43 protein-coding genes (1 of these 43 running past the window's edge) are annotated in these 57,671 nt (G+C 65.0%); 18 read left to right on the top strand and 25 right to left on the bottom strand.

Annotated features, from left to right (window positions below):
* From FG93_RS13840 to FG93_RS13825, 4 genes are all read right to left on the bottom strand, one after another.
* Window positions 1-104 carry the start of an AAA family ATPase gene (locus FG93_RS13840; protein ID WP_043235249.1) on the bottom strand. The gene continues 2,524 nt to the left of window position 1, outside the view, so 104 of the gene's 2,628 nt are visible here — the first part of the coding sequence; it begins with the start codon at window positions 102-104; its stop codon lies beyond the left edge, outside the window.
* 3 nt (window positions 105-107) lie between these two features.
* Window positions 108-1,232 carry a DNA repair exonuclease gene (locus FG93_RS13835; protein WP_043235247.1) on the bottom strand — a complete coding sequence of 375 codons (1,125 nt, stop codon included), beginning with the start codon at window positions 1,230-1,232 and terminating at the stop codon, window positions 108-110.
* Between the two features lie 217 nt (window positions 1,233-1,449).
* Window positions 1,450-1,644: a hypothetical protein gene (locus FG93_RS32410; protein ID WP_152579434.1), complete on the bottom strand. Its 195-nt coding sequence runs from the start codon at window positions 1,642-1,644 to the stop codon at window positions 1,450-1,452.
* 53 nt (window positions 1,645-1,697) lie between these two features.
* A complete protein-coding gene (locus FG93_RS13825) occupies window positions 1,698-3,476 on the bottom strand; it encodes a cytochrome c biogenesis protein DipZ (protein WP_043235243.1) in 1,779 nt (592 codons plus the stop codon).
* Between the two features lie 367 nt (window positions 3,477-3,843).
* On the opposite strand from FG93_RS13825, the gene FG93_RS13820 reads away from it, so the two are divergent.
* Window positions 3,844-4,584 carry a response regulator gene (locus FG93_RS13820; RefSeq protein ID WP_043235241.1) on the top strand — a complete coding sequence of 247 codons (741 nt, stop codon included), beginning with the start codon at window positions 3,844-3,846 and terminating at the stop codon, window positions 4,582-4,584.
* Window positions 4,581-5,900, top strand: a complete 1,320-nt coding sequence (locus FG93_RS13815; protein ID WP_052513746.1) for an ATP-binding protein — start codon at window positions 4,581-4,583, stop codon at window positions 5,898-5,900. The genes FG93_RS13820 and FG93_RS13815 overlap by 4 nt, the downstream gene beginning before the upstream one ends.
* A 134-nt stretch (window positions 5,901-6,034) precedes the next feature.
* Here the strand turns inward: FG93_RS13815 and FG93_RS13810 are convergent, their stop codons facing one another.
* From FG93_RS13810 to FG93_RS13795, 4 genes are all read right to left on the bottom strand, one after another.
* Entirely contained in the window at window positions 6,035-7,090 is a 1,056-nt protein-coding gene (locus FG93_RS13810) for a nitronate monooxygenase family protein (RefSeq protein ID WP_043235239.1), read from the bottom strand.
* 63 nt (window positions 7,091-7,153) lie between these two features.
* Window positions 7,154-7,384: a 4-oxalocrotonate tautomerase family protein gene (locus tag FG93_RS13805; protein WP_043235237.1), complete on the bottom strand. Its 231-nt coding sequence runs from the start codon at window positions 7,382-7,384 to the stop codon at window positions 7,154-7,156.
* Window positions 7,385-7,408: 24 nt separating this feature from the next.
* Complete coding sequence (locus tag FG93_RS13800) at window positions 7,409-8,119, bottom strand: SDR family NAD(P)-dependent oxidoreductase (protein ID WP_043235235.1); 711 nt, start codon at window positions 8,117-8,119, stop codon at window positions 7,409-7,411.
* Window positions 8,120-8,270: 151 nt separating this feature from the next.
* Window positions 8,271-9,206 (bottom strand): LysR family transcriptional regulator, encoded by a 936-nt coding sequence (locus FG93_RS13795; protein WP_043235234.1) that lies wholly within the window; start codon window positions 9,204-9,206, stop codon window positions 8,271-8,273.
* 398 nt (window positions 9,207-9,604) lie between these two features.
* On the opposite strand from FG93_RS13795, the gene FG93_RS13790 reads away from it, so the two are divergent.
* Window positions 9,605-10,228, top strand: coding sequence for a VOC family protein (locus FG93_RS13790; protein ID WP_043235233.1), 624 nt, complete (start codon window positions 9,605-9,607; stop codon window positions 10,226-10,228).
* Window positions 10,229-11,085: 857 nt separating this feature from the next.
* Here FG93_RS13790 and FG93_RS31225 read toward each other — a convergent pair.
* The gene (locus FG93_RS31225; RefSeq protein WP_052513745.1) at window positions 11,086-11,373 is read right to left on the bottom strand and encodes a hypothetical protein; all 288 of its coding nucleotides are present in this window, start codon (window positions 11,371-11,373) and stop codon (window positions 11,086-11,088) included.
* Between the two features lie 262 nt (window positions 11,374-11,635).
* Window positions 11,636-15,364: a vitamin B12-dependent ribonucleotide reductase gene (locus tag FG93_RS13780; protein ID WP_043235566.1), complete on the bottom strand. Its 3,729-nt coding sequence runs from the start codon at window positions 15,362-15,364 to the stop codon at window positions 11,636-11,638.
* 733 nt (window positions 15,365-16,097) lie between these two features.
* Here FG93_RS13780 and FG93_RS13775 point away from each other — a divergent pair.
* Window positions 16,098-16,508 (top strand): NADH:ubiquinone oxidoreductase subunit NDUFA12, encoded by a 411-nt coding sequence (locus FG93_RS13775; RefSeq protein ID WP_043235230.1) that lies wholly within the window; start codon window positions 16,098-16,100, stop codon window positions 16,506-16,508.
* An 84-nt stretch (window positions 16,509-16,592) separates the two neighbouring features.
* Here FG93_RS13775 and FG93_RS13770 read toward each other — a convergent pair whose 3' ends face one another.
* Window positions 16,593-17,504 carry an alpha/beta fold hydrolase gene (locus tag FG93_RS13770; RefSeq protein ID WP_043235228.1) on the bottom strand — a complete coding sequence of 304 codons (912 nt, stop codon included), beginning with the start codon at window positions 17,502-17,504 and terminating at the stop codon, window positions 16,593-16,595.
* A 174-nt stretch (window positions 17,505-17,678) separates the two neighbouring features.
* On the opposite strand from FG93_RS13770, the gene FG93_RS13765 reads away from it, so the two are divergent.
* On the top strand, window positions 17,679-18,254 hold the full coding sequence (locus FG93_RS13765) for an ABATE domain-containing protein (RefSeq protein ID WP_043235226.1): 576 nt from the start codon (window positions 17,679-17,681) through the stop codon (window positions 18,252-18,254).
* Between the two features lie 174 nt (window positions 18,255-18,428).
* Window positions 18,429-18,995, top strand: coding sequence for a DUF2155 domain-containing protein (locus tag FG93_RS13760; RefSeq protein WP_244448624.1), 567 nt, complete (start codon window positions 18,429-18,431; stop codon window positions 18,993-18,995).
* Window positions 18,996-19,124: 129 nt separating this feature from the next.
* Here the strand turns inward: FG93_RS13760 and aat are convergent, their stop codons facing one another.
* The 5 genes from aat to FG93_RS13735 all read right to left on the bottom strand — a co-directional run bounded on the left by aat (window position 19,125) and on the right by FG93_RS13735 (window position 23,291).
* Complete coding sequence (gene aat, locus FG93_RS13755; RefSeq protein WP_052513743.1) at window positions 19,125-19,799, bottom strand: leucyl/phenylalanyl-tRNA--protein transferase; 675 nt, start codon at window positions 19,797-19,799, stop codon at window positions 19,125-19,127.
* Between the two features lie 162 nt (window positions 19,800-19,961).
* The gene (gene accC, locus FG93_RS13750) at window positions 19,962-21,323 is read right to left on the bottom strand and encodes an acetyl-CoA carboxylase biotin carboxylase subunit (protein WP_043235564.1); all 1,362 of its coding nucleotides are present in this window, start codon (window positions 21,321-21,323) and stop codon (window positions 19,962-19,964) included.
* 29 nt (window positions 21,324-21,352) lie between these two features.
* Window positions 21,353-21,811, bottom strand: a complete 459-nt coding sequence (accB, locus tag FG93_RS13745) for an acetyl-CoA carboxylase biotin carboxyl carrier protein (RefSeq protein WP_043235218.1) — start codon at window positions 21,809-21,811, stop codon at window positions 21,353-21,355.
* 81 nt (window positions 21,812-21,892) lie between these two features.
* Window positions 21,893-22,351 (bottom strand): type II 3-dehydroquinate dehydratase, encoded by a 459-nt coding sequence (gene aroQ, locus FG93_RS13740; RefSeq protein WP_043235216.1) that lies wholly within the window; start codon window positions 22,349-22,351, stop codon window positions 21,893-21,895.
* Window positions 22,352-22,475: 124 nt separating this feature from the next.
* Entirely contained in the window at window positions 22,476-23,291 is an 816-nt protein-coding gene (locus tag FG93_RS13735) for a DsbA family protein (protein ID WP_081881535.1), read from the bottom strand.
* Window positions 23,292-23,639: 348 nt separating this feature from the next.
* On the opposite strand from FG93_RS13735, the gene FG93_RS13730 reads away from it, so the two are divergent.
* Both FG93_RS13730 and FG93_RS31220 read left to right on the top strand, forming a co-directional pair.
* Window positions 23,640-24,830, top strand: a complete 1,191-nt coding sequence (locus FG93_RS13730) for a pyridoxal phosphate-dependent aminotransferase (RefSeq protein WP_043235213.1) — start codon at window positions 23,640-23,642, stop codon at window positions 24,828-24,830.
* Between the two features lie 91 nt (window positions 24,831-24,921).
* Complete coding sequence (locus FG93_RS31220; RefSeq protein WP_052513742.1) at window positions 24,922-27,195, top strand: mechanosensitive ion channel family protein; 2,274 nt, start codon at window positions 24,922-24,924, stop codon at window positions 27,193-27,195.
* A gap of 4 nt (window positions 27,196-27,199) precedes the next feature.
* Here FG93_RS31220 and FG93_RS13720 read toward each other — a convergent pair whose 3' ends face one another.
* Together FG93_RS13720 and FG93_RS13715 are read right to left on the bottom strand one after the other, a co-directional pair.
* A complete protein-coding gene (locus tag FG93_RS13720; protein WP_043235212.1) occupies window positions 27,200-27,505 on the bottom strand; it encodes a hypothetical protein in 306 nt (101 codons plus the stop codon).
* A gap of 118 nt (window positions 27,506-27,623) precedes the next feature.
* Complete coding sequence (locus FG93_RS13715) at window positions 27,624-30,380, bottom strand: ribonuclease E/G (RefSeq protein WP_043235210.1); 2,757 nt, start codon at window positions 30,378-30,380, stop codon at window positions 27,624-27,626.
* Window positions 30,381-30,994: 614 nt separating this feature from the next.
* On the opposite strand from FG93_RS13715, the gene FG93_RS13710 reads away from it, so the two are divergent.
* The 4 genes from FG93_RS13710 (at window position 30,995) to FG93_RS13695 (ending at window position 37,324) form a co-directional block, all read left to right on the top strand.
* Entirely contained in the window at window positions 30,995-32,275 is a 1,281-nt protein-coding gene (locus tag FG93_RS13710; RefSeq protein WP_081881533.1) for an N-acetylmuramoyl-L-alanine amidase, read from the top strand.
* 203 nt (window positions 32,276-32,478) lie between these two features.
* Entirely contained in the window at window positions 32,479-34,926 is a 2,448-nt protein-coding gene (locus FG93_RS13705; RefSeq protein ID WP_043235208.1) for a penicillin-binding protein 1A, read from the top strand.
* A 137-nt stretch (window positions 34,927-35,063) separates the two neighbouring features.
* A protein-coding gene (gene prfB, locus FG93_RS13700) for a peptide chain release factor 2 (protein ID WP_152579433.1) occupies window positions 35,064-36,192 on the top strand; the annotation gives its coding sequence in 2 pieces (ribosomal slippage) (window positions 35,064-35,132 and window positions 35,134-36,192; 1,128 coding nt in all).
* 16 nt (window positions 36,193-36,208) lie between these two features.
* Entirely contained in the window at window positions 36,209-37,324 is a 1,116-nt protein-coding gene (locus tag FG93_RS13695) for an SGNH/GDSL hydrolase family protein (RefSeq protein WP_043235205.1), read from the top strand.
* 264 nt (window positions 37,325-37,588) lie between these two features.
* Here the strand turns inward: FG93_RS13695 and mdoH are convergent, their stop codons facing one another.
* Both mdoH and FG93_RS13685 read right to left on the bottom strand, forming a co-directional pair.
* The gene (gene mdoH, locus FG93_RS13690) at window positions 37,589-39,838 is read right to left on the bottom strand and encodes a glucans biosynthesis glucosyltransferase MdoH (RefSeq protein ID WP_280114140.1); all 2,250 of its coding nucleotides are present in this window, start codon (window positions 39,836-39,838) and stop codon (window positions 37,589-37,591) included.
* A gap of 5 nt (window positions 39,839-39,843) precedes the next feature.
* Window positions 39,844-41,280 (bottom strand): glucan biosynthesis protein, encoded by a 1,437-nt coding sequence (locus tag FG93_RS13685; RefSeq protein WP_244448612.1) that lies wholly within the window; start codon window positions 41,278-41,280, stop codon window positions 39,844-39,846.
* Window positions 41,281-41,731: 451 nt separating this feature from the next.
* Here FG93_RS13685 and glmU point away from each other — a divergent pair, with 451 nt between their 5' ends.
* Both glmU and glmS read left to right on the top strand, forming a co-directional pair.
* Window positions 41,732-43,102 carry a bifunctional UDP-N-acetylglucosamine diphosphorylase/glucosamine-1-phosphate N-acetyltransferase GlmU gene (gene glmU / locus FG93_RS13680; RefSeq protein WP_052513781.1) on the top strand — a complete coding sequence of 457 codons (1,371 nt, stop codon included), beginning with the start codon at window positions 41,732-41,734 and terminating at the stop codon, window positions 43,100-43,102.
* Between the two features lie 107 nt (window positions 43,103-43,209).
* Entirely contained in the window at window positions 43,210-45,036 is a 1,827-nt protein-coding gene (gene glmS, locus FG93_RS13675; protein WP_043235202.1) for a glutamine--fructose-6-phosphate transaminase (isomerizing), read from the top strand.
* Here glmS and FG93_RS13670 read toward each other — a convergent pair whose 3' ends face one another.
* A complete protein-coding gene (locus FG93_RS13670) occupies window positions 45,037-45,435 on the bottom strand; it encodes a YbaN family protein (protein ID WP_244448611.1) in 399 nt (132 codons plus the stop codon).
* A 165-nt stretch (window positions 45,436-45,600) separates the two neighbouring features.
* Here FG93_RS13670 and FG93_RS13665 point away from each other — a divergent pair, with 165 nt between their 5' ends.
* Window positions 45,601-46,284, top strand: coding sequence for a DUF502 domain-containing protein (locus FG93_RS13665; RefSeq protein ID WP_052513739.1), 684 nt, complete (start codon window positions 45,601-45,603; stop codon window positions 46,282-46,284).
* Window positions 46,285-46,322: 38 nt separating this feature from the next.
* On the opposite strand, the gene FG93_RS13660 is transcribed toward FG93_RS13665, so the two are convergent.
* Window positions 46,323-47,156 (bottom strand): AraC family transcriptional regulator, encoded by an 834-nt coding sequence (locus FG93_RS13660; RefSeq protein ID WP_043235199.1) that lies wholly within the window; start codon window positions 47,154-47,156, stop codon window positions 46,323-46,325.
* A gap of 189 nt (window positions 47,157-47,345) precedes the next feature.
* The gene (recG, locus tag FG93_RS13655; protein WP_043235197.1) at window positions 47,346-49,448 is read right to left on the bottom strand and encodes an ATP-dependent DNA helicase RecG; all 2,103 of its coding nucleotides are present in this window, start codon (window positions 49,446-49,448) and stop codon (window positions 47,346-47,348) included.
* Between the two features lie 145 nt (window positions 49,449-49,593).
* Here recG and FG93_RS13650 point away from each other — a divergent pair, with 145 nt between their 5' ends.
* A complete protein-coding gene (locus FG93_RS13650; RefSeq protein ID WP_043235195.1) occupies window positions 49,594-49,890 on the top strand; it encodes a succinate dehydrogenase assembly factor 2 in 297 nt (98 codons plus the stop codon).
* 20 nt (window positions 49,891-49,910) lie between these two features.
* Entirely contained in the window at window positions 49,911-53,459 is a 3,549-nt protein-coding gene (gene mfd, locus FG93_RS13645; protein WP_052513738.1) for a transcription-repair coupling factor, read from the top strand.
* Window positions 53,460-53,576: 117 nt separating this feature from the next.
* Here the strand turns inward: mfd and FG93_RS13640 are convergent, their stop codons facing one another.
* Both FG93_RS13640 and FG93_RS13635 read right to left on the bottom strand, forming a co-directional pair.
* Window positions 53,577-54,593 carry an AMP-binding protein gene (locus tag FG93_RS13640; protein ID WP_043235191.1) on the bottom strand — a complete coding sequence of 339 codons (1,017 nt, stop codon included), beginning with the start codon at window positions 54,591-54,593 and terminating at the stop codon, window positions 53,577-53,579.
* A gap of 10 nt (window positions 54,594-54,603) precedes the next feature.
* The gene (locus FG93_RS13635; protein WP_052513737.1) at window positions 54,604-56,457 is read right to left on the bottom strand and encodes an extracellular solute-binding protein; all 1,854 of its coding nucleotides are present in this window, start codon (window positions 56,455-56,457) and stop codon (window positions 54,604-54,606) included.
* Between the two features lie 243 nt (window positions 56,458-56,700).
* Here FG93_RS13635 and FG93_RS13630 point away from each other — a divergent pair, with 243 nt between their 5' ends.
* A complete protein-coding gene (locus tag FG93_RS13630) occupies window positions 56,701-57,501 on the top strand; it encodes an invasion associated locus B family protein (protein ID WP_043235190.1) in 801 nt (266 codons plus the stop codon).
* Window positions 57,502-57,671: the final 170 nt, after the last annotated feature.

Below are 57,671 nucleotides of genomic sequence, written 5' to 3'. Positions count from 1 at the left end.
GCTTCGTTGTCACCCGAGATGACGTTGAGGCCATTCTGGAGGCCGTCGATAACGACGGATCGGAGCTTCCGGAAATCCTCGATCTCCAGGCGACGAAGGAACATGGTTCAAGCGCCCTTCGAGAAGTGGTCGAGATACATCATCCGAAGCGCCATGCGCGCAGCGCCGGCCTCGGGATCGCTGTCATTGGCTGCCTTGGTGCGCAGCCGCTCGACCGCGGTGCGAACGAAGCCGGATTTGTCGAGAGCATCGAGATCATCGGAGGTCGGCTCATCGACCAACGCGCTGTCATCGATCTCGAGATGGTGAAGCCGGGCCTCCCAGGAGCGAAGCTCGCTTTCGAGGCGCCGGCGCTCGGCAAGGCTGACGCTGCCCGCCAGCGAGAGCGAGACCACCTGGTGGCGATGGCTCGCGGCGAGATCACTGAGCGTTTCGATGGCGCGATCGCATGTGCCGTCGACAAGTTCGACCGCGACCTTGTTCCAGCGGAAGTGCCCGACATCGACGGTCTCGACGCTCTCGGGCGCACGGGGCCCGGCAATGTCGACGATGTAGACCGAGCCGGCGTCATTGGCCTTGTGGCGATCAGGTTCGGGCGTCCCGGAATAGTAGGTCCGCTCGGCGATCTTCAAGGCGCCATGCCAGTCGCCGAGTGCCAGATAGCAAAGATTGGCGGTCTCTGATCGATCTTCGGGGATTTCGTTCGACGATTCCGCAGCGCCCGGCAGTCGGTTGGCAACGCTGCCATGGGCCAGGCCAATGCGGCACGCCCCATCGGGGGACGGCGCATCGACGAACCAGGTGGTCTGGTCTACGGCCTCTCGCCGGCGTCGCAAGGGGGCGGGCAGAACGACAGCCCGACCGCTCCAGAGCTCGAGCGGTTCCGGCTTGTCGGCGATGATGACATTGGCAGCCGGGCCCATGGCCTGGATCCGCGTCCAGACACTGTGGGCCAGGGCCGCATCGTGGTTTCCGGGCAGGAATATCCACTGTCCCTTGAAGGCGGCGAGGGCTTCGAGCGTGCGCACGATGGTCCGGTCCGAGACCGAGTTGCTGTCGAAGGCATCGCCTGCAACCAGCACGGCGTCGACCTGTCGCTCATGCGCCAGGCTGGCAATCGTCTCGACGGTCTTGATCCGCTGTGATCGCAGTTCCGCCCCGGGATCACCGACGATATTCGAGAACGGCTTACCGATCTGCCAGTCGGCGGTATGAAGAAAGCGAAATGCCACTGCGTCCCCCTGCCAAGTCGCCACCATCGTTGCTGGTCACGAAAATGCAAGCTGAGGCGGCCGATTTCTGGGGGACGCGCGGTTCCTGCCGCTTGGGCGCAACCCGTTTGGGGCGCAGCCGAAGCGAGTTGGCCGTTCAAGGTCTGCCTCCGCCTTGGTGGAGATCATCGATGCGAACGCGCTCGACACAGGCCGGTCAGCACTGCGACCGATGAGGTCACCACTCCTGCAGGCGTGCCAGGTTGCCTTTGCTCGATGGGGGCGCGGGCACTGACGTGAGCGCTCCAACGAGGGCGGTCAGGGCTGGCGCCGATGACGCGGGGTCGCGCGGATCGCTGTCCCAGGCGCAGGGGGCTGCCATCAGCGCGAGGGCGGCGACCGCGATGACGCAAATTCGGGTGGGTCTTTTCATGTCAGCCTCCAAGCTGCAGGGGAGCGGGGATCTTCGTGCTCGTTCGGCGTCCGTCACCCGAAGGTGAAGGTGTAGGCTTCAACTCCCGGATCGAGGAACTGCACCTCGAAGTGGCGTTCGCGGACATCTCCTGCCTGTCGCACGAGTTGGTAGAGACCAGTCTGCGAAGCCACGCCTGTGCCCTCGGCATCGATGTCCGCCCCGTGATCGGCGCCCGGGGCTCTACCGTCGATCGTGACCCGGAAGCGGACCGGCTTGCCAGCCGGGCCGGGGCCAAGCACGAGATGCAGGTCCCGGGCGCCGAAGCGAAAGGCGATGCTGCCGTTGGCGCGATTGAGAGCAGCGCTCTCGGCAGCGACAGTCCAGTTGCCCGAGAGCCCCCACCGGTTGAGGCGCAATATCGGGATCGAGTAGTTCCGAGCCTGATCACCAGCCATGCCCTCGGGCGAAGCGAAACCCGACGCCTTGAGATAGCCGAGATAGGTTTCGCCCGATCGCGCCTGCGCGGGGGCGGCAGCTGCTTGTGCTCCCGTGGCGTCAGGGGAGACGAGACCGCCGTTCGCGGCGCGGTTGCCTGCCGCGTCCGCAAGCAAATCCTGAATGATCCGCTCCGATCGCGTCGTGTCGCCTTCGCCGAAATGTCGGTGGCGGATGCGGCCCTGTGCGTCGATGAAGTAGAGGGCTGGCCAGTAGCTGTTGCCGAACGCCCGCCAGATCCTGAAATCGTTGTCAATCGCTACGGGATGGCTGATGCCGAAACGGGCAATGGCCTGCCTGACATTGTCGATTTTTTTCTCGAAGGCGAATTCCGGCGCGTGGACGCCGACCACCACTAACCCCTGTTCCTTGTACTTCTCCGCCCAGGCGCGGACATAAGGCAGGGTGCGAATGCAGTTGATGCAGGAATAGGTCCAGAAATTTACGAGAACGACCTTGCCGCGAAGCTGTTCGGCGGTAAGAGGGGCCGAGTTCAACCACGCGACCGCGCCATCGAGACCAGGTGCAGCCCCCTGGTCAGGCAGGGCGCTTCGGTAGGGTGTCCGCGCATCGCTCGCAGTTGGGACGGTGCGGTCATTGGCCAGCCGCAGCGGGCTCGCGGCAGCGGCAGCGGCATCGGGACCGAGCCGATCGAGCAGCGCCTGTTCTATTCCGTTGGTGCTTGCATAGGAGAGCCGCGCCAGCAGGCCGGTGTCGAGCCCCGACGCGATCGCCACGATACCGGCGATGACCGCGATACCGAGGCCCTGCCGGACGCGCTCCCCGAGGCCCAGGGAGCGCCTCATCGCCGCGAGGATCGGGCCACCCGCAAAGACGGCCAGGCCGAGTGATGTCGCGGCGCCCGCGGAATAGGCGATGAGAAGCAAGCTCGTTTCGAGATTGGCTCCATTGAGCGCTGCGCCGGTCAGCAGCAGGCCCAGGATCGGTCCCGCGCATGGTGTCCAGAGAAAGCCGGTCGCCACGCCGAGCAGCAGCGAGCCGCCAATCGTACGGCCTCCCGGCCTGGCCCCGCTGGACAGTTGTTCTCCGAGCGCAACGACCGGGCGCGACAGCAGCGCCGCGGCACGCGGCGAGATCAGTGTCACGGCGAAGACCGCCAGAAGCGCGAACGCGGCATAGCGGCCGAGTTCGTTGGCCTGCACCGCCCAGGCTCCGCCGACCGCGCTCAGCGTGACGACCCCGGCGAAGCTCGCAGTCAGGCCGACGAGGATCGGCACTGTGCCGCGAAGAAAGGATTGGTCGGCTCGCGCAAAGGCGAAGGGTAGTATCGGCAGAATGCAGGGGCTGACGACCGTCAATGCTCCTGCCAGATAGGCAATTACGAACAGCGTCATGGCCGATCCTCTCAAGCACTCCCTGCGCAGTCCTCCGCGCCGGAGATCCCGAATGTTCGGCTGAGCTAACCGCCTGATGTATCTGGAGTGTCTTTCGGCACGAGCAGATCTGTAACGGAGTGTAGGCGCATGCCTCCGGCAAGGCATAGGGCGGGGGCCTCGCTTCCGACGGCGCCAAATCAGGAGCGCCCGATGAAGGGCGCCGCGTGGCAGCGCCCAGAGATAGGGGGCGTTGGCCGAAAACATTGTTCAGCCGTGTATCGGCGGGCACACGCGATACATGGTGGTACAAATCTCCACGCAAATGCCGAGATCTGCATACTGAGCACTGCTACTGCGCTGGCAGCAAAGGCGGAAAGTCGTATCGATGGACCAGATTGATCACGTGCTTGTTGTCGACGACGATCGGGAGATCCGGGATCTCATTTCGACCTATCTGAAGAAGAACGGCCTGCGCGTAACCGTGGCCGCGGATGGTCGCCAGATGCGATCCTTCCTTGAAACCGATAGGGTCGACCTGATCGTGCTCGACATCATGATGCCCGGAGATGACGGGCTCGTGCTCTGTCGTGAGCTCAGGGCGGGCAAGCACAAGGCCACGCCTGTGCTGATGCTGACTGCCCGCAACGACGAGACGGACCGGATCGTCGGTCTCGAAATGGGAGCCGACGACTATCTGGCGAAGCCTTTTGCGGCCCGCGAACTGCTGGCCAGGATCAAGGCCATCCTGCGCCGCACGCGCATGCTGCCGCCGAACCTGCTGGTGACCGAGGTCGGCCAACTGCTCACTTTCGGTGATTGGCAGCTCGATACGATTGCGCGTCACCTGCTCGACAAGGGTGGCACGGCGGTGACGCTGAGCGGCGCGGAATACCGGTTGCTGCGCGTCTTCCTCGACCATCCACAGCGGGTCTTGTCGCGCGACCAACTTCTCAACCTGACGCAGGGGCGCGAGGCTGAGCTGTTCGACCGTTCGATCGATCTGCTGGTCAGCCGCGTGCGCCAGCGCCTGGGCGATGACGCGCGCGAACCGGCCTATATCAAGACCGTGCGCAGCGAGGGCTATGTCCTGGCCATGCCGGTCGAGATCACGACGGCTCGTCAATGACCGTGCTCTCGGATTTGCGCCGCACCATGCATATGCCGCGCACATTGCGCTGGCGGCTCTTCCTCATCCTCTTCGCGGGATTGGCTGTGGCGCACGCGCTCTCCTTCGGCATTCTGTTCCTGGAGCGTTCCATGAGCGCCAAGGCGACGATGCTGACGACGCTTGAGCGCGATGTCGGGACCTCGATCGCGCTCCTCGATCGGCTTCCGGCGCAGGAGCGTGCGCAATGGCTGCCGATGCTGGATCGGCCGACCTACCGGTATGAACTCGGGCAAGGGCAGGCTGGCGTACCGGAGTTGGGTAGGCGTGCGGCGGAGATCGCGGAGACGATCAACGCCGCGACCGGACGGCGATTTCCGGTCAAGGTCGAAAGTATCCCGGAGCAGGGTTCGCGGCTCCAGGCCCATGTCACGCTGAGCGATGGCTCGCCGGTGACCATCGACGTGATGCCGTCGCTGATGCCCCTGGCGAATTGGCTGGCCTATGTGCTCGTGGCCCAACTCTTCCTCCTTATATTATGCACGTGGCTTGCCGTCCGCCTCGCAATCCGGCCCCTGCTGGACTTGGCTGAAGCCGCTGCAACTCTGGATCCGAACCGAAAGGCCGAACGGCTCGATGAGACGGGCCCGGCGGAGGTCGCCTATGCCGCGACCGCATTCAATGAAATGCGGGACCGCATCGCGCACTATCTGCGGGAGCGCGTACAGATCCTCGCTGCAATCTCCCATGATCTCCAGACCCCGATCACCCGCATGAAGCTGCGCGCCGAAATGGCGGAGGACGGACCGGAAAAGGACAAGCTCATGAATGACCTGTCCGAGATCGAGCGGCTGGTGCGCGAGGGCGTGGCCTATGCGAAGAGCGCGCAGGGTGATGCCGAGCGGCCCACGCGCATCGACATCGCCTCCTTCGCCGAGAGCATCGTCTTCGACTATCAGGACATCGGCAAGGCGGTGAGCTGTGGCCGGATCATCGATGCGGTGGTGGAGACGCGCCCGCATGCGATCCGTCGCATCCTCACCAATCTCATCGACAATGCGCTCAAATTTGCCGGAGCGGCCGAGATCGAGATCGAGAACCTGCCTGACGGCAAGATCAGGATTGCCGTGCTCGATCGCGGACCCGGCATTCCCGAGGACCAGCTTGAGGCTGTGCTGCAGCCGTTTCACCGGCTGGAGCAGTCGCGCAGTCGCGACACGGGGGGGACCGGATTGGGTCTCGCGATCGCCCATCAACTGGCCCTGGCGACCGGGGGGAGCCTGCGACTGAGGAACCGGTCGGGTGGGGGACTGGCGGCGGAGGTTACGCTCGGCTGACGGTGGCCAGCGCCCGTTCATTACCGATGGCGCCCCGCCGCACGACGGAGCACAAGCCCTCCGTTCTGCCATGCGTGGCGGCTCGCGCACTCAAAACCTGATCCGGCTGGAATTGCCGAAGGGCTCGGAGCGATTCAGGCGCTTGCGCCGGCGAGCATCCGCGTCAGCATTGCTGCGGGCATCGGCTTTGCAAGAGGGAATGACTGCCCTGCCCAGAGCGCGCTGAAGTCGTCGCGCCCGGCGGCCTCTTCCGTATTGCGAAGCGGTCCGAGAGCGCCGCCCGCCGTCGGAAACGCAGGAGCGAGATCGGAAAGCGGGCCGAGATCCGCCATCAGGCGATTGACGATGCCCCGCGCGGGCCGGCCAGTGAACAGGTTGGTGATCGCCGTCGGCCTTTCCGATGCGTTGAGCGCCTGGCGATGGACCTGCGAAACCTTTGCCTCCGGTGTGAAGAGATAGGCCGTCCCGACCTGGATGGCGGCTGCGCCCAGGGCGAAGGCGGCCTCGACGCCGCGTCGATCAGCGATGCCGCCGGCGGCAATGACCGGGACGGAGACGGCATCGACGATCTGCGGGACCAGCGCGAAGGTGCCGAGCTGTTCGGTCATCCGGTCGGTCAGGAAGCTGCCGCGATGCCCGCCGGCCTCGGCGCCCATGGCGATGACGGCGTCGACGCCGCGCTCGGCGAGCCAGCATGCCTCCGCCACCGTGGTCGCGGAGGCGAGGACCTTGGCCCCCGTGCGCTTCACACGGTCGAGCAAGTCGGTCGCAGGGAGCCCGAAATGGAAGCTGACCACCTCAGGCCGATAGTTCTCCACGACAGCGCAGGCCGCCTCATCGAAGGGAGTCCGGCCGCTTGCCGGCTTCGGCATGTCGGGGTCGAGGCCGGCCTCGGCATAATAGCCGGCGAGGCGTGCAAGCCAGGCGGATTGGCGTGCAGGCTCGTCGGCCGGGTTGGCGTGGCAGAAGAAGTTGAGATTGATCGGGCGGCGCGTGCCGGCGCGAACCCGGTCCAGCGCCGCCCTGAGTTCAGCCTCTGTGTATTGCGCGCTCGGCAGCGAACCCAATCCGCCAGCCTCGCTGACGGCGATGACCATTTCCGGCGTCGTCGCACCTGCCATGGGCGCCTGGATAATCGGGAGTTCGATATCCAGAAGTTCCCGAATTCTCGAGCCACTTGTCGTTGTCATGATGGGCGCCTTTCGCAGGTCTCGGCATTCGCCGTCGTGAGCGTGGAAGATGCGGGCTTCTAGCTAGCCGGTCGCTCGCTGCTTTCGGAACGCCGGGACTGGCAAGCCACCCCAGCCCCAGTTCTCCAGTTCTATCTCCTCGATCACGACAAAGGTGGAGTCGAGTGGCTTGTGCAGCACGTCGAGCAGGAGCTTGCTGACGCCGGCGATGAGTGACGCCTTTTCTTCGGCCGTCACCGAAGAGCGGCCGGGGCCGGACCCTTCCTGTGTGACCTGGATGGTGACGATAGGCATGATGACCTCCTTCGTTGACCGTCTTTAGTGACCGGCGCTCTGTCCGCCATCGACGTGCAGGATCTCGCCGGTCACGAAGCCGGCGGATTCCAGGAACATCACGGCGTCCACGATATCCCTGATCTCGCCCATGTGCTTCACGGGATGAAGCGCGGCCAGGAATTCGTGCGTCTGCGGCGCGTGCATCGGGGTCTTGATCACTCCCGGCGCAACCGCATTCACCCGGATGCCCTTCGTGGCATATTCGATCGCCAGCGACTTGGTGGCCGAGTTGATGCCGCCCTTGGTCAGATTGGCGAGAACGCTCGGCACGCTGCTGTTCGCCTGATCGGCGAGGCTCGTGGTGATGCTGACGATATGGCCGGAGCCCTGCTTCAGCATCTCCGTCGCAGCGCGCTGCGTGATGTGGAAGAAGCCGGAGAGATTGATCGCGATCTTGTTGTTGAAGTCCTCGGCCGAATAGTCGGTGAATGGCTTGGCGACAAAGACGCCGGCATTGTTCACCAGCGTGTCGACACGGCCGAAGCGGGACATCGCTTCCCGGATCACCGCCTCGGCGGTTGCCGGGGCGGCGATGTCGCCGCGAACCGCGGCGATGTCCTGATCGCCGGTCTGCTTGATCGAGCGCGAGGTCGCGACAACCCGGTAGTTGCGGTCGCGGAATGCCTTGACCAGACCGGCGCCGATGCCTTGCGATGCGCCTGTAACGATCGCCACTCTCTGTTCGTTGCTCATGATGATCCTCGCCGATGTTCACCAGCCTGCGCTATTGCGGCTGGCAGCCCGTCCGGGGCTGTTGCGCAATAGTTGAGGGATCTGGGGCGAGGACTGAATGGTCGCTGTCGGACAGGCATTCTTCCGTGGGGCGGAAGAATGCCGACGCATTTCAGGGTTTCAGCGCGCCGGCCTCGGAGGAGAGCCGTGCAAACTCAGCGCGCAGGCGGGGGACCGCAAAATCCAGGAAAGTTCGAACCTTGGGAACCGACTGGCGCCCCTGCGGCGTGAGAAGGTTGACCGGTCTGGGCGGTGGCGCGGCGTCCTGCAGCAGAAGCCGCAAGGATCCGTCCTGGACGCGTTCGGCCACATGATAGGTGAGGAGGCGGGTCACTCCGACCCCGTTTACCGCCGCACCGAGCGCGGCGCGCACGCTGTTGACGACAAGCCGTGGCTTGAACTGCACGGATCGAGAGATCGACCCGCCTGCTGCCGGTGAGAAAACCCAGGCGTCACGCCCGAAATCCGTGCAGGCGATGATGCGATGCTTCGCCAGGTCGCCGGGCTCGTCGATACGGGGATGCTGGGCCAGGTAGCGCGGGGCGGCAACGATGACCGGCCTCACTGCTTCGCCTATCCGAATGGCCACCGTGGACGAATCCGGTAGCTCGGCGATGCGCAGGGCAAGATCGATGCCTTCCTCGATCAGGTTCGCACTGCGCACAAGCAGGACAAGATTGACCGAAACAGCCGGGAAGGCATCGAGATAGGCATCGATGATGGGGCGAAGAATTTCCTCGCCGACGATGGGCGGCGCCGTCACGGTCAAGGTGCCCCGCGGAGCCGCTTGCTCGCCCCCCGCGACGGCCTCGGCTTCCTGCAGATCGACGAGCACGCGGCGGCAGGCGGCGGCGTAGCGCTCGCCGATCTCGCTGAGCTTGATGGTCCGCGTGGTTCGGTGGAGCAGTGCGGCTCCGACCTGCTGCTCGAGGAAGGCGATGGCCCGGCTGACCGCAGCTGGCGAGCGGCCGAGCTGACGGCCCGCCCCGGCGAGGCTTCCCTCGTCCAGGGCGGCGATAAACACTCTCATCGCGTCGATGCGATCCATGCACCATCAACTGTCCTGCGGAATGTCCAGCGTCAGGTATTCCCCGGTCGAGTTCAAGCCCGGTCGACGGGGACGATGGCTTCCGAATACGGCCGGCGCTTTCTGCGAAGGTGTCCTCGTCGGAGCTCCATCGCGCTACGCGAACGTCCAGATGAGCCTGCAAAGTCGCGCGTGTACCATTTGCCAGAACGCCTTTGAGGCGGCACGGCAGGTGTTGTTGCCCAATCTTTCCCGCGCCGAACCAGCTGCTCGCTATGGCATCAGGCCAGAAGCGGCGTAAGGTCCCCACCGGGCGATCGGCGGCGCGTGACAAGAAGGTCAATCGCCTGAATTGCTGTGATTTCAGGCGCTTGGAGGAGTGTTGCGACTCTCGCTTATCTGAATGGAAGGAGTTCGACATGAGCGATACTCAACTGCGCAGCGAGACTGGAGAGGGAGCCTTGGCGGCCGACCTGAAGCTTGAGGTCGTCAGCATCCCTGTTTCGGATGTCGATCGTGCCAAGCGCTTCTACGGTGGCTTGGGCTGGCGACTTGATGCCGACTTTGCAGGTGACAATTTTCGAGTCATCCAGGTCACGCCTCCCGGCTCACCCACTTCTGTCATCTTCGGCAAGGGCAACACGGTGGCTCCCTATCTCATCGTCTCCGACATCGAGGCGGCGCGCGCGGCGCTCGCCGCTCGCGGAGCCGAGGTGAGCGAGGTCTACCATTACGGCGAGCAGGGAGACCGTCGCAGCGGACCCGAGCCGACACGGCGCAGCTATGCGTCGTGGCTCTCGTTCAAGGACCCTGACGGCAATGAATGGCTGCTGCAGGAGGTCACCCACCGTCTGCCCGGGCGCGTGGAGGCGGGTGATACACGCTTCGCCTCATCCAGGGACCTCGCAGCCACGCTCCGGCGTGCGGCGGCCGCGCATGGCGAACACGAGAAGCGTAACGGCGGCCAGCATGATGAGAACTGGCCGGACTGGTATGCCGAGTACATCGTCCAGGAGCAGGCCGGCAAACCGCTCCCGACATAGGGATTCAGTGCGACGTCATCGGCCCTTGCGGCACTCGTCGGGCCGGCACCGCTGGGCTGGTCCGCGTGGAGCGCGGTTTACGCCTGGTACTCGCCGATCAGGAGAATTGACCCGGTTCTCCTGATCGAAGGGTCGCGGGCCAGTACCGGGGCAGGGCGCCGGTCAACCGAAGGCCCGCAGCTACACTAGACGTCACTTCCACCCCGTTTCAGCTCCCAGGTCAGAATTGCCAGTGCGAGCCGTTCGAGTTCAAGTTCCGTCATGGGATTGTGGGCAGCGGCGGCGTGGATCTCAGCGGCACGCGCACAAGCGCGAAGGTAATCGGCCTCCGAATTCAACACGATTGGGCGCCGACCAGGAAACTCGGGCGCGCGGTTTCGCCGACGCTCTGGTCGCTCGTCACGCATGCCTGATCATCATCACGCTACGGACCGCCATCGATCACCCTCCTTGGATGCCACCATCATGCAGCGCGAGGTTAGGCTCATTACGGTCAAAGACAACCCTGCGTTGCTGTCGCTGGACAACTTCGTTAACCGAACATTAAGTGTCCGGCGTTTCACCTCGGCCCGCTGCGGCTGTTCGAGCCTAGCCTTGGCTAGGGAAAAGGGAGCAGCCGCGCTTCAATCGCGCAAGGCCCCGGCCACGCTGCGCGGCTTGACGACGATCGCGGGCACGCCGGGCATGGGCAAGCCGTCGAAGGCGGCCCGATCGTCTCGGTTGCTGTCGCATGTCCGTTGCCGAGCCCGTGAACCTCCCAGGCGTTCTCGATCGGTACCAGGATCGCACAGTCCCGGGGCGATCCGAGCGGCGGCAGGCGCCCGACGATGATGTAGTCGTGGCCGGCATGGCGATTGTCAGCCTCGTCCCCATCCTCCTCGCCCGGCTTGTGGCACCTGGCCTGCAACACAATGCGACGGCGTGATGCTCTCGCCGAGCCGATAGTCGACAGCGGCGCCGATCACGGCTTCGCCTTCCCCAGCGAAGAGACGCCCCTCGCTCGGTGCGACGTGGCCCCAGCGCGTGGCAACGGCCGCTGTCGTTCCGATGATCGGATAGCCACGGGTGACGTCTCCGAAGGCGATCGGCGCAAAGGCGGCGACACGCTCGTCCCGGGCCAGCGACTGGAGGACGCTTCCCTCCATCAGGGGATCGCGTCGAGCTGCAGATAAACTGTCGACATCAACAATTGCGCCTGGCTGCCCGGCGCGCCGATGAGCAGCGCGAAGTCCTCCGCGCCCGCGCGCGATCCACTCGCTCACGTCCAATACGCGTTCGATTCACGGAAGGATGCACAACGGCTGGGGGGAGGCCGCCAGCCGTTGTGATGACCTCATTCTTTGCGCATTTCGTCTCATTGAGGCGGGCTTTGCCCCTCCGTTCGAGGAGGGTGCTCCACCCAGCATATCATGAGCAGCCGGTTGTGCTACCGCAGGTGTTGCACTTCAGGCAGGTGCCGTTGCGGACCAGCGTGAAGTTGCCGCACTCGCCGCAGGAGTCGCCGACATAGCCCTTCATGATCGCTTCGGCGCGACGCTCCGAGGCTGTCGGCTGGCCGGCGGGAGCGGCGAAGCCGAGCTTGGCCAGTTCGGCCTCGCCCACGGCCTCCTCTTCGGCGTCCGGCTTCAGCGCGGTCGCGCCTGCCGTCGCGAAGGAGGTGACGTTGCTGCTGCTGCGGGCGACGGCCTCGTGGACGATCCCGCCCTGGATGGCGAGCAGGTTGATCGGCTTGCCACGGCGGAAACCGGTCGAAGCCAGCGGGGTCGAGGTGATCGGACCCACCGCGTCCGGAGCCTTGTCCTGACCGACGCCGCCACCGATCACGTCATGGCCGATCTCGCTCGGGTCGACATGGGCGAGGTCGTTGCGCGAGAGATAGCTGATCGCCAGTTCGCGGAAGACGTAGTCGAGGATCGAGGTGGCGTTCTTGATCGACTGGTTGCCCTGCACGAAACCCGAGGGCTCGAAGCGGGTGAAGGTGAAGGCCTCGACATACTCCTCCAGCGGCACGCCGTATTGCAGGCCGAGCGAGACCGCGATCGCAAAATTGTTCATCATCGCCCGGAAGGCCGCGCCCTCCTTGTGCATGTCGATGAAGATCTCGCCGAGGCGCCCGTCCGAGTATTCGCCGGTGTGCAGGTAGACCTTGTGACCGCCGACGACCGCCTTCTGGATATAGCCGGTGCGACGGTCCGGCATCTTCTCGCGTTCGCGCTTGCGCTCGATCCGCTCGACGATGCGCTCGACGATCTTCTCGGCGACATGGGTGGCGCGCGCCGCCATCGGCTGCTGGTGCAGCGTCTCGACTGCGTCCTCGGCGTCGTCATCCTCGTCCGAGATCAGGGCCGAGTTCAGCGGCTGCGACAGCTTTGAGCCGTCACGGTAGAGGGCGTTCGCCTTCAGGGCCAGTTTCCAGGAGAGCAGATAGGCGCTCTTGCAGTCCTCGACGGTGGCGTCGTTCGGCATGTTGATGGTCTTCGAGATCGCGCCCGAGATGAAGGGCTGCGCCGCCGCCATCATGCGGATGTGGCTCTCGACCGAGAGATAACGCTTGCCGATGCGTCCGCACGGATTTGCGCAGTCGAAGACGCTGTAATGCTCGATCTTGAGGTGCGGCGCGCCTTCCAGCGTCATCGCTCCGCAGACATGGACATTGGCGGCTTCGATCTCTGCCTTCGAGAAGCCGAGGAAGGGCAGGAGCTCGAACGACATGTCGTTCAGCTTCTCGGCCGGGACCTTGAGCTCATTGATGAGGAAATCCTCGCCCAGCGTCCACTTGTTGAAGACGAACTTGATGTCGAATGCGGCCTTCAGGTCCTTCTCGACCGCGTCGATCTTGGCCTGCGGAAAGCCCTTGGTCCGAAGCGAGCCATGATTGATGCCAGGGGCCTGGGCAAGTGAGCCATGGCCGACGGCATAGGCCTCGATCTCGGCGATCTCGGCCTCGCGATAGCCGAGCGAGCGCAGCGCGTCGGGAACGGCGCGGTTGATGATCTTGAAATAGCCGCCGCCGGCGAGCTTCTTGAACTTCACCAGCGCGAAATCGGGCTCGATGCCGGTGGTGTCACAGTCCATGACGAGGCCGATCGTGCCGGTCGGCGCGATCACCGTCGTCTGGGCATTGCGGTAGCCATACATCTTGCCGAGCGAGAGGGCCTCGTCCCAGACGGCGCGGGCGCGTTCCGACATGGTGGCGCTGGAACCGCCGAGACGAGCGAGCGTGCCATGATCGAGCGGCACCGGGGTGACCTGCAGGCCTTCATAGCCCGAAGCCTGCCCATGAGCGGCGGTGCGGTGGTTGCGAATGACGCGAAGCATGTGGCTGGCGTTTTTCTTGTACCCGGGGAAGGGGCCAAGTTCGCCCGCCATTTCGGCCGAGGTCGCATAGGAGACGCCGGTCATGATCGCGGTGAGGGCGCCGGCAAGCGCGCGGCCTTCCTCGGAATCATAGCCGAGGCCCATGGTCATCAGCAGGCCGCCGATATTGGCGTAGCCGAGGCCGAGCGTGCGGAACTCATAGGAAAGCTCGGCGATCTCGCGGCTCGGGAACTGCGCCATCGTCACCGAGATCTCGAGCACGACGGTCCAGAGCCGGCAGAGATGCTCATAGGCGGCGACGTCGAAGCTCTTGGTCTCGCGGTCATAGAACTGCAGCAGGTTGGCGGAGGCCAGATTGCAGGCGGTATCGTCGAGGAACATGTACTCCGAGCACGGGTTCGAGGCGCGGATGCGTCCCGAGGCCGGGCAGGTGTGCCAGTCGTTCATCGTGGTGTTGAAGTGCAGGCCAGGATCGGCGCTCGCCCAGGCGGCATAGCCGATCTTCTCCCAGAGATCGCGGGCCTTCAGCGTCTTCAGGACCTTGCCGGTGGTGCGGGCGGTGAGGTTCCAGTCCGCATCCGCTTCCACGGCGCGCAGGAAGTCGTCGGTCAGCGAGACCGAGTTGTTCGAGTTCTGGCCGGAGACAGTGAGATAGGCTTCCGAATCCCAGTCGGTGTCGTAGGTGTCGAACTGGATGTCGGTATAGCCCTGGCGGGCGAACTGGATGACGCGCTTGATGTAGTTGTCCGGCACCATTGCCTTGCGGGCGAGCTTGACCTCGCGCTTCAGGGCCGGGTTCTTCTCGGGGTCGAAGCAGGAATCGCCATCGCCTTCGCAGTTCACGCAGGCCTTCATCACGGCCTTCATGTGCTTCTGGACGATCTTGGAGCCGGTGACGAGCGCGGCGACCTTCTGCTCCTCGCGCACCTTCCAGTCGATATAGGTCTCGATATCGGGATGGTCGACATCGACCACGACCATCTTGGCGGCGCGGCGCGTCGTGCCGCCCGACTTGATGGCGCCGGCGGCGCGATCACCGATCTTGAGGAACGACATCAGGCCGGAGGACCGGCCGCCGCCGGCGAGCTTCTCGCCTTCGCCGCGCAGCATCGAGAAGTTCGAGCCGGTGCCGGAGCCATATTTGAACAGGCGCGCCTCGCGGACCCAGAGGTCCATGATGCCGCCTTCGTTGACGAGATCGTCGGCCACGCCCTGGATGAAGCAGGCGTGCGGCTGCGGATGCTCGTAGCTCGACTTCGACTTCACCAGCTTGCCGGTCTTGAAGTCGACGTAGAAATGGCCCTGGCCGGGGCCGTCGATGCCATAGGCCCAGTGCAGGCCGGTATTGAACCATTGCGGCGAATTCGGCGCGACACGCTGGGTGGCGAGCATGAAGCGCAGCTCGTCATGGAAGGCCGCGGCATCCTCTTCCGAGGAGAAATAGCCGCCCTTCCAGCCCCAATAGGTCCAGCAACCGGCGAGGCGGTCAAAAACCTGCTTGGAGGAAATCTCGGAGACGTAGCGCTCGCCCTCGGGGAGTTCGGCAAGCGCGGCCTCGTCGGGAACCGAGCGCCAGAGGAAGGAGGGAACCTCGTTCTCCTCGACTCGCTTCAGCGCTGCCGGCACGCCCGCCTTGCGGAAGTATTTCTGCGCGAGCACATCGCTCGCCACCTGGGACCAGGCCTCGGGAACCTCGATGCCTTCGAGACGGAAGACGATCGAGCCGTCAGGGTTGCGGATCTCGCTGACAGCCGAACGGAAGGGAATCGCGGCGTAGGGCGACTGTCCGGTGGAGGTGTAGCGGCGCTCGATGCGCATGATCTTGGTCCCCAATGCATGCCGCGGGCGAAAATGCTCCGCGCGGCCGGTTGATCACCGGCTCCTGATGTCAGCCCAACTCGGTTTGATGCCCCTGGATTCCGCGGCGGTGTATCCCGCCGTCGGCACTCCGGACGCCACCAGACGGACCGCACGTCACCGTTCGCCGCCGCCAGTAATGGCATGCCACGCGGTGATCGCCTCGACCCGTCCGGGAACTCTTTCGCGGGTGTCGAAGGCGTCTCCGCCAGCCGTCACGCGACCTACAAAAACTAGTCCCGACCGGGGTGGCTCGTCAAGGATTAGTGCGCCGCAAACCCCATGGACACGACATCTTGTATGTATCTGTGTGTTCCGGGGATAAGTTTCAAGCTGCCAGCTAAGCACCCGGAATCACGGGCGGAATCGGTGCGCTGGAGTGAAGGGTGGACGATCTCGCGGGCGGCGGAAAGCCTAAAATTCGCGGCAGTCATGGTTGACCATAGGTGAATGGGCGCCGCGCCTGACCATTCGCAAGCGCCATCTACACAGCCTGCGCCAAGTGTCTGGAGACAGGTGATCTTCGCGCCTCGAACCGTGCCTGGGGCGTGTTCGCAAGGTGACCGAATCATGGCGTCGCGCTTTCCGGCAGGGCGCCATTCCGACGAATCTACCGCGAATCCTCCTGTGGGCTGGACAGGGCGGGATGCTCTCGCCATAAGTCGCGCGACGCGGACCACGGCGGACGAGAGCCATGAAGCAAACGCTGCTGCAGATCTTCACCTGGTGGAACGGCCAGACCATTGGCACGCGCTTCCACACCTGGCGCTTCGGCGAGAAGGTCGGCCAGGACGAATTCGGCAATACTTATTACCGCACCAAAGGTGGGGTGAAGGACAAGGCGCTCGGCCTGCAGCGGCGCTGGGTGGTCTATAACGGCCCGGCTGAAGCGTCGACCATTCCCGCAGGCTGGAACGGCTGGCTGCACCACACCGTCGATATCGCTCCCTCCGAGGAGAGCTATCAGCCGCGCGACTGGCAGAAGCCACATCAGCAGAACTGGACGGGAACGGCGCTGGCCTATCGTCCTCAGGGTTCGACCCTGGCCGAAGGCGAGCGCCCGCCTGCGACGGGCGATTACGAGGCCTGGACGCCCGGGCGCTGAAGCCTGCACGATCTGTTTGAGCAAAGGGCCGTCGGCGAATGATCGCCGGCGGCCCTTTCGATTCAAGGAAGCGCTCGTTTTGCGTCAGTCGACCCTCGGCAGCCGCTTCATGAAGGTATCGACGCGTTCAGCGATCTCGCCGGAATGGGTCTCCAGCGCAAAATGGCCGGCATCGAACAGATGCACCTCGGCAGCCGGCAACTGCTCCTTCAGGTAGTCGACGCCCGCCAGCATGAAGAACGGGTCGCTCTTGCCCCAGACGATCAGCGCGGGGGGCTGGTGCCGGGCGAGATAGGCCTGCCAAGCCGGGTAGGCGGCAAAATTGCTCTGATAGTCGTGCAGGAGCCGCAACTGGATGTCCTGGTTGCCCGGGCGGTCCAGCCCGGCCTGATCATGGCGCCAGGCATCCGGCGAGAGCCGCTCCAACCGCGTTGCGCCATGCGTGTACTGGAACTTCGTACCGCCGGCCGTGAGCAGATCGCGGAAGGGCTTTTCGGTCTCGGGCGTCCAGTTCCGCCAGAACGGCTCCATGTCCCGGCGGACGTCCGTGCTCCAGGCGCCTTCACTGGCGACGGCATTCTGAATGATCAGCGCGCGGATGCGCTCGGGATGCTTGAGCGCAAGGCGAAAGCCGACCGGGCCGCCATAGTCCTGGATATAGAGGGCATAGCGGGTGAGGCCGACCTGCTCCGCGAAGCCATCGATCACCTCGGCGAGCCCGTCGAAGGAATAGGTGAACTCACTCGGCGAAGGCGCGGAACTGTGACCGAAGCCGGGGTAGTCAGGCGCTACGACGCGGTAGCCCTTGGCCAGCAGCGGCAGCAGGTCGCGGAACATGTGCGATGAGGACGGAAAGCCGTGCAGCAGCAGGATGGCGGGAGCATCCCGAGGTCCGGCCTCCCGATAGAAAATCTCGAGGCCCTGTACCTCGGCTGTGCCGTAGCGGACCGCGAATGACTGGGAGAGGACGGGTGCAACGGGCTGCGCGGTGGACATGAGTGGGGCTCCAGGAATGAGAAACGTGGCGAGCGCGGCAAAACTGACGGTGGGGATCGTTCAATGTTCGTAACCTGTCATTTTCGTTTTCAACGGTGTCATTTGACGCGTAACCTGTCAATTGATAAATAAGAGGTTACAAATAGCGCTCACCTCTGGCAGCCGGAGTGGCCCTTGCCTGCGATCCCGACCAACGATGATTTCCGGGGCGGCTTTCCGTTCATGGGCGGCCGGCCTTGGCTCGATCTGCTCAACACCACGCCGATGACCGAGACAGGACCGCGGGATCTGCTCGGCGAGCCGCAGTCCATGGCAGCGTGGCTTACTGCAGCTGGGCTAGGCGGGGCGGAGACGCCTGAATCCGGTTTTGAGCTCAAAGGCTTGCGTGAAGCGCTTCGCCCGGCCTTTGACCTGCTGCAGCAGGGCAAGCCGCTGCCGGAAGCATCGATAGCTGCGATCAACCGCCTGCTCGGGCCGATAAACGAGCGCTACCAGTTGCAGAGGGGCGACGAGGGCTACGCGCTCACAGCCGTGGCCGATCCGGGCCTCGGAGCAGCGTCGAGAATTGCATTGGATTTCGCCCGCTTCGTCTGCGACCACGAGCCTGCGCGGCTCAAGCACTGCGCCGACCATGATTGCGCAATGGTGTTCTACGACAGAGGGCGGAACAACACGCGGCGCTGGTGCACGATGAGCACCTGCGGCAACCGTGACAAGGTCGCCCGCTTTCGGGCTCGCAAGAGCCGGTGATGTGCCGCTGCCGCGGGCCTGCCTGTGGCCCGGCTGCCCTTTTTCCGCTGCGATTGCCGTGCTAAGCCGCAGCCCCCGTCTTCTGGCGGGAAGGGAGATTCGTAGCAGAAGATGCGGTCCGTCAGCAGATTGTCGAAGGTGGCGGCCCTGGCCGCTCCAGCTCTCGCGGCCCTGATGGTCGCCCAGCCTGCAAGGGCCGACCGCATCCGCAATCCGACGGCGGTTTTTGCGGGCCTCGACAAGATCACCGGCCGGATCATCTCCTTCGAGGTTGCGATCGACGAGACCGTTCAGTTCGGTGCGCTGCAGTTGACGCCGCGCGTCTGCTGGACCCGTCCTCCAACCGAGAACCCGCAGACGACCTCCTTTGTCGAGGTGGACGAGGTGACCTTCTCCAACGAGTATCGGCGCATCTTCAGCGGCTGGATGTACGCCGCGAGCCCCGGCCTGCATGGCGTCGAGCACGCGATCTATGACGTCTGGCTGACCGACTGCAAGGGTGGCACCGAGCTTGTGGTCGACCCCAAGGAACCGGAAGCGCCGCCACCGCTGGAAGAACGCCGGTCACGCACGCCGCCGCGCGACGTCAACCAACTGCCGCCGGGCACCCAGCCCCCCCCGGGGCAGCGCCTGGATGTGGCTCCGCCGCGCGGCGTACCGGTTGAGCCGCGTCAGGCGCCGAGCCAGCGCTTTTTCCCGACCAATCCTGTTCCCGGACGCGATCCCGCCGGCAATAACTGAGGCAGGCGCCGAAGCTCGCTGCGAAAAAGTGGCAACGGTTTTTCGCAGCGTGATCTAAACTATTGGAGTCGATCACGTTTTCTGGGTTTGGACGATCTCGTCCAAACGCAGCGTGATCTATGGCTGAACTCAGATGAGTTCGGCCAAGGCCTCGCGGCCGCCGATGTCCTGGCCCTTTGGCCAACTCCACCATTCCGCGTCATGGACGATCGCGGCTTCGAGCAGCATGCGATAGGCCTCGCGTGGCACTTCCTGTGTGCCGAACTGGGCGAGATGCGTGGTCTGGAACTGGGCATCGAGCAGGCGGTAACCGCCGCGCTTCAGCCGGGCCACCAGATGGACGAGGGCGACCTTCGAGGCGTCAGTTGCCCGATGAAACATGCTCTCGCCGAAGAAGGCTGCGCCAAGGGACAGGCCGTAGAGCCCGCCAACCAGCCTTCCATCGCGCCAGCATTCGACGCTGTGGGCGTGCCCGAGTCCGTGAAGTGCGCCAAACAGCTCCCTGATCCGCGTGTTGATCCAGGTATCCGGCCGGTCCGGGCGCGCTTCGGCACAGGCCGCAATGACCTCTTCGAAGGCGGTATCAACGCGGATCTCGAAGGGATCAGCGCGAACCGTGCGGGCAAGGCGTGAGGGCAGGTGGAAATTCGCGAGCGGGATCACGCCCCTGACCTCGGGCTCGACCCAGAACAGGTTTGGATCATCGGCACTCTCCGCCATCGGGAAGATGCCGGCTGCATAGGCGCGCAGCAGGATCTCCGGCGTGATCACGGGCGAACGTACTGGCGCAGAATGAGCCTTCATGTGCAGATGGGAGCGTGGGCGCGGCACCAAGTCAAACGCGAAAGCTGCGCTCTTTCGTCATGGTCGATCCAGTCGCACCCATCCCCGACTCTACAGGGGAGGCGAAGACCGTTGCAGGATGCCATGCCCGCCAAAGGCGGGCATGGCACGCGATGACCGGAGTTATTGTCCCTCGGGCCCCATGCCGCCCGCGGCCAGAAACTTCTCGAGCCAGTGGATATTGTAATCGCCGTTCAGGATGTCGTGATTGCGTACGAGCGTGCGGAACAGCGGCAAGGTCGTATCGACACCATCGACAACGAATTCGTCGAGCGAGCGGCGCAGGCGCATCAGGCATTCCGCCCGGTTGCGACCATGCACAATCAGCTTACCGACGAGAGAGTCGTAATGCGGCGGGATCGAGTAGCCCTGGTAGGCGGCAGAATCGACGCGCACGCCAAGTCCGCCCGGCGTATGGAACGAGGCGATCCTGCCCGGCGAGGGGCGGAAATTCGCGGGATGCTCGGCGTTGACACGGCACTCGATGGCATGACCCTCGATGACGATGTCGCTCTGCTTGAGCGAGAGCGGCGCGCCGGCGGCAATGCGGATCTGCTCGTTCACCAGATCGATCCCGGTGATCATCTCGGTGACCGGATGCTCGACCTGGATGCGGGTGTTCATTTCGATGAAATAGAACTCGCCGTCCTCGTAGAGGAACTCGATCGTGCCGGCGCCGAGATAGCCGAGATCGGCCATCGCCTTGGCGCAGATATTGCCGATCCGGTCGCGCTCGCCGGCATTGAGCGCAGGCGAGGGGCCTTCTTCCCAGACTTTCTGATGGCGGCGCTGCAGCGAGCAGTCGCGCTCGCCGAGATGGATGGCATGGCCGCGGCCGTCGCCAAGGATCTGGATCTCGATATGGCGCGGCTTCTCGAGATATTTCTCGATATAGACAGCGTCATCGCCAAAGGCGGCCTTGGCCTCGGTCCGTGCGGTCTGGAGCGCGACGACGAGATCATCCTCGCTGCGCGCGACCTTCATGCCGCGCCCGCCGCCGCCGGCCGCGGCCTTGATGATCACGGGAAAGCCGATATCGCGCGCGATGCGCAGGGCTTCCGCATCCTCGCTGACACCGCCCTCTGAGCCAGGGACGCAGGGAATGCCGAGGCGCTTGGCGGTGCGCTTGGCCTCGATCTTGTCGCCCATCACCCGGATATGCTCGGCCTTGGGGCCGATGAAGGCGATGTTGTGCCGATCGAGAATCTCGGCGAAGCGGGCGTTCTCCGAAAGGAAGCCGTAGCCGGGATGGACCGCATCAGCGCCCGTGATCTCGCAGGCTGCGATCAGGGCTGGAATGTTGAGATAGCTTTCGCGGGCGCTCGGGGGGCCGATACAGACGCTCTCGTCGGCGAGGCGCACATGCATGGCGTTGGCATCGGCGGTGGAGTGGACAGCGACGGTCGCAATGCCGAGCTCCTTGGCCGCACGCAGGACGCGCAGCGCGATCTCTCCCCGGTTGGCGATCAGGATCTTGTCGAACATCTTCGGCTCGTCCGCGCCCGCTGCCCCGCTCACTCGATCACCAGAAGCGGCTCGCCGTACTCGACCGGCTGCCCGTCCTCGACCATGATCGCCGTGACCTTGCCGGCACGCGGCGCAACAATGTCGTTGAAGGTCTTCATCGCCTCGACAAGAAGGACGCGTTCACCCGCCTTCACCTCCTGGCCGATCTCGACGAAGGGCTTTGCTTCAGGCGAGGGGCGGCGATAGGCGGTACCGACCATCGGCGAGGGGACGGTGCCGGGGTGGGCGGCGGCCGGCTTGGCCTCGACCGGCGCGCTCACGGCCGGGGCATGGGCCACCGCCGGCGCGTGTGAGGCGACGGGCACCTGCACGGTTGCAGAGATGGTGCGGGCCACACGGACGCGCAGATCGCCCTTTTCGACCTCGATTTCGGACAGGTCGGTCTCGTTGAGGAGCTGCGCGAGTTCGCGCACCAATTCGGGATCGATCGGGCTCTTGGTCGCCATGGCGGGTTTCACCGTCTTCGTCGTCTTGGTTGAGAGGATGGTCAGCCGCGAGGCGCCATCCCGCTGATTGAACCGGCCCGTTCAGGCCGCCGTCTTTGCCGCGCGCTTCTGGAGAAGCGGCACGATCGCGTCGAAAGCAAGGTCGTAGCTGGCGACGCCGAAGCCGCAGATCACGCCGACGCAGACCGGCGCCATGTAGGAATGGTGCCGGAATTCCTCGCGGGCGTGCACATTGGAGACATGAACCTCGATGGCGAGCGCCTCGGTGCCCTTGATCGCATCGCGTAGCGCGACGGAGGTGTGGGTGTAGGCGCCGGCATTGATGATGACGCCGGCCCCGGCCAGCCCCGCCTGCTGCACACGGGTGACGAGCTCGCCTTCGAAATTGGTCTGGCTGAAGGTCAACTCGACCCCGGCGGCGGCGGCCTTCGCCCTGAGGCGTTCCTCGACGCCGGCGAGCGTCACCGAACCATAGGTTCCGGGCTCGCGGGTGCCGAGCAGATTCAGATTGGGTCCGTTCAGGACGTGGACGGCGACCATGGCTCGCGTTGATTCCTCAAGCCGCGAAGCTGCGGCGTCGGCGTCGTCTTAACCGGAACGGCGGGACAGGGGAAGCCTGTGACACCGGCCTGCGAAGGGAACCACCACAGGCCGGCGGGTTTCATCAGCCGCTGCAGGTGGCCTTGCCACATTTGCGGACGGCTTCGATCTTCTCCTTCAGCGCCGCAGCGCCAACGGCGCCGAAGACAACTTCGTCACCGATGATGAAGGCCGGGGTGCCGGTCAGGCCGAGCCGATCGCCGAGAGCGACAGTGGACTCGATTGCGGCGCGGGTCGCCGGCGCGTCCATGTCCTTGCGGGCGCGCTCGACATCCGCACCGGCTTCCTTGGCGATCTCCAGCGCCTTGGCACCGTTGATCCGGCCCTTGGTCGCCATCAGCTTGTTGTGGAAATCCCAGTACTTCTGGCCCTGGAGCTGGTTCTTCACGGCAATGGCGACACGGCTGGCTTCGACCGAATCGGGTCCGAGGATCGGGAAATCCTTGATCACGACGCGCAGTTTCGGGTCGTCCTTGACGAGAGTGCGGACATCGTCGAGCGCCCTTTTGCAGAAGCCGCAATTGTAATCCATGAACTCGACGAGGGTGACGTCGCCCTGCGGATTGGCGGCGATGATCGACGTCGCGGGATCGACGAGGTTCGCCTTCTCGCTGGCGACGGCACTGCGCTGTGCCTCGGCCTGGGCGACCTGGTTGCGCCGCTCGAGCTCGACCAGTGCTTCCTGAATCAGTTCTGGGTTCTTCAGCAGCGTCTCGCGAATGAGATCGGTCACGGCCTTGCGTTGTTCGGGGGACAGGGGCTGTCCCTGCGCCTGAACCGGACCAGCAGCCAGCGTCACGGCGAGGCCGAGCCCGCCCAAGACCAGGCCCGCGCGCCTGATTCCGGCGAAAGCCGGGCGGAGCAGGGTGAACAGAGCCATGTCGTCATCCTTTCGGGCTCGCCGGCCCTTGGCTACGGCAAGCGTTGAACCGGTCATCGTGCGCCCCTTCTCCGCTCTCGCGTCGACAGCGTCAATTCACAGCTTTGCCAGCGGTTGCGGCGGGAGCATGACCTGACCTGCGCGCAGCGTCGCCAGTACCATCGCGAAAGCGATGTTCCGCCATCTTCTGTCGCGGGGGGAGACTGGTTCAGGCTCAAACCAGCCTCTCGAAGGAGATGCCGGTCGTCGACTGCGCCTACAAACGGCTTCCCACGCTCCCTCCTGATGCTTTAGGGCACTGCTTCAAGTGGCGGGCGGAGCTCCGCCGGTTCCCGCTGCGAGATCTGCATGACGACCGATGCTCACCGCCTTGCGACGCCGCCTGCGCTCTCTGCTCGCGCGGCCGAGGTCGCGCCCTTCATCGTCATGGACGTGATGAACCAGGCTGCCGCGATCGAGCGCGCCGGCGGTTCGGTCGTTCACATGGAGGTCGGCCAGCCCTCCGCTCCGACGCCGGCCAGCATCCGCGCGGCAGCCGCGCGCGCGCTCGAGCATGGCCGCATCGGCTACACGCAGGCGCTCGGCACCGATTCTCTGAGGGAACGTATCGCGCGCCACTATCAGGATTCCTATGGCGTCAGCATACCGGCTGAGCGTGTCATCGTGACCACCGGTTCGTCGGGTGGCTTCATTCTCGCATTCCTCGCCTGTTTCCAGCCGGGCGCACGCGTTGCGATCACAGCGCCGGGCTACCCGGCCTATCGCAACATCCTGACGGCGCTGGGGCTGGAGCCGGTCGCGATCGAGGTCGGCCCGGAGACGCGCTACGCGCTGACGCCGGACCTGATTGCGAAAGCTCATGCCGAACGCCCACTCGCGGGCGTACTGACCATGAGCCCGGCCAATCCGACCGGCGTGGTGATGGCGCCGGAGGCCATCGCGTCCGTCGCGGCTGCATGCCGCCGGCTCGGGCTGTGGTACATTTCCGACGAGATCTATCACGGGCTGACCTATGAGACGCCCGCGACGACAGCGCTCAGCGCCGATCAGGACGCGATCATCGTCAATTCGTTCTCGAAATATTACTGTATGACCGGCTGGCGTGTCGGCTGGCTCGTGGTGCCGCAGCGCATGGTGCGCACGATCGAGCGGCTGCAGCAGAATTTCTCGATTTCGGTGCCGTATCTCAGCCAGGTTGCGGGCGAGGCGGCCTTCGATGCGACTGCCGAGTGCGAGGCGATCAAGGCAGGCTACGCAGCGAACCGCGCCTATTTGCTGAAGGCCTTGCCGGAAATCGGCCTCGGCGATTTCCTGCCTGTCGACGGGGCCTTCTACATCTATCTCGATATCGGGCGATATTCGAATGACTCCATGGCCTTTTGCCGCGACGTTCTCGAGCAGGCTCATGTCGCGATCACCCCCGGCCTCGATTTCGACGAGGGGCGTGGCGCACGCACGGTGCGGCTTTCTTTCGCGGGTTCGCTGGCCGAATGCGAGGACGCGGTCTCGCGCATGGGGGCTTGGCTGAAGCGGCGCTGAGAGCAAGTAACGACGCCAGCGCGGAATGCTTGCCAAACGCACGTATTCCCGTCCAAGTCATAGGAGAACAGGCAAGGGGGAAGTGGTTTTGATGCGATATCTCTTTGCGTCTTCGCGTGGTCATGCCTTGCCGGCGGCGCTGGTTCTCCTTGCCTTTCTGCTCATGCTCCTCGGATCGGGATCCGCAGCGTTCGCCCAGGCGTCCGGTGATAACAGCGTGACGCTGATCCTGCGCGGGGACGAGGCGCCGGAGGCGCTGCGCAAGACCATCACGACGCTGGAGGCGGGCGGGCGCAAGGTCATTCTCCGCATGGCTGGCCCCGGCGAGGCCGTCTCAACTCCACCTGCGGCAGCGGCAGCACCTGGCAAGCCCATGCCAGCAGCAACGCCCGTTGCAGTTGCCGAAACGCGGCTGGAGGAGGTTGCCAACCATTTCGTCGAAGGATTCGACTACGGCAACGCGTCGATTCCGTCCGCGACGCGGATACCGAGCGACTGGGCCCGCGCCTGGGCCGCCAATCAGAATGGTGCCACGGGATTGTCGGCGGGAGCCCGCATCCTGCTCGTCCTGTTTGCTGCCGTGGCTTTCGCCGTCATCCTCTGGAAAATGACGCGTGGCTTGGTCGCCAGGCGCCTGGTGCCGCGGGACGATACGCTGTTCGAACGGTTCGTTGCCTCCTCGATCGGCCTTCTGCACGATTTCGTCGCGCTTGCGGGCCTATGGCTCGCCGGGCGGACCCTGGTGCGCTGGCTCCTGCCACAGCCCGATTTCGCGCAACAGATCACCATAGCCGAACTCTACGGGCTGGGGATGTTGTGGTCGTTTGCGATGGCGGGGCGGTTCCTGCTTGCGCCGGGGCACCCGGTGCGGCGTATCCTGCCTCTGCCGCGCGCCGAACGGCATTTCGCCCTGGTCATGATCTATGCGTTCTTCGGCCATATCGCCCTGGTCGTGAACGCACTCGGCGAACGCTCTGCATCTGATCCTGCCTCGATCGCCGGATGGATCGCGTTTTCTTCCCTGCTGCTGACAACTTACAAGATCTGGTGGTTCTGGTACGCACGGCATGACCTTGTCAGTCTGGCGCAACCCGGCGGCCAGGCAAGCAGCCTGCGCCGCTGGGTGGCGGCAGCGACGCCGTGGCTCTTGATCGCGAGCGCCGTGCTGATTTGGGCGGTAGGCCGCAGTGCTGCGGTGATGCCTAATGGTGCGCACTGGGCCCTAAAGGCGGGGACGACGCAGTTCATCGTCGTGCTTGCACCGATCTTGGCGTCGGGGCTCGGGGCGCTGATCCGCTCGTGGCTGAACTGCCGCTCCGCGGAGCGCGAGCAGACCCCGCTTTCGCGTGCGGTGGGCAAGACCTTGCAGTCAAGCGTGGTGGGCTTCGTCTGGCTCTGTGCCCTCTATCTGCTGGTCCGGCTCTGGAGCGGTTTCGTCATGGACGCGGATGCGCCGGATACGGTCTCGTTCGGCCAACGTGTCCTCAGCGTCGCCACCCTGGCATTCATGGGGTGGATCGCGCTGACCTTCCTGCGCGCCTTCTTCGACGCCTATGCGCCGCGTGCAGTGCATGCCGGGCCAGCCGACGAGGATGCGCCTCCCGACGACCATGTGCCGTCCCGGCTCGGCACGGTACTCCCGGTGCTGCGTGGTGTCGTGCTCGGGGCCGTGATCGGCCTGACCAGCCTCGTCGTGCTGTCACGGCTGGGGGTTGACATCGGGCCACTCCTGGCCGGCTTCGGCATCCTCGGGCTTGCCGTTTCCTTCGGCTCGCAGGCGCTGGTGCGCGATATCGTTTCCGGCTTCTTCTTCATGGTCGAGGATGCCTTCCGCGTCGGCGAATATGTCGATACGGGGCGGCTCAAGGGCACGGTCGAGAAGATCTCCCTACGCTCGGTACAACTGCGCCATCAGAGCGGCCAGATCCACACAGTGCCCTTCGGCCAGATCCCGTCCCTGACCAATGCCAGCCGCGACTGGGCGACGGTGAAGTTCAATGTCCGGCTCGACCGTTCCGCCGATATCGAGAAGGCGCGCAAGACCATCAAGAAGATCGGTCTCGCAATGCTGGAGGACCCGGAACTCGGACCTAACTTTATCGCGCAACTCAAGATGCAGGGTGTGGCCGAGATCGCCGACACCGCGATCGTCATTCGGCTGAAATTCACCGCCAAGCCGGCGCAGGCCAGCGCGCTCCAGCGCGAGGCCCTGAAGCGGATGTATCAGGCACTCAACGATGCCGGCGTAGCCTTTGCCTCGAACGCGGTGACCGTCAGGGGCGGTGAAGGGCAGGCTTCTGCCGGGGCCGCGGCATCGATCACGACCATCAAGCCGCCGACGCCGCTGGTGCCTTCGGCCGGGTAGGCCCTCAGCCGCCGGCTTCGAGGATGAAGAAGAAGCCGAAGCCAATGGCGGTCAGCAGGAGGCCAAGCCCAAGCCCGAGGCGGGCAGCGGAAATCTGGGCGATCAGCTCGGTACGAAAACCCGCTCGTTCCGCCTCGTGCTCTCGGCCATGCTTGTGGAACTGGCTGGCATAGAGATCCGGCGTCATCTGATGGCCGACGGGCCGGTTTTCCTCAAGCTCGAAGCGGATCGCCACGAAGGCGACGAAGAGGCCGAGCAGGCCCGACGCCGAACCAGCCGATCGCCTGCAAGGCCAGCCAAGCGAGACCAAGCAGCGCCGCGACGCAGACGATTACGAGCGCCAGTCGCTCGAAACTTCTCGGCGGCGGCATCACAGCTTACCCCCGAACGAAAAAGGCCGCTGCGAGCGATCGCAGCGGCCTGAGGTCTTACTTGCGTCCGGCGAGCTTGTTCCACCAGCCGCCGCGCTTCGGACGGTCTGGATCCGGCGGGGTCAGCACGACCGCGACGGGCTCCTCGGCGACAAGCGGGGTGGGGGCGGGCTCGGGAGCCGGCTCAGCTTCGGAGGCGATCGGCGTCTCGACCGAAGCGGCTGGTGTTTCGGCCGCGGGAGCGGGAGCCTCGGCTGCGACGCCGTCCTCGGTGATCGGGACGACCTTCTTGCGTGACCGGCTGCGCTTCGGCTTCTCGGTCGGCGCGACTTCCGCGACAGTCTCCGTCACATCCTCGGCAGCCTTCGTGGCTTCGGGGGCTGCCTCCTGTTCGGCTTCGACCTTCGCCTTGCGGGTGCTGCGGCGGGCGCGGCGCGGCTTGGCCTCCGCGACGACTTCAGCTGCAACCTCGGCGACAGGCGCTTCGGCCGGCTCGGCTACTGGAGCGGGGACGGGGGCGGCTTCCGCGACAGCGGGGCTGTCAGCATCCTCGTCGCCATCCTCGTCACCTTCATCGCCTTCGGCATCGCTGCCGCCTTCGAGCTGCTGGCCATTCGCATCGCGCTCACCACCACGCCGGCGCCGGCGACGACGGCGGCGCTTGCGTCCGCCTTCACCGCGGGCTTCGCCATCCCCGCGTTCCGCAACGGCGTCTCCCTGTGCCGCCTCTTCCTGCTCGTCCTCGCCTCCTCCGACTGCCTCTGCCTCGGCTGCTGCATCGAGTGCATCGTCATCGACATGCGAGATCGCCTCGGCCTTGAACGGGCTCGGAACGACTCGGCCTTCATTGCCGACGAACTCGCCGCGCTCGACCTCGAAATAGCGGGTGCCAAGCAGGGTCGCGTCGGCCGAGACCGTGATCGCGATGGCAAAGCGCGTCTCGAGATCGGTGAGATGCGCGCGCTTCTGGTTCAGGACATAGAGCGCCACTTCCGGCCGCGTCCGGACCGAAAGATTGTGCGAGGCGCTCTTGATCAGGGTTTCCTCCAGCGCGCGCAGGATCTGCAGCGCCACCGAGGAGGTCGAGCGGATCATGCCGGCACCAGCGCAGTGCGGGCAGGGGACCGAAGAGCTCTCGAGCACGCCGGTGCGGATGCGCTGACGCGACATCTCCAGCAGTCCGAAGGCCGAGATCCGGCCGACCTGGATGCGCGCACGGTCGTTCTTGAGGCAGTCCTTGAGCTTCTTCTCGACCGCACGGTTGTTGCGGTTCTCCTCCATGTCGATGAAATCGATCACGATGAGACCGGCGAGATCGCGCAGCCGGAGCTGGCGGGAGATTTCTTCCGCCGCTTCGAGATTGGTCTTGAGAGCCGTATCCTCGATATTGTGTTCGCGGGTCGAGCGGCCCGAGTTGATGTCGATCGCGACCAGAGCTTCGGTCTGGTTGATGACGATATAGCCGCCGGATTTCAGCGTGACGGTGTTCGAGAACATCGCGTCGAGCTGGCTCTCGACGCTGAACGAGGCGAAGAGCGGGGTCTGCTCGCGATAGGCCTTCACGCTCTTGGCATGGCTCGGCATGAGCATGCGCATGAAGTCCTTGGCCTCGCGATAGGCCTCCTCGCCGGCGACATGAACCTCGTCGATATCCTTGTTGTAGAGGTCGCGGATCGAGCGCTTGACGAGGTTTCCTTCCTCATAGACGAGCGCCGGCGCGACGGAGCCGAGCGTGAGTTCACGCACGCTCTCCCACATCCGCATCAGATATTCATAATCGCGCTTGATCTCGACCTTGGTGCGCGAAGCGCCGGCCGTGCGCAGGATGATGCCCATCCCCTCCGGCACCTCCAGCTCCTGGGCGATTTCCTTGAGACGCTTGCGGTCCTCGGCATTGGTGATCTTGCGCGAGATTCCGCCGCCCTTGCCGGTGTTCGGCATCAGCACCGAATAGCGGCCGGCGAGCGAGAGATAGGTGGTGAGCGCCGCGCCCTTGTTGCCGCGCTCTTCCTTGACGACCTGGACCAGGATGATCTGGCGGCGCTTGATCACCTCCTGGATCTTGTACTGGCGGCGCGAGTGGCGCGGGCGCTCCGGCATATCGTCAAGGGCGTCGCCACCGCCGAGCTGTTCCGGTTCTTCCTGGGGCTCGTCCTGGCCGTGCTCGTCGCCGTCTTCGCCGTTCTCGTCCTCTTCGTTCTCGGACGGGCGGCGCGCTTCCTCGTTGTCGGCGGAAGCCTCGCCGGCTTCTGCAGAAGCTTCGGCCACGGTCTCGAAGGTCAGGGGCGCGGCGTTCTCGACGACGGTCTCGTCGCTCGATTCTGCGACGGCAGGTGCAAAATACTCGCCGAAGGCGGGCGCGCCCTCGTTGACCATGGCGGCTTCCTTGCCGTCGGTCTCGACGACATCGGCGCTGACGGTCTCGTCGCTGCTCGCCTTCTTGGCGCGTCCGTCCCGGTCACGCCGGCCACGGTCGCGGCGGCCGCGCTTCTCGCGGCGTTCCTCGTCGCGTTCTTCCTCGCGGTCGGCGCGTGCCTCCTCGGCGAGCAGGGCCTGCCGGTCGGCAACCGGAATCTGGTAGTAGTCCGGATGGATTTCGGAGAAGGCGAGGAACCCGTGACGGTTGCCGCCATATTCGACGAAAGCGGCCTGGAGCGAAGGTTCGACCCGCGTCACCTTCGCCAGATAGATATTGCCCCGCAGCGGTTTGCGGCTGGCGGATTCGAAATCAAATTCCTCGACGCGCGAGCCGCGCACCACCACGACCCGGGTCTCTTCCGGGTGTGTTGCGTCGATAAGCATCTTGTTGGCCATAAGAGATTTCCATTGGCGCAGCCGCCGACAGGACCCGCCGGGCTGCGGAAGGATATCCGCTGCCGCGGGCAGGGGCGCCGCGCATGAGCCGGCATGAACCGGCATGTTGCAGGAGGGAGTGAGGGATCAGGACGCGATGGCGGATCGGGAAGCCTGCCCGGGCAAAAAGCCCGCCGCAGTCCCGAAGGTATGGACGATGCACCGATGAGCTAAGCGGCGTCGTATGCCCCGACATCTGACCTAACCTGCAGTGCGTACGTCGAAGACGATTGCACCGCGTTTGCACGCTCGCGAAAGACTGCCATGCGCCGAACCTCATGCCTGACGCTGGCCGTCCGCGGACGATCCGTTGGCGGCTGCCCTGCCGCGACAAGTCCTGAAGGGCTTGTCGCTTCGCCGTGTCCCGGACGCCAACGGATCCTCGAATCCGGATGCGCGCTACGGGTGGCTTTGCATTGCAACCACCCCCATTACAGACAGGTGACAGTGATTTGCAAGTCACATCGCTTGGGCAACATCATGGCGGTGGCGCCGCGGCGGTTCTCGCCATCACAATTGCGTGGTAACCGGCTGTTAAGCTTCTGCGTCGCTATGGTTAAGCCTTGGTGACGCCAATGGGATCCATTCGCCTGACCTTCCATTCCTACAGCGCTGGCCTGAACCGGCTGACGGTTTCAGGCGTGGTCCGTCTGATGCTCGGGTCCTGGTTGATTCTAGCGCCCTGCGCGCCGACAAGCGCCAATCCTGCGTCCAGGCCCGCGAATGAGTTTCCGGTCGCGACCGATGCCAGGATCGAGCAGGCCGGCGAGGTCGTCAGGCTCACCATGGCGCTTTCGCGTCCCGTCGAGATCAGCGCTTCGGTGATGGCCGCGCCGGATCGGGCCGTCATCGATCTGCCCTCGGTCAATTTCCAGGTTCAGCCGAACGCGGCGCGCAAGGGCGCCGGCTTCGTCAGCGCCTTTCGTTTCGGGATGTTCACGGCCGATCGTTCCCGCATCATTCTCGATCTGGCTCAGCCAGCCGTCGTCGCGAAGGCTGAGGTCCGCAAGGTGCGCGGCGGGTTCGGCGAGCTGGTCGTCGAGTTGAAACGCGCAAGCAGGGCTGAGTTCCAGGCGGCTTCGGTTCGCCCAGCGCCGCAGCTGGAGGAGGGGGCGGCCCCACAGGCGCCCAAGCCGCATGGGGAGACGCGCCAGCTCGTCGTGATCGACCCAGGGCATGGCGGGATCGATCCCGGTGCCGTGGTTGCCTCCATCGCCGAGAAATCGGTCGTGCTCGCCTTCGGGCTGGCTCTGAAGGAGCAGCTCGAAGCCGGCGGCCGCTATCGGGTGATGATGACGCGCGATGACGATACCTTCGTTCCATTGGGGCAGCGCGTGAAGATCGCCCGCGCCGCCGGCGCCGATCTCTTCATCTCGATCCATGCAGATTCGCTGACGCAGGCGCAGGATGTGCGCGGCGCAACGATCTATACCGGCTCGGAGCGCGCCACCGACGCCGAATCGGCACGGCTCGCGGCCAAGGAAAACCAGGCGGATGCGGTTGCGGGCCTCGACGCGGCCGAGGATGTGCAGGACGTCGCGGGCATCCTGATGGATCTCGCCAAGCGGGAAACGCGGACATTCTCATCGGTCTTCGCGCGAAATCTGGTCGAGAAGCTCGGCGGCTCGGTCAAGTTGCACAAGGTGCCCTTGCGTTCTGCAGGTTTTCGTGTCCTGACCGCGCCGGATGTTCCCTCCGTGCTGATCGAGCTCGGCTATATGTCGAGCCCCAAGGACGCGGAGTTGCTGAATTCGCCATCCTGGCGAGCGCAGGCAGTCGGGGCGGTCCACAACGCGATCGACGGCTATTTCACCAGTACGCTTTCGGCTGGAAAAGCTGCCGCGAACCAACGTTGAGACCTGCTGATGCGGTTGGCGAAGATTGTGGTCGTTAGGCCACGGTTCCGCCATCTCTGCCGTGTTATAGACCTGATTTGGAAGCGACGAGGACGAGATCCGGGAGCGAGTCGGTGGCAGCCGGTTCTCGCATGAGATCGGCTCTGTGGCGGCGAACCCGGCGAGACCGGTCACCGCACAGCAATCAGGGGCACGGGCCTTAGATGCGGTTTATTCTGCGACTCTTCGGGTGGCTATTTGCTGCGGGCACGATCGTATTCGTCATCGGCGCCGTCGTGGCCGGCGGGTTCATCTGGCATTATTCGAAGGATCTGCCCGACTCGGCGCAGTTGCGGAACTATGAGCCGCCGGTGATGAGTCGCGTGCATGCCGGTGACGGCAGCCTGATCGCCGAATTCGCCCGCGAGCGCCGCCTCTATCTGCCGATCCAGGCAATTCCCAAGCTCGTCGTCGATGCCTACCTCTCGGCCGAGGACAAGAATTTCTACAAGCATATGGGCATCGACCCCGAGGGGCTTGTCCGCGCTGCGATCACGAATTTCCGCAACCGCGCGTCCGGCCGCCGGCCGCAGGGCGCCTCGACCATTACCCAGCAGGTTGCGAAGAATTTCCTCGTCGGCTCGGAACAATCGCTGGAGCGCAAGATCCGCGAGGCGTTGATCGCGCTGCGCATCGAGGGGACCTATTCCAAGGACAAGATCCTCGAGCTCTACCTGAACGAGATCTATCTCGGAGCGCCGGCGCCGGGGCAGGGCAGCTACGGTGTCGCCGCTGCGGCGCTGAACTATTTCGGCAAGTCGGTGCATGAGTTGAACCTGCAGGAGGTCGCCTATCTCGCGGCTCTGCCCAAGGCTCCGACGGACCTTCACCCCTTCCGCAATCGCGAGCGGGCGATAGAGCGTCGAAACTACGTGCTCGATCGCATGGCCGAGAACGGCATGGTCAAGCGTGAGGAGGCCGAGGCCGCCAAGAAGCAGCCGCTCGGCGTCAACCCGCGCACGGTTTCGGCCAACAACATTGCGGCGGGCTATTTTGCCGAGGAGATTCGCCGGGAGCTGCAGGATCGCTATGGCGAGAAGAAGCTGCTCGAGGGCGGCCTTTCCGTGCGCGCCACCGTCGATCCCAAGATGCAGCTGCTCGCCCGCAAGTCACTGGTCGACGGGCTCGTTCGCTTCGATGAGGCGCGCGGCTGGCGTGGCGCCATCCAGAAGCTCGATATCAGCGCGCGCGACTGGGGCATTGCGCTTGGCGACCTGCCGGTGCTCGGCGATGTGGCGCCTTGGCGCCTTGCCGTCGTGCTCGACGTCAATGGCGATAGCGCCCGGCTCGGCCTGCACCCGGGACGCGAGAATTCCGGCCATCTCCGGACCGAGCGCGATACGGTGACGCTGACCGGCGACGGCATCCGCTGGACCCGGCGCGCGCGCGTGGCCCAGGCCGTTTCGGTCGGCGACGTCGTCTATGTCGAGCCGATGGACAGCAGGCCCGGCCAGGTCCGTCTGCGCCAGATGCCGGAGGTCAACGGCGCCATCACCGTGATGGACCCGTATTCCGGCCGCGTGCTGGCCATGGTCGGCGGCTTCTCGCATGATCAGTCGGAGTTCAACCGCGCGACGCAGGCGCTGCGCCAGCCGGGCTCGTCCTTCAAGCCCTTCGTCTACGCGACTGCGCTCGACAACGGCTATACGCCATCGAGCATCGTGCTCGACGCGCCGATCGAAGTCGATCAGGGCGGCGGTCTCGGTGTCTGGCGGCCTGAGAACTATGACGGCAAGTCGACTGGGCCGCGCACCCTGCGCTACGGCATCCAGTTCTCCAAGAACCTGATGACGGTCCGCCTCGCCAAGGATGTCGGCATGCCGTTGATCGCCGAATATGCCCGTCGCTTCGGCGTCTATGACGACATGCTGCCGGTGCTCTCGATGTCGCTCGGCGCCGGTGAAACCACCGTGATGCGCATGACGGCCGCCTATTCGATGCTCGTCAATGGCGGCAAGCGCATTCGCCCGACCCTGATCGACCGCATCCAGGATCGCTGGGGCGGCACGATCTACCGTCACGATCAGCGCGTCTGCGAGGGCTGCAACGCCGACAAATGGGCGAGCCAGAAGGAGCCGCGCCTCGTCGACAATCGCGACCAGGTGCTCGATCCGCTGACCGCCTACCAGATGGTTTCGCTGCTCGAAGGCGTGGTGCAGAGTGGTACGGCGCAGGTGGTCAAGTCGGTCGGCAAGCCGCTCGCGGGCAAGACCGGCACGACCAACGAGGCCAAGGACGTCTGGTTCGTCGGCTTCTCGCCGGATCTCGCCGTCGGCGTCTATATGGGCTTCGACAAGCCAAAGTCATTGGGCAACTCGGCGACGGCCGGCCAGTATGCCGCTCCGATCTTCCGTGACTTCATGACGGCTGCGCTGAAGGACAAGCCGGCGACGCCGTTCCGCGTGCCGGCCGGCATCAAGTTGATCCGCGTCGATCCGCGCAGCGGCATGCGTGCCGGCGGCGAGGGCGGTATTCTCGAAGCCTTCAAGCCGGGCACTGCTCCGCCTGACAGCTACTCGGTCATCGGCGCTGCGGGTGAAGGCGGCGCGCCGCTCAATGTCTCTCCCGGTGGCGGGCGCAGCATGGGGTCGGGCACCGGCGGCCTGTACTGACACGATCGGAAACGGTCACGCGCGGGAACCCCTCCGATGCACGAGAGGGCGTTTCCCGCGCCATTTACACCTGATGGATTCACCCCTATCTGAGCGCTCCATCGCACAGCTCTTCGAACGGAAGCCCGAACCCGATCATGCGTCCTGAAGTTCAGACCCAACTTGATAACGCCAAGCAGTCGATCGGACTGCTGAGGAGGCATCTTTGACTGGGATGTCGCACAACGACGCCTGGCGGAGCTGAACGCGCTTTCCGAAGGCCCCACCTTCTGGGACGATGCCGAGCAGGCACAAAAGCTGATGCGCGAGCGGACCTCGCTCGAGGACCAGATCAACGGCATCCTGAAGCTCGAGCGCGATCTCGACGATGCCCTGACGCTGATCGAACTGGGCGAGATGGAGAGTGACGCCGCCTCCATCACGGAAGGCGAAGTCGCGATCAAGGCTGTCGAGCAGGAAGCGGCACGCCGGCAGGTCGAGACCCTGCTTTCCGGCGAGGCCGACATGCTCGATACCTATGTCGAAATCCATCCCGGCGCCGGCGGCACCGAAAGCCAGGATTGGGCCGAGATGCTGCTGCGCATGTATCGGCGCTGGGGCGAGCGGCGGAAGTTCAAGGTCGAGATGCTCGACTATCAGGATGGCGATCAGGCCGGCATCAAGTCGGCGACGCTGCAGTTCAAGGGCCACAATGCCTATGGCTGGCTGAAAACCGAATCGGGCGTGCACCGGCTTGTGCGCATCTCGCCATTCGATTCGAACGCCCGCCGGCAGACCAGCTTCGCATCCGTCTGGGTCTATCCCGTCGTCGACGACCGAATCGTCATCGACGTCAAGGAAGCGGATTGCCGGATCGACACCTACCGTGCCCAGGGCGCCGGTGGGCAGCACATCAACACGACCGATTCGGCGGTGCGCATCACGCATATCCCGACGGGGATTGCGGTCACCTGCCAGCAGGAGCGTTCGCAGCACAAGAACCGCGCCAAGGCGTGGGACATGCTGCGCGCCCGCCTCTACGAGGTCGAGCTGAAGAAGCGCGAGGAAAAGGCGAATGCCGAGGCGGCCTCCAAGACCGATATCGGCTGGGGCCACCAGATTCGCTCCTATGTGCTGCAGCCCTATCAGCTGGTGAAGGACCTGCGCACCGGCGTGAGCTCGACGGCGCCGTCGGAGGTGCTCGACGGGGATCTTGACCCGTTCATGGAAGCTTCGCTGGCGCAGCGCGTCTACGGCACCGAGGTCGAAGTCGAGGATATCGACTAAGCCGATGAGCGGGAGCATGACGGTGGAGAAGCCTCGCTCCCGCCTGCGCAACAGCCTGATCAATCTTGGCGTGTCGTTGGTCAGCCTGCTGGTGTTTCTCGCGTTTTGCGAGCTTGTTCTGTTCCGCTTCGTGCTGCCGGGCAGCGACGTTCCGCGGAACGACTTCGTCAACAGACTCGTGCGCTATGCTCCGAACCAGGCCGGCGTCTGGCGCGTGCGCGACGAGATCGCGGCCCCGTTCTCGGTCAACGCCAAGGGTTGGAATTCGCCTCTGTCGGATTTTCCCGCCGAGCGTGTTCCCGGGCGTCGCCGGATCGCCCTTGTTGGCGACAGCTTCGTTGAAGCCTTGCAGGTCCCGGTCACGCGCAGCTTTGCCGAAGTGCTTCAGGGCGGGCTTGCGAGTACCGGCCCCGTCGAGGTCTATCGCTACGGCATCGCCGGTGCGCCCTTCAGTCAATATCTCCAGATGATCGACCGTGAGGTGCTGGCGACCAGGCCGGACCAGATCGTCGTGCTACTGATCCATAACGACTTCGACGAGAGCTTCGTCTTCACGCCGGGCCGCTATACATCGAGCTTCCTGAAGCTGCGTGTCGAGGGCGGCAAGGTGCAGGGCGAGATCGCGCCCGAGCCGTGGCGTCCCCGCTCCGTGGAATGGCTCAGGCAGACCGCGACGGCGCGCTATTTCCTCTATCGCTGGCAGGTCCGTCCCCAGGCTCTCCTGGATGCCTTCCTCGGGTCGGCCCAGGCCGATGACACGCGTTTTGCAGCCAATATCGATGTCGCCTCGGTGCTCCGTCGCGAGGCCGATATCCGCGCCGCGACTGACTACATGATGGGCCGCCTGGCGGCGCAGGCCCGCAGCATCGGCGCCAAGTTGCTGGTCGCCATGGATGGCGATCGCAGCGCGATCTATGCTGGCCGCCCCGACAGCCCGGCGCTGAAGCTCAACCGTATCGCCGCCGAGGCGGCCTCACGGGCTGGAATCGCCTTCCTCGACCTGCACCCCGTCTTTGCCGAGGACTGGGCTCGCAACCAGCGCCGATTCGAGTTCGCGGCCGATGCCCACTGGAACGAGAATGGTCATGCCGTGGCCGGTCAGGCGATCCAGGATGTCCTCACCAGGCAGTGAGCAGCCCGAGCACTGTGTGCCAGGCGGAGAATACGCGTTTGCACGCGGCCGTCTTCGGCTGGGATGATGCGGAAATGCGGATCTCCGGCACGCCAGGAAGGATCCCGGATCGCTGCCTGAGCCTGAGATGATCTTCTACGAGCATGGATCTCGGCCTTGCTCCGCGGAAGCGGCCTGGCCGGGATGGTGCTGTCTTGAATGCAGCGTGCTCTGTGGCCGCGGCCGTTTGCGAAGCGACCGGGCGCAAGAACGGCGGCCGGTCGCTTAGATAGCTATAGTGCCAGGCGCTGAGCTTGCCGACGGTTTGGTTCCGGTCTCACGCCGTCCGTCTGAAGCTGACGAGCTTGCCTCGTCTTGGTCCTTCGACGGCTGCAGCGAGGACAGCAAGCCAACCAGAGCGCGGTCGTGAAGCACGACCATGCGCTCCTTTGGCTTTAGCCAGATCGCAGCCTCGTCGATCGTCTCTGCCTCGACCAGCTTTGCCTGTGCGACGGCGCGCTCGGGTTCGACTTCGCCGCGGCGGCGCGGATGCGCCTCGGGGAGCATCATGTCGTGCTCGGCACGCAGGCGTGGGTCGGCATGCAGCGCCTTGAGCCCGTCGGCCTCGTCGAAGCCCGCCTTGGCGAATTCCTCCTGCAGCGCATTGGCGCGCAGCGCGATCGTCGGCGGATCGCCTTCCTCCGGCGTCACCAGCAGCTTGTGTCGCTTCAGCCAGAGCCCGAGTGCGAGCTGGCCCGATGCCCAGGACAGCGGGATCGCCAGCACGAGACCCACGATCGTCGGCGACATCCAGGCGAAGAGCGAGGTCGCGATCATGAAGGCCGAGATCCCGGCGATGGCACCGAGTGCGGTATGCATTCGGTGGCGCCGGATAATGTCCTTCAGCGGAATCGAGCCGTCGTCGCGGCGCTGCGGGTTCCAGCCCGTGTCGCGTCCGAGCAGGATCTGGAAGACCGAGCCCGACTGGATCAGCATCATGATCGGCGCGAAGAAGGCTGAGAACAGGATCTCGAGCAGTGACGAGAGAATCAGCCGGATGGTACCGCCGCAGGCGCGCCGCAGCTTGCCGTCGAACAGGGTCAGCAGTAGGCCGAAGAGCTTCGGCGCGAGCAGGATCGCCATGGTCTGGGCGAACAGATTCAAGGCGCGTTCGGGGTCGAAGCGCGGCCAGACCGGAAACAGCGTGAATTCCTGGGTGAAGTATTCCGGTCGCGCGTAATTGACCTGCAGCACGATCAGGATGCCGACCACCAGCTGCATCAGCCAGAACGGCGAGGCGAGATAGCCCATGATGCCGGTGGCGAAATGCTGGCGCGTCGACCAGACGAAGCCTTTGGCGCCGATGATGCGCGAGTGCTGGAGGTTGCCCTGCGCCCAGCGGCGGTCGCGCACCGAGATGTCGATCAGCGAGGGCGGGCTCTCCTCATAAGACCCGGTCAGGTCGGGAAGCATGTAGACCGACCAGCCGGCGCGGCGCATCAGCGCGGCTTCGACGAAGTCATGGCTCAGGACATGTCCGCCGAAGGGCGGTTTGCCCTTCAGATCGGGCAGGCCGCAATGATCGGCGAAGGCCTTGGTCCGAATGATCGCGTTATGGCCCCAGTAATTGCCGTCGCGGCCCGACCACATGGCGAGGCCGGTCGCGATCACCGGCCCGTAGACCCGGGCTGCGAATTGCTGCAGCCGCGCGAAGAAGGTGTTGCGATTGATGATCAGCGGCAGCGACTGGATGATTCCGGCGTCGGGATCGGCCTCCATCGCAGCAGCAAGGCGCACGATGCAGGTGCCGGTCATCAGGCTGTCGGCGTCGAGCACGACCATGTGCTCGTAGTAACCGCCCCAACGAGTGACGAAATCGGCGATGTTGCCGGCCTTGCGGTGATGGTTCTTCGGACGGTGTCGGTAATAGACACGCGCGCCGGGACCGAGCCGTTCGCGCAGGGCGAGAAAAGCCCGCTCCTCGGCGATCCAGACATCGGGATTGGTTGTGTCCGAGACGATGAAATAGTCGAAATGCGCACCGAGGCCCGTGGCCTCTACCGATTCCCGAATCGCGGCCAGCGCCGCGAAGGTCCGTGCCGTCGACTCATTGTAGATCGGCATCACCACGACGGTGCGATGCTGCAGTGCTTCCGCCCGTTCGGTCCGACCGGTCCCGAATAGCAGGCCGAAGAACCCCATCAGCGCGCTGGTGAAGGCGAGTGCGATCCACGAGAAATTGACCGTGAACAACAGCAGCAAGACATACTGCAGGAAGGTCGTGCGGCTGACCGACACGACATGGTACATTTCCCAGGCGCCATAAGCGGTCAGCGCGAGACCGCCGCCGAAGACGAAGAGGCGCTTCAGCCACGGCGTCGCCCAGGCCAGCGGTGCGGCCGGCTCGCGACGTTCCGAGGCCTTCCAACTGCGGAAGGACTGGACCGGCATCACCAGCCGATTCTCCGGCGGCGTCGCAGCCTCGGGGCCGGGCGGGCCCGGACGGATGGGGGCTTCGGCCGCCCGCGGCGGCATCTCGGTCACCACGTCCATCGATTCAACCAGGTTTCCGATACGGGTTGCCCACCCGCTTCAAGCACGAGGCGCAGTTCGGAGAGGTTCTCGTTGCCAGGGTCGACCTCGAAGCCGACCCTCATCAACTTGCGCTCCGGATAAGGCCAAAGACGCAAACCATGGATCGCCCCAGGTGTCGCCGTGATGTTGGCGCGAGTGGCCGCAACCACAGCGGGATCCGCCAGCTTGTCGCCCGTGAACTCCACGAAGAACCGCCGACGACGGCCCTGGGTTCCGCGGCCTTGACGCATACGCGAGGCAAGGGCGAGCGGCGGTCGCTCGGGAGGTTGCCAGCACCAGGCCTGGCGATAGGCGACGGTGGTCTCGCTGCCCGCCGCAATGGGCTGGCGCGGCCGCCAGTAGGAGATGATGTTGTCGTTGATGTCGGACTCGCTTGGAATCTCGATCAGCTGGACTGACCCGGCTCCCCACTCCCCGAGCGGTTCCATCCAGACACTGGGGCGAAGCTCAAAGCGCTGGTCGTCATCCTGGAACGCTGCCGGATCGCGCTCACGCTGCACGAGACCGAAGCCGCGCGGATTGGTGTCGACGAAAGAGGAGACCTGCAGATTGGTCGGGTTGCTGACCGGACGGTAGATCCATTCACCGCCACCGGTGAGCATCTGGACACCGGAGATCTCATGCACGGCCGGCCGGACGTCGTCGAACGTCCGGCGGCTCTGGGGACCCGACATGAAGGTGCCCATGGTGCAGCCGAAGCCGACATGGTCCAGGGCCTGTCGCGCGAACAGGGTCATCTCGACATCGATGAAGGTGACGTCGCCCGGGCGCAGAGTCATCCGGACCGCGCCTGACAGGCTCTCGGAATCGAGCAAGGCGTGAATCACGAGCATGCCCGATGCCGGATTGGGGCGCTCGATCCAGAAGGCGCGGAAGAAGGGAATTTCCTCGCCGCGCGTCTCGCCGGGACGCAGGATCAGGGCGCGCGCCAGCGCACCGAAATTCTGGCCGCGCGCCACCGCGCGGAAGAAGGTCGCTCCCTGGAAGATCGCGACCTCGTAAGGCCGCTCGAGCCCGGCGGAGACCCTGAAGCCGGAGAACTGCAGGTCGACGCCCGCGGGCGGCGGTGCAACCTTGCCGTAGTCGAACTTGCCGCGATCGAACGCAACGCGGCGCACCACTTCGTCCTCGACGGTGAACAGGCTGACGGGAGCAGAAAAGACGTACCCGCGATGCAGAGGCTCGATCGTGAAGCCGCGATTCTCTCCGGCCCAGATCAGGCCGCCGGGTTGCGCACGAATCCCGGAGAACTGGTCGAAGGGCAGGGTGGAGTAGCCCTCGGGCAGATCATTTGCTGCTACCGGCACCATCGGGCGCCGCGACAACATGCGGGCGGCCTCGACAACCAGCGCGGCATCGAAGCGCTGACCTTCAGCGATCACCGACTGTACAGTTGCGGCCCAACTGGCCTGGGAAAATGCAGGGCGGGCGCCCATGAGCGGAGCGGCGGCGAGGCTGTACGCCGCGCCCTCCAGAAACCATCGGCGATTCAAGGATTTCGACATTATTTCCAACATACGCGGGCGGCGCAGTCGCACCCCAGCGCTTCTAGATCATTTCCCGGCTGACTGAAAAGCGGTCGCCGCTTAAATATTGCGTGCGGTCAGCGACTTGGGCAACGCGTTCGCGTTGCCGGCGGAAAGGTATTGCCATTGCGTCTCGCCCCTCGAATACGCCGGCCGAAGATCTCTCCGGAGGTTTTGGCAAATGCCATCAGGATCGGCTATCCACGGCGACTGCAATGCCACCATGCACCAAATCGCCCCCGCGACTCCGTCAGAGTCACGGGAGCGAATGGCTAGCTCCGCAGGGAAGCCGACAATCATGACCGAAATGCAGCCCGGACGTACCTGCCTCGCAGTTATTCTCGCCGCGGGCGAGGGCACCCGGATGAAATCCCAGCGCCCGAAGGTGCTGCACGAGATGGCCGGCCGCTCGCTGCTCGGTCATGCGCTTGCGGCGGTCGCTGCGGCGGGAGCAGATGCGGTTGCCGTCGTGATCGGGCCGGATCGGCCGGACGTCGCAGCCGAGGTCGAGGCGCTCCTGCCGTCGGCGCGCGTTTTTGTCCAGGCCGAGCGGCGCGGCACGGCACATGCGGTGCTCGCGGCGCGTGCGGCACTGGCCGGAGGCTATGACGATGTCCTCGTTGCCTTCGCGGATACGCCGCTGATTCGCCCCGAGACGTTCCTGTCGCTGCGGGCTGCGCTTGCCGATGGCGCGCCGGTTGTTGCGCTTGGATTCGAAGCTGCCGACCCGACCGGCTACGGGCGGCTGGTGATGCGTGACGGCGTGCTGGAAGCCATTGTCGAGCACAAGGACGCGAGCGCGGCCGAGCGGGCAATCCGGTTCTGCAATGCCGGGCTGATGGCGTTGGACGGTCGGCATGCACTTGCCATTCTCGATTCGATCGGCAGTTCGAACGCTCAGAACGAATTCTATCTGACCGACGCCCCGGCGCTTGCTCGCGCCAGAGGCTTGAAGGTGGCCGCACTCAGTGCGCCTGAAAGCGAGGTGCAGGGCGTCAACGACCGCGCCCAGCTCGCTGCCGCGGAAGCAGAATTCCAGCGCCGCAAGCGTTTGGCGGTCATGAAGGAGGGCGCGACGCTGATTGCGCCCGAGACCGTGTTCTTCAGCCACGATACGCAGATCGGCAGCGATGTTCTGATCGAGCCCAATGTCGTCTTCGGCCCCGGTGTCAGCATTGCCGATGGCGCGGTGATTCATGCCTTCTCGCATCTGGAGGGCGCCGAGGTGGGCCCGCAGGCGAGTGTCGGGCCTTATGGCCGGCTGCGCCCCGGCTCGAAGCTGGCGCGCAAGGCCAAGGTCGGGAATTTCGTGGAGATCAAGGCGGCGGATATCGGGGAAGGGGCCAAGGTCAGCCATCTCACCTATATCGGGGACGCGAGCGTCGGCGCCGAGGCCAATATCGGTGCCGGCACGATCACCTGCAATTATGACGGGTTCTTCAAGTACAGGACGACGATCGGTGCCGGCGCCTTCGTCGGTTCGAACTCGTCGCTGGTCGCACCGGTGACGATCGGCGACGGGGCTTATGTCGGCTCCGGTTCGGTCATCACCACCGATGTTCCCCCTGACGGGCTGGCGGTCGCCCGGGGGAGGCAAGTCGGACGGGTCGGTTGGGCGAAGGCGTTCCGCGAGAGGGCGAAGGCAAGGAAGCTGAGCGCGACCAAGAGCACCGATTGAATCGACGACGAAACCGCCTGTTCACAGTCTGACATTCAACGTGATTGGGCGTTATTGGCGTTCGCAGCTACACGAGCCGGCAACGGCAACACTCAAAGAGGTCGGGCATGTGTGGCATTGTGGGGATCCTGGGCAAGGAAGCCGTAGCCATTCAGGTGGTCGAGGCGCTGCGGCGGCTCGAATATCGCGGTTATGATTCCGCCGGCGTCGCGACGCTGGAGAACGGTCTGCTCACGCGCCGCCGTGCCGAGGGCAAGCTCAGGAATCTCGAGATCCGCCTGTCGAACGAGCCCCTCGAGGGGATGATCGGCATCGGCCATACGCGCTGGGCGACGCATGGCAAGCCGAATGAGACCAATGCTCACCCGCATGCGACCGAGAAGCTCGCGGTCGTGCATAACGGCATCATCGAGAACTTCCGCGAGCTGCGCGCCGAGCTCGAAGCTGCGGGCCGCGTCTTCGCGACCGAGACGGATACCGAGATCGTCGCCCATCTCGTCACCAGCGAGATGGAGCGGGGCAAGGACCCGGTCGCGGCGGTTGCGGCAAGCCTGCCACGCCTGCGCGGTGCGTTTGCGCTCGCATTCCTGTTCCAGGGCGAAGAAGACCTGCTGATCGGCGCTCGCAAGGGCTCGCCACTCGCGGTCGGAGTCGGTGATGGCGAGATGTATCTCGGCTCTGACGCGCTGGCGCTTGCCCCTTTCACCAATCTCATCGCCTATCTGGAAGAAGGCGACTGGGTCGTGCTTCATCGCAAGGGCGCGACCTTCTACGACGCCACGGGCGCGCAGGTGGAGCGTCGCGCGCAGCGCGTCGCCGCCGGCACCTTCCTGGTCGAGAAAGGCAACTATCATCATTTCATGGCCAAGGAGATCCATGAGCAGCCGGAGGTCGTCGGCCATACGCTGACGAAATACCTGGACATGGCTGCAGGGACCGTGCGCCTGCCCTTTGAAACCCCCTTTGACTGGAAGGCGCTGTCGCGGCTGTCGATCTCGGCCTGCGGAACCGCCTATTATGCCGGGCTCACGGCGAAGTACTGGTTCGAGAAGCTGGCGCGGTTGCCCGTCGAGATCGATGTCGCTTCCGAGTTCCGCTATCGCGAGGCGCCGCTGCCCAAGGACGGTCTCGCGCTCTTCGTCTCGCAATCGGGTGAAACCGCCGATACGCTCGCCTGCCTGCGCTATGCCCGTCAGGAAGGGCAGCATGTCCTTTCCGTCGTCAATGTGCCGACCTCGACAATCGCGCGTGAGAGCGATGCGGTGGCACCGACTCTGGCCGGGCCGGAGATCGGTGTGGCCTCGACCAAGGCCTTTACCTGCCAACTGACTGCGCTCGCGAGCCTTGCCCTTGCGGCGGCCCGTGCGCGCGGCACGCTCTCGGAGGCGGAAGAAGCCCGATATGTCCGCGAGCTGATCGCTCTGCCGGGATTGATGGCGCAGGCCTTGACGCTGGAACCCGAGATCGAACGGCTCGCCCGAAAGCTGTCGAAAGCGCGCGACGTGCTCTATCTCGGTCGCGGCACGAGCTTCCCGATGGCGCTTGAGGGAGCTCTAAAGCTCAAGGAAATCAGCTATATTCACGCCGAAGGTTATCCTGCAGGCGAGCTGAAGCACGGCCCCATCGCACTGATTGACGAGGACATGCCGGTCATCGTCATCGCACCGCATGATGCGCTGTTCGAGAAGACCGCCTCCAACATGCAGGAGGTTGCGGCTCGAGGCGGCCGGATCATCCTGATCACCGATGCCAGGGGCGCGGCCGAATGCGGCATCGAGCCCGAGGCGACGATCGTGATGCCGGATATGGACTCGCTGTTCGCCCCGATCGTCTATGCGGTCCCGATCCAGATGATCGCCTATCAAACGGCGGTTTTCATGGGCAAGGACGTGGACCAGCCACGCAACCTTGCAAAATCCGTCACCGTCGAGTGATCAATCCTTGCGAGTCGGCTCCGGCCGGCTCGCGACATAGGTTCCGGCGGCGAGCAGGCTGGCACCGCTGGCCCAGAGTGCGGCAGGCGGAGCGTCGCTCATCGCCACCAGCCCGAAACTGAACAGCATGGAGCCGCAGGCGATCCATTTCGCCCGACGGTCGATCGCGCCGGTTGCACGCCAGCGACGGACATGCGGACCCAGTCTCGGGTGGCCAATCAGCCAGGCCTCGAAGCGAGGCGAGGACCGCGAAAAGCACCAAGCCGCGAGAATCAGGAAGACTGTTCCCGGCATCAGCGGCAGCACGAGGCCGATAATCCCGACACCCGTGAACACCCAACCGGCGGTGAACATCAGCAGCCTGTACCAGCGGCGCAGCTGCCGGGGTGTTTCGGTCACGAAATCCATCCGTATTCGCGTCAGCGCGTGAGACGGGGCTGGTCAGCGGCACCGGCTCGGCTATCCTGCTCATATCGCGATGCAGCGCCGCCGAGGCAAGCACGCCCATTGGAGATCGGATTCCGGACCGCCATGACATCAGACGGCCCTCCTGATCCCGGCCTCATGCTTCAGCCGGACTTACTGCGGCCGACTGCGGGCACGCGGTTGCGCCGCTATTTCCTGACCGGACTCGTGATCGCGGGGCCGCTGGCGATCACCGCTTCGGTGACGTGGTGGTTCATCAACCTGATCGACGGGGTGGTGAAGCCGCTGATCCCGAACAATTATCTGCCAGAGACCTATCTGCCTTATCCGATCCCCGGTTTCGGGCTGGTGATCGGATTGATCGGCTTGACGCTGCTCGGCTTCCTGACGGCCAACCTGGTCGGACGTACCTTGCTCGACGCCGGAGAGGCGATCCTGCACCGGATGCCGGTGATCCGCAGCCTCTACAAGGGGGTAAAGCAGGTTTTCGAGACGATCTTCTCGCAATCGGGCACCTCGTTTCGCAAGGTCGGCATGGTGCAGTTCCCGCAACCGGGGATGTGGTCCATCGTCTTCATCTCGCAGGAGGCGGCGCCCGAGATCAGCTCAAGCCTGCCGGATGGCAGCGAGCAGATCGGCGTCTTCCTGCCCTGCACGCCGAACCCGACCACGGGCTTTTTCTTCTACCTGCCACGCCGTGAGGTGGTGGAGCTTTCGATCTCCGTCGAGGACGGAGCCAAGCTCATCATGTCTGCCGGGCTGATCCAGCCGGGGGAGAACGGCTCCAAGGCGCTGCCCGGCAACGGCAAGCCCCAGAACTGATCTGTGGACTTGCCGCACTGGCGATCTTCTGGACGTCGTCAGGCCTTCAATGGAATCCAGATCTCGACGGTTCCGGTGCCGCTCTGCGGATCGAAGCGCTCGTCATAGCGCTCGAAGCTCGGCCCCTCGGAGGCTTTCCAGCCCTTCTTCGGCAGCCAGTCGCGCCAGATCGCGTCAAAGGTGCCCTTGATGCCCGAGATATGGCCGTGATGCAGGAACACGACATAATCCTGCTCCGGAATGCGGATCCGGTCGTATTCCGGAGGCAGGTCGGAGAAGGACTTCACCTCGACACCGGCCAGATAGTCGAAGCTGCCCTCGTCATCGGCGTTGTAGCAGACGCCGTAGCCGATGCTTCCGATCTGGCCGGGGACATGGCCGAAATGTGGAGTAAGCTTCTGCCAGAGCGACGGGATGCCGGCGGTAGTCTCATAGGTGTAGCGGCTGGCGAATCCGGCGATGAGCATGCTCTTGCCGGTCAGTGAGCGAGGTTCTTCCAGGGTAACGGTTGGGCTTGCGTCCATGACGATGGGCTCCACGAGCTTGAGCGCCGAGAGATCGCGCCGCTCACGCAGTTCTTCGGGCGTGAGGCCGAATTGCTCGCGAAAGGCGCGGGTGAAGGCTTCGTGAGAGCCGTAGCCCCAGTCCAGCGCGACGGAGAGGATGTCCGGCGCGCCATTCGCCAGCCTCCGGGCGGCTTCGGTCAGCCGGCGTTCGCGAACATAGCGCATCACCGAACGGCCGGTCGCGTTGCCGAAGGCGCGGCAGAGATGGAAGCGCGAGACGCCGCTGACCGAGGCGATCTCGTCGAGCGAGATTCCGGAGGCGAAGCGGCTCTCGACGCACCACACGGCTTTGCTGATTGGGTCCATTGTGGTTCTCACGAAGGCACACCCGAACGATGCCGATCCCGCGCTGCAGCCGCTTGATCGGGATTGATCTCCTGCAGGATCTTCAGCGCTAGATCATCGGACCGGATATCGTATCCGGTCCGATGATCTAACCGTCTGTGTTTGCATCAGCTTTCCCGAAAACCGCAATCCACTTTTCGGGCCGATGCTTTAACCAGCGCGCAAGAGCCTGATCGCGACGTCCCGCTCGAACAGATAGAGCAGCGTCCTGACGGCCTCGCCGCGTTCGTCGGCGAGGTGCGGGTCGCGCTCGATCAGGAGTCGCGCATCATCGCGAGCGGCCGCCAGCAGATCGCCATCGACTTCGGGTCGGGCAACGCGCCAGTCGGGGGAGCCGGACTGGCGCGTACCGAGCACCTCGCCTTCGCCACGCAGGCGCAGATCCTCCTCGGCAATGCGAAAGCCGTCCTCGGTCTCGCGCATGATGGTCAGTCGCGCCTCCGCGACCGGACCAAGCGGCCCCTTGTAGAGCAGGAGGCAGGTCGAAGCAGCCGAGCCACGCCCGATCCGCCCGCGCAACTGGTGGAGCTGGGCCAAGCCAAAGCGCTCGGCATGCTCGATCACCATGACGCTGGCATTGGGCACGTCGACCCCGACCTCGATGACGGTGGTCGAAACCAGGATGCGCGTTTCGCCGGCAACGAAGGCTGCCATAGCCGCATCCTTGTCGCGCCCCGGCATCTGGCCATGCAGCAGCCCGACCCTGGCGCCGAAATGCCCGCCCAGCTCCTCGAAGCGCTCCTGCGCAGCAGCAACGTCGAGCGTGTCCGATTCCTGGACGAGCGGGCAGACCCAGTAGACCTGCGCGCCGGCCTCGACCGCGCGGCCGACCGCCCCGACCACCTCGTCATAGCGTTCGAGCGAGATCGCTCGCGTCGAGATCGGCTTGCGGCCGGCCGGCTTCTCGGCGAGCACCGAGACATCCATGTCTCCGAACCAGGTCAGCGCCAAGGTGCGCGGGATCGGCGTTGCGGTCATGACCAAGATGTCGACGGCCTCGCCCTTCGAACCCAGCATCAGGCGCTGGTGGACGCCGAAGCGGTGCTGCTCGTCGACCACCGCCAGCGCGAGGTCATGAAAGACGACGCCTTCCTGGAACAGGGCATGGGTGCCGACCACGATGGCGATCTCGCCGCTTGCCAACCGCTCGAGCACCTGGCGTCGGCTGGCGCCCTTCTCCCGGCCCGTCAGAAGGGCGAGCTTGAGTCCGGCGGCTTCTGCCAGCGGCGCCAGCCGTTCGGCATGCTGGCGCGCCAGAATCTCGGTCGGCGCCATCAGCACCGATTGCCGGCCAGCCTCGGCAGCTGCGGCCATCGCCATCAGGGCGACAACGGTCTTTCCCGAGCCGACATCGCCTTGCAGCAGGCGCAGCATGCGTTCGGGCTTCTCCATATCCAAATGGATATCGGCCACGGCCTGGCGCTGGCCATTGGTGAGCGAAAAGGGCAGGGCCGCCTCGATCGCCTCGAGCATGCGGCCGTCACCGATGGTGACGCGTCCGGCTGCCTTCTTCTGCTGCCGGCGCACCAGGGCAAGCGCGATCTGACTCGCCAGCAACTCGTCATAGGCAATGCGCCTGCGTGCGATCGTGTCGCCCTCGACGGCGCGCAGGTCGGGCGGGTGGTGCAGGGCACGGATGGCCTCGGCGAAGGAGGCGAAGCCGGACTTGTGCAGAAAGCTGCGGTCCTGCCATTCGGCGAGGTCCGGGCATTTTTCCGCCGCTGCTGCCGCGATCCGTGTCATGACGCGGGGGCCGATGCCTTCGGTCAGGCCGTAGACGGGCTCGATCGATGGCAGGCTGGCGAAGGCCCTGGCATCCATGATGCGGTCGGGATGGACCATTTGGCGCATGCCGTCCCAGAGCTCGAGCTTACCCGAGATGATGCGGAACTCGCCGACCGGCAGGGTTTGCAGGAGGTGGCGGACATCCGCATGGAAGAAGACCAGGGTCACATCGCCGGTCTCGTCCTCGACGATGACGCGATAGGGGGCCTTGGCCTTGCCGGGCGGGGCGGGGCGATGCTCGGTGACACGGGCCGAGAAGGTCGCGATATCACCGATCGGAGCGTCGGCGATGCTGGCGCTCGGGCGACGATCGATGGCGCCGGTGGGAAGGTGGAACAGCAGGTCGACGACCCGCGCCGGCTGCGTCTCGTCGCCGAGCAGCTTGTCCAGCAGCTTGCCGAGCTTGGGGCCGACACCGGGCAATGTCGTCGCGGGAGCAAAGAGCGGATCAAGCAAGGAAGGACGCATCTGCCTCGGGCGGGAACCGGAATTGCGGGAAACGCGGCGGTTCGGCCACTGACTCGCCCCGACGCCATCGCTATATAGCCTGCATCGGCAGGTTCCGCGACGGGGCCGGCCCGTTCCGCCATTTGCGTTTCATGCGAGGCTTACGATGAGTGGCTCTTCCCGCACCAGTGCCGATCTCGATCCGCGCCGCCGCAAGATCCTGTTCCGCGCCTGGCATCGCGGCATGCGTGAGACGGACCTGATCATGGGCCGCTTTGCCGATGCCGAGATCGGCACGTTGAGCGATGTCGAACTCGACGAGTTCGAGCAGTTGATCGAGGTTCTCGACCGTGACCTGCTGTCCTGGATCACGGGAGAGGCCGAGGTGCCGGAGAACTACGATACAGCCGTGTTCCGGCGGCTGAAGGCGTTCCACAACCACAGCAAGCCGATTCACGTCTGAGCACGCAGCGACAATCCGATATGAGCATTCCGCCTCCCGCCCAGCTCGCCAAGCTGCAGATCGACCGCATCCTCGACGCGCTGAAGCGGGGCGACAAGCCGACGCTCGCCAGCGTGCCGGACGGGTTCGACGCCGTCGTCCTTGCCGATCTCGTCCGGACCCGGGCGAAAAAGGCGGAAGGCGCAGCGATGCTCGTCTTCATCGCGCGTGACGGGCAGCGGCTGCAGGTTCTGGAGAATGCGCTCCAGTTCGTGGCGCCCGATCTGGAGGTGATGAGCTTCCCGGCCTGGGACTGCCAGCCTTATGACCGCGTCTCGCCGGCACCGGCGATCGTGGCCCATCGCATGACGACGTTGTCGCGGCTGGCCAAGACCAAGTCCGGCGACAAGCCGCGCCTGCTGCTGACGACGGTCAACGCCGCGCTCCAGCGGGTACCTGCCTTCAGCAAGGTGGCCTCGGAGAGCTTTTCGGCCGCGCCGGGCAACATGGTCGACACCGAGCAACTCGCCCGCTGGCTCGACATGAACGGCTATCTGCGTACCTCGACGGTGCGCGAGACCGGCGAGTTCGCGGTGCGCGGCGGCATCGTCGATCTCTTCCCGCCGGGCATGCCTGCGCCGATCCGCCTCGACTTCTTCGGCGACGCACTGGAATCGATCCGTACCTTCGACCCCGAGACGCAGCGCACCACGGGACAATTGCGTGGGCTCGATCTCGTGCCGATGTCCGAGGCGCAAATGACCAGCGAGAGCATCAAGCGCTTTCGCCAGTCCTATATCGCGAGCTTCGGCACGCCTGGCCGCGACGACATGCTCTACGAGGCGGTCAGCGAAGGCCGCAGGCCCGCGGGGCTCGAGCATTGGCTGCCTTTGCTGGCCGACCGGCTCGACACGCTCTTCACCTATCTGCCGGATGTGCCGCTGGTTCTCGACGCGCAGGCTGAGGATGCGGTCGGCGAGCGCATCAGCTTGATCAAGGACTATTACGATGCGCGCAAGGCAGCCCTCGACCAGGGCGGCACGGGAGGGACACCCTACAAGCCGTTGCCACCCGACGCGCTTTACCTGTCCCCGACCGAATGGCGCGGAGTGATCGACAATGCCGGCGTCGCGTCGCTGACGCCGTTCCAACTGCCCGATAGCGACGGAAAGCTGATCGTCGATCTCGGCGCCCGCCAGGGTCGCAGCTTTGCGGCCGAGCGCGCCGATAATGCCGGCAGCGTCTTCGACGCGGCTGTCGCCTATGTGAAGGCGCTGCAGGCCGATGGCCGGCGCGTCATCCTTGCCGCCTGGTCGGAGGGCTCGCGCGAGCGCCTGGCCCATGTGCTGGCTGATCATGGCCTCAAGACCGTGCAGACCGCCGGGTCCCTGCGCGCAGCCTTCGATTTGAAGCCCGGCATCACGGCACTCGCGGTCTGGGGGTTCGAGGCTGGCTTCGAGGCCGGCAAGCTTGCGGTCATCGGCGAGCAGGACATTCTGGGCGACCGCCTCGTACGCCCGCGCCGCAAGACGCGCCGGCCGCAGGATTTCATCGCCGAGCTGTCATCGCTCGCGCCTGGCGACCTGGTTGTCCATGTCGACCACGGCATTGGCCGCTTCATCGGATTGCAGAGCATCACGGCGGCAGGAGCGCCGCATGATTGCCTCGAAATCCACTATGCGGGAGATGCCAAGCTGTTCCTGCCGGTCGAGAATATCGAGCTGCTCTCGCGCTATGGCTCGGAGGACACCGAGGTTCCGCTTGATCGGCTGGGCGGCGGTGGCTGGCAGGCGCGCAAGGCCAAGCTGAAGCAGCGCATCCGCGAGATGGCGGGCAAGCTGATTCAGATCGCTGCCGCCCGCGCGCTGAAGGAAGCGCCGCGCCTCGTTCCGCCGGATGGGCTCTATGATGAATTCCGGGCCCGCTTCCCGTTCGAGGAGACCGAGGACCAGCAGAACACGATCGACGCGGTTCTGGACGATCTCGCGGCCGGCCGGCCGATGGACCGACTGGTCTGCGGCGATGTCGGCTTCGGCAAGACCGAGGTGGCGCTACGTGCCGCCTTCACGACAGCGCTTGCCGGCAAGCAGGTCGCGGTCGTAGTGCCCACGACATTGCTCGCCCGCCAGCACTATCGGAACTTCGCCGAACGGTTTGCGGGGTTGCCGGTGAAGGTCGGCCAGGCCTCGCGCTTCGTCTCGGCGCAGGATCTCAAGGCGGTTAAGCAGGGCATCGCCGACGGCACCATGGACATCGTCGTCGGCACCCATGCCCTGCTCGGCAAGGGCGTCGAGTTCAAGGATCTCGGCCTCGTCATCGTCGACGAGGAGCAGCATTTCGGCGTCAACCACAAGGAGCGGCTAAAGGAATTCCGCGCCGAGGTGCACATGCTGACTCTGTCGGCCACGCCGATCCCGCGCACGCTTCAACTCGCCATGACCGGCGTGCGCGAGCTCTCGATCATCGCGACGCCACCGGTCGACCGGCTGGCCGTGCGGACCTTCGTCACGCCGTTCGATTCGTTGATCGTGCGCGAGGCGCTGCTGCGCGAGCGCTATCGAGGTGGTCGCAGCTTCTATGTCGTGCCGCGCATCGAGGACATCGCCGAGGTCAAGGATTTCCTCGACAAGCAGGTGCCCGAGGCCAAGGTCGGCATCGCCCATGGCCAAATGGCGGCGGGCCAGCTCGAGGATGTGATGACGGCTTTCTATGAGGGCCAGTACGACGTCCTGCTCTCGACCACGATCGTCGAGTCCGGGCTCGATATCCCGACGGCGAACACCCTGATCGTGCATCGCGCCGACATGTTCGGCCTCGCCCAGCTCTATCAGCTGCGTGGTCGCGTCGGCCGCTCGAAGATCCGCGCCTATGCACTCTTCACCATGCCGACCAATCGCAAGCTGACCGAGCAGGCCGAGCGCAGGCTCAAGGTGCTGCAATCGCTCGACACGCTGGGCGCAGGGTTCCAGCTCGCCAGCCACGATCTCGACATCCGCGGTGCCGGCAACCTGCTCGGGGACGAGCAATCCGGGCACATCAAGGAAGTCGGCTACGAACTCTACCAGCAGATGCTCGAGGAGGCGGTGGCGCAGCTCAAGGCGGGTATCGACATCGTTGCCGAAAGCCAATGGTCGCCGAGCATCCAGATCGGTGCGCCAGTGATGATTCCCGAGCACTATGTCACCGATCTGACGCTGCGCCTGACCCTCTACAAGCGGCTCTCGACACTCGACGAGGATGGCGAGATCCAGTCCTTCGGCGCCGAGCTGGTCGACCGTTTCGGACCGCTGCCGGAAGAGGTGCAGCAACTGCTGGAGATCGTGGCGATCAAGGCGCTCTGCCGTCGCGCCAATGTTGAGAAGGTCGAGGCCGGACCGAAGGGCATCATCGTTGCTTTCCGCGACAACGAGTTCTCCAATCCCGAGGGGCTGGTCGGCTACGTCGCGAAGCAGGGAACGCTGGCCAAGGTCCGCCCCGACATGCGCGTCGTCTTCATCGACGACTTCGAGACGGCGGAGCAGCGGCTCAAGGGCACACGCCGGTTGCTGACCGATCTGGCGCGCATCGCCGAACGGAAGAAGGCGGCGTGAGCGTCAGCTCGAGGCGCTGGTCTTCGCCTCGCCTGTCATTGCGAGGAGCGCGGCGGCAAAGCAATCTGGGCCTTTGCCGGGGGGCTTCGCTTGCAATGACGCGTCACGTCGTCCGGGCTAGCGCTTGACGACGTCGATTTCGGTCGCCGAGCGCACATCGATATCGACGAGGGCGAGGTCGGGGCGATCGATGGCCGGATAGGAGCGCATCTGGCCTGGCCGTTGCACGAAGACCAGGCTGGCGAGAGCCGGGTGGCTCGCCAGTTTCGAGCGCGCCAAGGCGGGTTCCATGGCGCCCGGAAGCACCAGATGGGCCTTCCTCCCGCCTTCGAGGCAGGCATGCAGGTCGCCGAGGCTGAACAGGCCGAGCGGCAGCAACTCGACACCGGTCAGGATCGCCATGCCTGGCCCGGAGGCCAGCGCCGCAAGGTCGCCGCCGACCAGCGTGGTGATGATCCGTGACGAGGCCAGAGGTTTCAGCAGGCGCGAGATCTCCAGCGCCTTGCTCAGCAACGCGCGTTCCGAGATGGCCTGCGGTCCTGCAAAGCTCCTGCTGTCGACGACCTGCAGGGCAGGGCGTTCCGTCGATTCCGGCAGGGGGTGGCGCGCGCCATTCGCCAGCAGGGCATCGAGCGGAGCGACGCCATCGGGAATGTCACGGCCGAAGCCGCCGACGAAGCGCGTCCCGAAGGCGCGCATGGCAAGCGTGCGCACCATCAGCAACGGGCGAACGTGACCGATGCGGCCGGCGCCGAGAGCCATCACGGCTCCCGATGCCTCAATCAATCGCAGCAGTACCAGTTCATTGGCGTGCAGCGGCAACATCAGCGGCGAGAGGCCGGCACGCAGGGCGGCCAGAATGGAAACGAGTGCCTCGGGCCCCAGCGGCGCAAGGATTGCGACGCTCGCGCCGGGCTGGGCGTGATTGGTGCTCAGAAGACCGGCGAGGCGCGCGACCCGCTCGTCGAGATCCACGAAACTGAGGGAGCGCGGCTGCTCGTCGCTCCAGCTGCGGCGTCCCGGCGGATCGCGCAACGCCGCCTCGTAGCCGCGGCTGCGCACCAGGGCCTTCAGCAGGGTGTCGAGATCGAGGCCGTCTAGCAGGGCAGCAGCGTCGTCGTAGTCAGCCCGCATCGACGATCCTTCAGTTCGCCGGAGCCGGCGGCGCCGGGACGCGGGCCAGAACTTCGGTGGACAGGAAATAGGCCGGTCTGCGAGCGGGCAGCACGACATCGCGTGAGCGGGCGAGCCAGGTCTCGGGCAAGTAATAGAGCGGCACGACGTAGAATCCGGAGATCAGCAGCCGGTCGAGCGTGCGCACCGAGGCAACGAAATCGGCGCGTTCGCGAGCGGAGAGCAGCGTCTTCAACACCGCGTCGACTGCCGGCGATTTCACACCGGCATAGTTCAGCGAGCCCTTGCGCTCGGCATTGCTCGAATCCCAACGCCCGACCTGCTCGTTTCCGGGAGAGGCCGAGGCCGGCCATGTCCACTGGATCATGTCGAAATCGAAGGCCGAGAGGCGGCGCCAATACTGCACATCGTCGATCAGCCTGACCGTGACGGCGATGCCCAGCCTGGTCAGCGACTTGGCATAGTTGAGAGCAAGCCGCTCCTGCGGCCGGCTGGTGACGGTGATCTCGAAGGTCAGCGCCTCGCCGCTCTTGCTGTTGCGCAGCACACCATCCTGCAGTGCATAGCCAGCGCCCTGCAGCAGATCGAGCGCCTTGCGCGCCTGATCGCGGTCACGACCGGAACCATCGGTCGCCGAGGGCGTCCAGGTTCCGGCGAGAACGTCCTCCCGGACGGCCCCGGGGAAGCTTGCGAGCAGTGCCTGCTCGCGTGCATCCGCCGCCACTCCGAGGGCGGAGAGGTCCGAATCCGCGAAGAAGCTGCCGGCCCGGCGAAAGGCACCATGGAACAGGTTGCGGTTGGCCCATTCGAAGTCGAACAGGATGCCAAGCGCCTCGCGCACTCTGACATCGGCGAAGACCGCGCGGCGCGTGTTGAAGACGAAGCCGGTCATGCCCTTCGGCGCCTCGAAGCGCAGCGCCTCCCGGATGATGCGGCCATCGCGCACGGCCGGGACATCGTAGCCCGTCATCCAGCGTGTCGGGTCGCCTTCGAGACGGACATCGTAGAGTCCGGCCTTGAACGCTTCGAAGAGCGTATTGGCGTCACGATAGAAGTCGTAGCGGATCTCGTCGGCATTGAAGAGACCGCGCGTCAGCGGATGATCCTCGGCCCAGAAGCCGCTGCGGCGCTTCAAGGTCAGGGCCTCGCCTGGCTTCACTTCACTCACGAGATACGGGCCGGAGCCGAGAGCGGGCTTGAAGCTGGTCTCGCCGAAGGTTTCCGCATTGGTCGCGTGCTTGGCGAAGATCGGCATGGCGCCGATCACCAGCGGCAATTCGCGGTTGGAGCCGTCGCCGAGCTCGAACTCGATTCGGCGCGGGGAGGGCACTTCGACCCTGGTCACGCGCCCGAGGCTGGAGCGGTGGAACGGCTTGCCCTTGGTCCTCAGCATCTCGAACGTGAAGCGCACGTCTTCGGCGGTGACAGGCTGGCCATCCGAGAAGGTGGCCCGCGGGTCGATCTCGAAGGCGAGCCGGGTGCGGTCGTCATTGAGCTCGACCTCGCTCGCCAATAGGCCGTAGGCCGTGAAGGGCTCGTCGGCCGAGCGGAAGAGCAGGCTCTGCTGCACATAGCGGGGCACCGCGTCCGGGGCGACGCCGAGCACGACGAGCGGGTTCAGGCTGTCGAAGGTGCCCTGAAGGCCAAAAATGATTCGCCCGCCTCTGGGAGCAGCCGGGTCGGCATAGGGCAAATGCGCAAAGCCCTTCGCCAGTGCAGGCTCGCCATGCATGGCGATGGCGTGATCGGCCGATGACGATTCGGCGCGCGCGACTGCGCCCGCCACCAGAACGACGGCAAGAACCGCGAAGATATGCCGTACCGCAACGCCAATCGCTGCAGCCGGCGCAAGATATGAACCCATTGCCTGACCTGATTCCCAGCGGCAAGAATAACACGGCTTGCCGGCCGTCACGTAAGCTGTTCGGACTGGAAACCTGCAGCAGAACTCGCTAAACGCAGCGCGAGGTGTCATTCAAACGCCGCAATCACAACCGATGTGCACGGCCTTCCAGCGGCTGGCGCGCGTGTGCGATTGAGCCCGTCGACAATGATGCGCGCGGCTTGCGAAGTCGTGTTTCGAGATTCGCCTGGTAAGGAAAACCCTATGACCGCTTCGTTCAGCCCGTCTCAGCGTCTGTCTGCCCGAGCGTTCGGCCTGGCCATGAGCGCCGTGATCGGCCTCAGCCCGGTCGCCGCCTTCGCCCAGCAGCAGCGTCCTGCTCAACGCCCAGCCCAGCCACCGGCTCAGCAGCAGCCAGCGCAGCAGCCGGCCGGCCAGGCCCAGCAGCAGGGTGGACCGACCGTCGTTCAGGTCAAGCCGGAGCCGTCCCAGACCAGCTGGACCAAGGTTTGCGGCAAGGACCAGGCCAACAACAAGGAAATCTGCTACACGACCCGCGATTTCGTCTCGGACCAGGGCCAGCCGGTGCTCGCGGTTGCCGTCTATGACGTCAAGGGCGATCCGACGCGGATCGTGCGCTTCCTGATGCCGCTCGGCTTGCTGCTGCAGCCGGGTGTTCGCTTCGGCGTCGACACGGCGCAGCCGGTGCCCGGCCGTTACGCCATCTGCTTCCCGAACGGCTGTTTCGCCGAGGCGCAGGTGAAGGATGATGTCATCAATGCGATGAAGAAGGGCAACACGCTCAATATCAGCGTGCAGAACCAGACGGGCCGCGAGGTGACCTTCGCCATTCCGCTCGCCGATTTCGGCAAGGGCTTCGATGGCGCCCCGATCGACCCGAAGGTGCTCGAGGAACAGCAGAAGCAACTGCAGGACGAGCTGTCCAAGCGCCAGGAAGAGCTGCGCCAGCGTCTCGGCGGCGGCGGCGCCAATCCGGCTCCGGGCGCTCCGGCGCTCCCCGGCGCGGCTCCCGCTCCCGGCGCTCCGGCTGCTCCCAAGCCCTGATCGGGTTGCGGTTCGCGCAAACAGAAAAGGCCGGCCCCGAGGGGCCGGCCTTCTCTTTTGGGGCGGTAGGAGTCAAGCAAAGGCTCTCCTCGCGGGATGATAGAGCCCGCGGCTGATCGCGTTGGCTGATTGCCGACAAGCATCTGCAAAGCGCAGCGCGATGGCGAGGT

This window comes from Allobosea sp. LC85, assembly GCF_000735605.1.
Taxonomy (GTDB): domain Bacteria; phylum Pseudomonadota; class Alphaproteobacteria; order Rhizobiales; family Beijerinckiaceae; genus Allobosea.
The sequence above is the reverse complement of the archived record's forward strand: the minus strand, read 5'-3'. Positions and strand labels throughout refer to the sequence as shown.

Excerpts from the sequence above, each read along its gene's own strand:
- FG93_RS32410 (WP_152579434.1), bottom strand. The coding sequence starts at position 1,644 with ATGAAAAGACCCACCCGAATTTGCGTCATCGCGGTCGCCGCCCTCGCG.
- FG93_RS13825 (WP_043235243.1), bottom strand. The coding sequence starts at position 3,476 with ATGACGCTGTTCGTAATTGCCTATCTGGCAGGAGCATTGACGGTCGTC.
- FG93_RS13820 (WP_043235241.1), top strand. The coding sequence starts at position 3,844 with ATGGACCAGATTGATCACGTGCTTGTTGTCGACGACGATCGGGAGATC.
- FG93_RS13815 (WP_052513746.1), top strand. The coding sequence starts at position 4,581 with ATGACCGTGCTCTCGGATTTGCGCCGCACCATGCATATGCCGCGCACA.
- FG93_RS13810 (WP_043235239.1), bottom strand. The coding sequence starts at position 7,090 with ATGACAACGACAAGTGGCTCGAGAATTCGGGAACTTCTGGATATCGAA.
- FG93_RS13805 (WP_043235237.1), bottom strand. The coding sequence starts at position 7,384 with ATGCCTATCGTCACCATCCAGGTCACACAGGAAGGGTCCGGCCCCGGC.
- FG93_RS13800 (WP_043235235.1), bottom strand. The coding sequence starts at position 8,119 with ATGAGCAACGAACAGAGAGTGGCGATCGTTACAGGCGCATCGCAAGGC.
- FG93_RS13795 (WP_043235234.1), bottom strand. The coding sequence starts at position 9,206 with ATGGATCGCATCGACGCGATGAGAGTGTTTATCGCCGCCCTGGACGAG.
- FG93_RS13790 (WP_043235233.1), top strand. The coding sequence starts at position 9,605 with ATGAGCGATACTCAACTGCGCAGCGAGACTGGAGAGGGAGCCTTGGCG.
- FG93_RS31225 (WP_052513745.1), bottom strand. The coding sequence starts at position 11,373 with ATGGAGGGAAGCGTCCTCCAGTCGCTGGCCCGGGACGAGCGTGTCGCC.
- FG93_RS13780 (WP_043235566.1), bottom strand. The coding sequence starts at position 15,364 with ATGCGCATCGAGCGCCGCTACACCTCCACCGGACAGTCGCCCTACGCC.
- FG93_RS13775 (WP_043235230.1), top strand. The coding sequence starts at position 16,098 with ATGAAGCAAACGCTGCTGCAGATCTTCACCTGGTGGAACGGCCAGACC.
- FG93_RS13770 (WP_043235228.1), bottom strand. The coding sequence starts at position 17,504 with ATGTCCACCGCGCAGCCCGTTGCACCCGTCCTCTCCCAGTCATTCGCG.
- FG93_RS13760 (WP_244448624.1), top strand. The coding sequence starts at position 18,429 with ATGGTCGCCCAGCCTGCAAGGGCCGACCGCATCCGCAATCCGACGGCG.
- aat (WP_052513743.1), bottom strand. The coding sequence starts at position 19,799 with ATGAAGGCTCATTCTGCGCCAGTACGTTCGCCCGTGATCACGCCGGAG.
- accC (WP_043235564.1), bottom strand. The coding sequence starts at position 21,323 with ATGTTCGACAAGATCCTGATCGCCAACCGGGGAGAGATCGCGCTGCGC.
- accB (WP_043235218.1), bottom strand. The coding sequence starts at position 21,811 with ATGGCGACCAAGAGCCCGATCGATCCCGAATTGGTGCGCGAACTCGCG.
- aroQ (WP_043235216.1), bottom strand. The coding sequence starts at position 22,351 with ATGGTCGCCGTCCACGTCCTGAACGGACCCAATCTGAATCTGCTCGGC.
- FG93_RS13735 (WP_081881535.1), bottom strand. The coding sequence starts at position 23,291 with ATGGCTCTGTTCACCCTGCTCCGCCCGGCTTTCGCCGGAATCAGGCGC.
- FG93_RS13730 (WP_043235213.1), top strand. The coding sequence starts at position 23,640 with ATGACGACCGATGCTCACCGCCTTGCGACGCCGCCTGCGCTCTCTGCT.
- FG93_RS31220 (WP_052513742.1), top strand. The coding sequence starts at position 24,922 with ATGCGATATCTCTTTGCGTCTTCGCGTGGTCATGCCTTGCCGGCGGCG.
- FG93_RS13715 (WP_043235210.1), bottom strand. The coding sequence starts at position 30,380 with ATGGCCAACAAGATGCTTATCGACGCAACACACCCGGAAGAGACCCGG.
- FG93_RS13710 (WP_081881533.1), top strand. The coding sequence starts at position 30,995 with ATGGGATCCATTCGCCTGACCTTCCATTCCTACAGCGCTGGCCTGAAC.
- FG93_RS13705 (WP_043235208.1), top strand. The coding sequence starts at position 32,479 with ATGCGGTTTATTCTGCGACTCTTCGGGTGGCTATTTGCTGCGGGCACG.
- FG93_RS13695 (WP_043235205.1), top strand. The coding sequence starts at position 36,209 with ATGACGGTGGAGAAGCCTCGCTCCCGCCTGCGCAACAGCCTGATCAAT.
- mdoH (WP_280114140.1), bottom strand. The coding sequence starts at position 39,838 with ATGCCGCCGCGGGCGGCCGAAGCCCCCATCCGTCCGGGCCCGCCCGGC.
- glmU (WP_052513781.1), top strand. The coding sequence starts at position 41,732 with ATGCAGCCCGGACGTACCTGCCTCGCAGTTATTCTCGCCGCGGGCGAG.
- glmS (WP_043235202.1), top strand. The coding sequence starts at position 43,210 with ATGTGTGGCATTGTGGGGATCCTGGGCAAGGAAGCCGTAGCCATTCAG.
- FG93_RS13665 (WP_052513739.1), top strand. The coding sequence starts at position 45,601 with ATGCTTCAGCCGGACTTACTGCGGCCGACTGCGGGCACGCGGTTGCGC.
- FG93_RS13660 (WP_043235199.1), bottom strand. The coding sequence starts at position 47,156 with ATGGACCCAATCAGCAAAGCCGTGTGGTGCGTCGAGAGCCGCTTCGCC.
- recG (WP_043235197.1), bottom strand. The coding sequence starts at position 49,448 with ATGCGTCCTTCCTTGCTTGATCCGCTCTTTGCTCCCGCGACGACATTG.
- FG93_RS13650 (WP_043235195.1), top strand. The coding sequence starts at position 49,594 with ATGAGTGGCTCTTCCCGCACCAGTGCCGATCTCGATCCGCGCCGCCGC.
- mfd (WP_052513738.1), top strand. The coding sequence starts at position 49,911 with ATGAGCATTCCGCCTCCCGCCCAGCTCGCCAAGCTGCAGATCGACCGC.
- FG93_RS13640 (WP_043235191.1), bottom strand. The coding sequence starts at position 54,593 with ATGCGGGCTGACTACGACGACGCTGCTGCCCTGCTAGACGGCCTCGAT.
- FG93_RS13635 (WP_052513737.1), bottom strand. The coding sequence starts at position 56,457 with ATGGGTTCATATCTTGCGCCGGCTGCAGCGATTGGCGTTGCGGTACGG.
- FG93_RS13630 (WP_043235190.1), top strand. The coding sequence starts at position 56,701 with ATGACCGCTTCGTTCAGCCCGTCTCAGCGTCTGTCTGCCCGAGCGTTC.